This is a genomic window from Candidatus Dormiibacter sp., from assembly GCF_050999135.1.
GTDB classification, from domain to species: Bacteria; Chloroflexota; Dormibacteria; order Dormibacterales; family Dormibacteraceae; genus Dormiibacter; species Dormiibacter spiritus.
On record NZ_JBPCPN010000059.1, the window covers coordinates 56,151 to 111,345 of the forward strand.

Genomic DNA, 55,195 nt, shown 5'->3' on the forward strand with positions numbered 1-55,195 from the left:
TGCTCCGGCCCAGCCCGCGGGAGTACGGAATGCTGACAGCACTGGGCATTCCGCCCATCCATGTCATCCCTGTCGAGACGATCGACCCCGAGGGTCCCTTCGGCGCCAAAGGCGTGGGTGAGGCCGGCGTGATCCCGGTTGCGGCTGCGATCGCCAACGCCGTAGCTGATGCGACGGGTGTGCACCCCCACGGTTATCCCATCGCTCCCTGGAAGCTGCTCGACTGGTTGCGGGGTCGGGAAGTGGAGGCAGGCGCTTCTGTCGCTGAGGGAAGAGTTTTCGGCTGCCAGACCACCCGATGACGCTCGCCGCACCGGATTAGCTGCGGAGCTAGCCGGCAGCGTGGCCCCAGCGCGCTGTGGCGCCGAGAACCAGTCGTTCTACGCCTGTTGTGACGGGTTCCTCACCTGCACGGCACACCGGGAACGGGAACCGGCGGGCAGACCGGCAGCGTGGGCAACGGTACGGGGGGCAGCGTAGGCAGCGGCACAGGGGGCAGCGTAGGCAGCGGCACAGGGGGCAGGGTGGGCAGCGGCACTGGCGGCAGCGGGGGCAGCGGCGCCGGCGGGGGCGCGGGTGCCGGCACCGGAATCGGCGGCTGGCCGCCACCGCCAGGGTTGGAAGGTGGCTGGCCGCCACCGCCTGGGTTGGCGGACGGCTGGTCGCCACCACCTGGACTGCCCGGCGTGGCGGGAGCCTGCCCACTCGGCGATGGCTGGGGCGCAGCGCCGCCGCCGCTGTTATCGCGGGGACCGGGGCTCGGGCTTTCAGTCCTGGGCGGCAGGGGGGTGGGTGATGCGCCCTGCAGCAACCTGGTCAAGCCGACCCGCTGCATGGTCCCACTGAAGCCGCCCGGCTGTGCCGACGCACCGCCAAAGGCCAGCGCCAGGATGACGACCACAGTCAGCGCCAGGGCCGGCGCCCAGTTCAAGTGCGGTTCCCAGACGCGCTTCGGCTTGCGTTCGAGTACCTGGCGGAAGGTTGCCGGAAGGTGGTCAGGCCGGTAGGACTTCAACTCACCCTGTACCAACGTTTGCCAGTCGGGCAGGCGAGCGGGGAGCCGGCTGGGTTGATATGTCTCCAACTCGGCCCGGATCAGACCGCCCCAGTCGGGCATCCTGGCGGGCAGTCGCCGGGGCTGGTAGGCATCGAGTTCGCCGCGAATCAAGGCAGCGATCTGGTCGGTCGGCCGCCGATTCTCAGTCTCATCCATTGTCGGGTCCTGAAGCTAAGGACGCTTCGGGAGCGGTTTCCGTTTTACCTATCACGCCGCGCATGATCCTGAGTGCGGCAGTCAAGCGCGAGGCGACCGTGCCCGGCGGGATGCCCAGCGACTGGCTGACCTCCTCTCGGGTGAGATCGCTGTAGTAGGTGAGCACCACCACTGCGCGCTGGTTGGGGTTGAGCGCCTCGAGGGCCCGACTCACGGCTGTGCGGTTCTCCGAGCGGTCGAAGTCGCTCACTTCCTCGCGGGTGAACAGCTTGACAGGCAGGAGTCGTGCCAGCTTCTGGCGTCGGAGGTGGGAGAGCGCTAGGTTGATGCCAATCCTGTGCAGCCAGGCACCGGCCGCGGTGATGCTCTCAGATTGCGCCTTGAAGGCCCGCTCGAACGTTTCCTGAGTCAGATCCTCAGCTGCCGCGCCGTCCAGGACAATACCGCGGATCGAGCGATAAATCGGCAGGCGGTAACGCTGGTAGAGATCGTCGAAGTCGAGTGATCCCGCCACCTCAGCCATGTCCCACAAACCTACGGGAGCAATGTGGTAAGTGGAGATGGTAAGTCCGCGCACGCGGGAAGGGATGACTATGCGACTTTGCCCAGCCGCGGCTTTCTAACAGCATGGCAAGCCCGCTGGGCCTCCGACTGGATGGGCCTGGCTGCCTGTTGCTGTTGCCTGTTCCGGCCAGAGTTAGCATCCGAGGCCCCAGATCGACGGGGCGCCTTCCGGGCCCTGATGCCCGCGTGCCAGGACCCGGTCCCCCGGGATCTTGGCGCCGCCAGCCCGGAACGCCGGTCAAGGGAGGCCATGAGGGCCTGCTGAATATCCGACAGTTGCAGGCAACTAGAATCCGCATAGTGAACCGCTGGGCGGACGCTTGCTAATGCCTGTCTCGCTGGAGGACAAATACACCCTCGAGATAGGCCGCGCGTTCATGACAGGCGTCCAGGCGCTGGTCCGGCTGCCGATGATCCAAGCTCAGCGCGATCGCGCGGCAAGGCTCAGGACAGGGATCATGATCAGCGGCTATCCCGGCTCGCCGCTGGGTGGTTACGACCTGGAGCTGGCCCGAGCCAAAAAGCACCTGGAACCGCTTGACATTCACCTCCGGCCGGGATTGAATGAGGAGCTGGCGGCCACAGTCGTCTGGGGCAGCCAGATGACCGAGGTCTTCCAATCCACCTACGACGGGGTCACCGGCATCTGGTACGGCAAGAGCCCTGGCGTCGACCGCTGCCTGGACATCTTCAAGCACGCTAACTTGGGCGGCGGTCCGCGTCACTCAGGGCTGCTGGCCCTGGCCGCCGACGACCCTCAGGCCAAGAGCTCGACCCTGCCCAACGCTTCCGAATGGGACTTCGTCGCCTGCGGCATGCCTGTCTTGGCGCCGGCCTCGGTCTCGGAGCTGCTGGAGCTGGGCCTCCACGGGATCGCGCTCTCCCGCCTGACGGGGCTCTGGCCCGCGCTCAAGTGTGTGACCAACCTCTGTGATGGGGGCGCCACTGTCGATCTCAGCCCGGCCAAACCGCCGATAGTCATCCCTGATCTCGGTGACTTCCAGAAGCCCAACTCCTTCCTCTTCTTCGCCCCCGGTTCGATCGAGATGGAGAGACACCTCTTCGAGGAGCGCTTCCCGGCCGCTCACGCCTACGCTCGCGCCAACCAGCTGAACCGAATCACTGTCAAGGGGCGGCGGGATCGCCTGGGCCTGGTCGCGTCGGGCAAGTCCTTTTCCGACCTCCGCCAGGCGCTGCTGGACCTGGGTCTGGACGCACCCGCGCTGCAGCGGCTGGGAGTGCGAGTGCTCAAGGTCGGCATGCCCTATCCGCTCGACCCCCAGGTGGTGCGTGAATTCGCGCAAGGCCTGCAGGAGATAGTGGTCATCGAGGAGAAGCGAGATCTGGTCGAGGGCCAGGTTCGCAACCTGCTCTACGACCTGCCCAAGCGCCCGCACGTGCTGGGCAAGCTGAACGCGGAGGGGCAGCATTGGTTCCCCTACTTCGGCGAACTTGACGCAGATCTGGTGGCAGAGCGAATCGGCCCGCGCCTGCTCGAGCTGGGCGGTGGAGACCCGGTCTCACGCCGCTTGAGCGCAGTCGCGGAGGTCCGGGGCCGGTCCTATGACGCCTTCCTGCGCCGGTTGCCCAACTACTGCCCGGGCTGCCCGCATAGCCGCTCGACCGTCTCGCTCGACGGCGAACTGGTGGGCGGTGGCATCGGCTGTCACGGCATGGCGCCGATGATGAGCCAGCCGGAACGGCGGACTATCAACGCGGCACCCATGGGCGCCGAGGGCTCCGCCTTCATCGGCCTGGCGCCCTTCGTCGACACTGAGCACTTCCTCCAGAACGTCGGCGACGGGACCTTCTTCCACTCTGCCTCCCAGTCGGTCCGCGCCTGCGTGGCAGCCGGCGTGAACATCACTTTCAAGCTCCTCTACAACGGTCACGTCGCCATGACTGGCGGCCAGCACGCGACCGGCGCCACCGACGTGCCGACGCTCACCCGCTACCTGGAGTCGGAGGGCGTCAGGCGCACGATAGTGGTGAGCGAGGATCCGGATCGCTGGCATTTAGCCAGGCTGGCGAGCAACGCGAAGCTCTTTCCCCGCGAGCGGTACGAGGCTGCTGTGCGCGAGCTGCGGGACACTCCTGGCGTCACTGTGCTGGTCTTCGATCAGGAGTGCGCGGCCGAGAAGCGGCGGGCGCGCAAGCGCGGCAAGCAGCCACAGCCCACGAAGTTCATCTTCATCAACGAGGAGGTCTGCGAGGGCTGCGGCGACTGCGGCGACATCTCCAACTGCATGTCGGTGCAGCCGATCGAGACCGAGTTCGGCCGCAAGACGCAGATCCACCAGTCGTCCTGCAACAAGGACTATTCGTGCTCGCGGGGCGACTGCCCGAGCTTTCTGACGGTCATCTCAGAAGGCGGCGTGGTGCGCAAGCCCGTGCCCGAGCTGAGTCTGGACAAGTTGCCGGAGCCTGCTGGCAAGCCGAGCGTGCCGCCTGACGGCTATCGCGTTTACATGCCGGGCATCGGCGGCACCGGCGTCGTCACCACCAACCAGGTGCTGGCCGTCGCGGCCATGCTGGGCGGTAAGGCTGTGCACGCGCTGGACCAGACAGGACTGGCGCAGAAGGGAGGCGCCGTGCTTTCCTCCCTCGTCATCCTGCCGGGGGAGCAGGATCCCTACCGCTCCAACCGCGTCGGCGTGGCCGGGGCGGACCTGATGCTCGGCCTCGACGCGCTGGGCGTGGTGGCGCCCCTCAATGCCGATCGGATGGCGCCCGGCCGCACTGTGGTGGTGGCCGACTCTTCGCTGCAACCGACCGCGGAGACAGTGCGCCACGTGGACATCCTGCTCCCTGGCAAGAGCGCGCTGGAGAGCGCCATCGACCAGTGGAGCCAGCCAGAGCGGAACGTCTGGATCGACGCCGGAAAGACGGCTGAAGCGCTCTTCGGTGACCAGATGCTCACCAACACCTTCATGCTCGGCGTTGCCTATCAGTCAGGCGTGCTGCCTGTCGCCTTTGCCGATCTGGAGGAGGCGATCCGGCTGAACGGTGTGGCGGTCGACCGCAACCTCCAGGCCTTCCGTTACGGCCGGCTCTATCGGCACGACCCGGCGGCGGTCAGGCGCTCTCTCTCGCCGCCGCCGCTGCGCTATGAGGAAGTGCGTAAGCAGTACCTGCAGCGGCTCGGCGACCTGGGGGGTGCCTACCAAGAAATGCTGGCCGACGCGGGTCGGGCCGGCTTGAGCGAGGATCTGCGGAGGGCGCTGGGGTATCGCTTGGGGGAGCTGATCGGCTATCAGGACGTCGCTTATGCCGGCCGCTATCTGGCTCGGGTACTGGAGGTGCACGCAGCGGAACAGCAGGTGCTGCCGGGCAATGAGGAGCTCGTCACTCAAGCGGTCCGTCACCTATACAAGCTCATGGCCTACAAGGACGAGTACGAGGTCGCCCGACTGCTGCTGAAGCAGGAGTGGGAGCTACGAGTCAAGGAGACCTTCGACAAGCCCAAGGTCCGCTACAACCTGCACCCGCCGTTTCTCCGCGACCGCGGTTTGAAGCGAAAGCTGGAACTGGGGGGCTGGTTCCGGCCCTTCCTACAGACTCTGATTCCGCTCCGGCGGCTCCGCGGCACCGCCTGGGACCCGTTCGCGCGGAGCGAGATCCGGCGCCTTGAACGGGCTCTCATCAGTTGGTATGAGGAGCTGCTGGACGAGATCTGCGCCAACCTCACGCCGGCGAATCACGGGACGGCTGTGCAGCTGGCGGCGACGCCGGATCGGATCCGCGGCTATGAGCAGATCAAGCAGCGCAACGCCGACCTGGTCTTGAAGCACGTCGAGCGCAAGCGCTCGGAACTGCAGGAGGTCGCTGCGACGGCCTGAGCCGTGGCCACCGAGTCTGGCCTCCCGGTCTCAGCCGAGCTTGGGTCGTGCGGGCCGCCGGTATTTGACGGCGAGATCGAGGCGGTCGTCGAACCGCCACTCAGCTTCGGCCGACCAAACCTGGTGCAGCAGCTCCTCGAACTGGCTGTTCAGGTCTGGCGCCGGAGGGCCGGCGCGGAAGTCCGCGGCCTTGTCATTGCTGGATCGTGAGCTGGATGGCTGATTCATCGTTAGCGAACCTCCTGGCGTCTATTGATGTGAAACGAATCAGCGCCCGAATTGGTTCAGGGAAGCGTGATCTCGACTGACGCGGGCCAGCTCACGGCGGTGCACGTCGGCCGGCCGACCTCGCGGGTGACGCCGGAGGGCAAGAGCTGGCGGTCGGCTTTCGTGAAGCAGCCGACGGCGGGGCCGGTCTGGCTCGACTGGGAGAATCTGGCCGAAAATCAGCAGGCCGATCTTGGCGTGCACCGCGGCCCCGACATGGCGGTGCTCGGCTACTCGGCGGACCATTACCCCCTTTGGCGGGCTGAACTGGACCTGGCCGAGCTGGGCCCGGGCGGCTTCGGCGAGAACTTCACGATCGCCGGCCAGGATGAACACAGCGTCTGCCTTGGAGATGTTTACGAGCTGGGGGAGGCGATCGTCCAGGTCTCGCAGTCGCGCGGTCCCTGCTTCAAGATCAGCCGTCGCTGGAACCGGCCCGACCTTTCGGCAGAGTCCTCGACACCGGCCGGCACGGCTGGTATCTCCGGGTGCTGCAGCCTGGGCTGGTGGAGGCTGGACGATCGGCCCTATCCGCGCTGGACAGTGCGACGCGCCGCCGACACACTGCAACTGCGTAAACGAGATCCGGCCGCGGCCCGTGCCCTGCTCGAGTGTGAAGTCCTGGGCGCCGGTGGCCGCCGAGACCTGGCCGAGCCTTTGTTGCGCTCAGTCCCCTAATCGCGGGGACAATCTATGCGGGCCGAGCCGAAAGGAGCGGCGGTCGATCACCAGCCTCCGGCCACGCCAGGTGTGCTTGCGGCGCAAGGCGCTGGCCGTCAGTGTCAGAGCTGCCGGGATGTCGGCGAGCAGTGAAAGCCAATAGGTCCACCTGATGCTCGCATACGCGCGCCGCGTGCCCAGCAGGACGCCCAGCGGCATCACGAGCAGGGCCAGGTTCACCGACCGGAGTGCGCCCGGCCGCCGGCTGGTCAGGAGGCTTAGCGGAAGGGGCGGTGCCTGGGTCAGCAGCGCACCTACCAGCCGGGGCCAGTCGCGCCACGTCCAGAAGCGATCTCTCAGCGCCAGCGAGCGCGGCATCCCGCGCCACGCTTCGCCGACCCCCTCGTACATCCGGGTCGTGGCCGCCCCTCCGCCCTCAAACAGTCCGACGGCGTAGCCGGCGGCGGTCAGCTCGCGCGCCAGGCTGACGTCCTCGCAAGTGGATGCGCGAACCCGGCTGAAACCCCCGATCTCGCTCAGCGCTCCGCTCTCCAGCAGTTGGCACTGGCCGCTGGCCTCCGCTCGCTCCGGTGTCACGCTGATCCGCCCCGGCCGTCCCTGCCGGTAGATGTAGGTGGTCAGCGAGCGGGATGCAGCGCTCCCAGCCAGAGCCCCGGCACCTCCTGCCTGGTGGCCAGGCTGGTGGAGGCAAGGCCTGAGCGCTGCGCCTGCGACAGAAGTAAGGGCAGCGCGCCAGGCCCCAAGCGAACGTCGGCGTCCACCGTGAGAAGATGGGTGCCGGTCGCCAGCCGGCGGCCTGCCTCCAGGTTCCACGCCTTGCCGTTCCAGCCTGGCGGCGGCGCGCCCACCTGGACCACCCGGAACTTCGGTTCTGCAGCCGCAAAGCCCTCGGCCAGCGCTACGGTGCCATCCCGAGAACCGCCGTCCAGAACCAGGATCTCGCTCACCTCCGGAGCGAGGCGGCAAAGCGCTTGGAGGCAGGCAGAAAGCCGCAGCTCCTCGTCCAGGGCCGGCACCAGCACCGAGACGGCAGCCCTGTCAACCTTGACCAGCCGGGCCGGCGCCGTCTGCGACCGCCGAAGAAAGCGGCCAAGCACCAGCACGGCCATGCCCGCCTGGCCTGCGGCCAGGGCAGTGCTTATCAAGCCGGCTTGAGTCGGGGGCTGTTGCGAAGCTGACTTAGATCGGAGGCGCCAATCGCGAACATCGCCAGGCGCAGTGTCTCACAGAGTTCGGCCGCGAGCTCTGCCGCCGAGCCGGCGGCGGCGGCCCGAAGGAACGGGCCGGCCAGCCCGGCCAGATCGGCGCCCAGCGCGATGCTCTTGGCGATGTCGATACCGTCGGCGATGCCGCCGCTGGCTATCAGCGTCGCCTCGGGAGCCGCCGCACGGCCCTCAAGGATGGCGGTAGCTGTGGGGATGCCCCAGCCGGCGAAGGCGCCCGCAACGCGGGCCCGGACCGCGTTGTCCAGCCGGTGCCGCTCGACCTCGCTCCAACTGGTTCCGCCGGCGCCGGCCACATCGATCGCCGCCACCCCGGCGTCCCAGAGGCGCCTGACCAAGTCGGCGGCTATCCCCCAGCCGACCTCCTTCACCACCACGGGACACTCGAGCTCCGAGCAGAGGGTGGCAATCCTACCCAGCAGGCCTGAGAAGTCGGTGTCGCCGGCCGCTTGCAGAGCTTCTTGCAACGGGTTCAGGTGCAGGACGAGAGCGTCGGCCTGAAGTTGATCGACCAACCGGCGGCAGGCTTCAGCGCTGACTCCGCGGTTCAGCTGGATGGCGCCCAGGTTCGCCAGCAGCGGCACATCCGGCGCTTCGGCCCGAACGAGGAAAGTGGGCAGAAGGGCAGGATCCTCCAGCAGCGCCCGGCCCGAGCCGAGACCCATGGGCAGCCCGAACACCTGCGCCACGCCCGCCAGCTCGCGATTCAAGCGCCCCGCTTCCTCGACGCCTCCGGTCATGCAGGAGAGGAGGATCGGGGCGCCCAGCTGACGGCCGAACAGCTCCGCCGTGAGATCCACAGTGGCAAGCGAGATCTCCGGCAGCGCCACATGTTCAAACCGCCACTGCTCGAACCCTGCGCTGATGCCTTTGCCAGCCACGTTCTCCTCGATGTTGATCCGCAGGTGCTCCGCCTTGCGGTGCTCGATCGCCTTCACTGCCGCTCACTGGAATGGTCGTCCGCGCCGACCGAGGCGCCGGGGCTGCCGGTCGTTGAGAGGGCGCTCTGGTGCAGCCGGTGGGTGTGCTCGCGCATCAGGCGGCGGGCCACCTCCAGCACCCTCGACATGGCGGCCAGCGCATCATCCTCGATGTTCATCTCCCTGAGCTCGCGCCGCATCTCCTCACCGAGCGGCATGAACAGCCCTCTGAGCTGGACCTTCACGCTTGGTGTGAGCGTAACTACCGTCCGCCGGCGGTCCTGGGCATCCGGCATGCGCTGGGCGTGGCCGTGATCCACCAGGCCGTCGATGACCCGCGTTGTGGCGCCAGTGGTCAGCGCCAGCATTCGGGCCAGGTCGCCGGCGGTGGCCGAATCCCCGATGGCCCGTAAGCAGTGGAGGGCGCGGAGCTCGGTCCGGTTCAGGCTCATGTGCTCGGCCGCCGCACCGCTGACGGCATCCACCTCGGTCGCCATCATCCGGAGGTGCAGCAGCACCTCCTCGAGCGCGGTGGGTGGAAGAGATCGCTGCATGGTTAGATTATCAGCCAAGATACTTACTAAGTGAGTGAATTCATCAAACCAGGATCTGTTGACGAGGCGGTGGTCAGCCTTCTCTCCGACTTTCTGGCCGCGCGCCGGCAGGAGGCGGTTGACCTCGACGATCGTCTGCTGGTCCTGCACGCCGAACTCGAGAGCGCTGTGAGGGCACCGGGTAAGCGGCTGCGGCCGCAGCTCGCCTGTTGGGGCCATCGGGCGGCCGGCGCGACCGTGGGGCGCGAGATGCTCCAGGCGGCGGCGGCGCTCGAGCTCCTGCACACCTTCGCTCTGATTCAGGACGACGTCATCGACCAGGCGCCGACGCGCCGCGGCCGTCCCGCCAGCCACGTCCGCCTGGCCGGGGCGGCGCAGAGCGGACGGCGCGACCGCTTCGGTGAGAGCGCCGCCATCCTGCTCGGCGACCTGGCCCTCATCTGGTCGGGCCAACTGCTGGCCGAGTCAGGCTTTCCAGCTGAACGTCTGCAGGCAGGGCTGCGTGTTTACCACGAGCTGTGCGCGGAAGTGACGCTCGGCCAGTATCTGGACATCGTCGTCTCCCACACAGATCGGCTGACCGAAGAGGACGCGCTGCGCGTGAACCGTTACAAGACAGCCTGCTACACGGTGCAACGGCCGATCCAGCTCGGGATGGCACTGGCCGGCGCACCGGTTTCATTGCTCGACAGCGTGCCGGGTTTCGCCGTGCCCGCCGGCATCGCATTCCAGCTCAGGGACGATCAGCTGGGCGCCTTCGGCGACCCGGAGGTAACGGGCAAGCCCAGCGGCCAGGACCTGCTGGAGCGTAAGCCGACGTGGCTCTGGGCCCGCACGCTCCGGCTCCGACCCGATGCCGCGCGACTGGAGACTGTGCCCGAACTGCGGGCGGCAGCTCTGGAGTCTGGCGCCGCGGCGGCCGCCGAAGCGGAGATCAGCCGGCTGGAAACCGAAGCGCTGGCGGCGCTGCGGGCCATGCCAGTCGCTCCGGAGGCCGAGTCTGAGCTGGAGCAGCTGACGGAGCGGCTCATCAGGCGCAATTCGTGATTCGCTACACCTACCTGCTTCTGCTGATCGGCAGCTGGACGGGAACGCTCGTCCTGGCCGGCCGCTGGCAGCTTGGCTTCGGCCGGCGCCTGGTTCGGGCGGTGCTGATCACGGTTCCCCTCTTTCTGGCCTTCGACGTGACGGGGTCGGCGCGGGGCTGGTTCGCCAGCGATCCTCGGCTGAACTCAGTCATCTTTCCGCCAGGCATCCCCTTGGAGGAGCCGATCCTGCTGGGATTTCTGACGCTGGTTTCGGTGGTGATCTTCCGCTTCCTGGCGACACGGCTCGCGACTCGTTGAGGGAGTACACGCTGGCGTCCCTCGGGCTTCTCCTGGTGGCCGCGGTGTTGGCCGCCGTGACCGGCAGCTGGCGGCGGCCAGCTTTCTGGGCAGGAATCGTTGTCTTCGGCCTGCTCACGGCTGCCTTTGATCTCCTGATGACGAGTGAAGGGCTCTATCACTACGCCGACCGCTATCGCTCGGGTGTGGGGATCGGCAGGATGCCGGTTGAGGATCTGCTCTACGGCCTGGCTCTGTATGCCGTCGCCGTCAGTGCCTGGTGTGGTCGCCATGCTGAGAGCTAGCCGGCCCTATAGCTGGATCAACACGGCGCTGCCCTTCTTGGCCGTCGCGTTGCTCACCGGCCGCGTGACAGCTGCGGTGGTGCTGGGCACCGTGTATTTCCTGCTGCCCTACAACCTGCTGCTGTACGGCGTCAACGATCTCTTCGATTACGAGTCTGACCGTCGCAACCCGCGCAAGGGGGGTGCCATCGAGGGGGGCTTGGTGCCGCCTGCTCAGGCCCGGCGCATGCTGCTGACCATCGCGGCGACCAATGTGCCCCTGCTGCTGGCGATGGCCTGGCTGGCGGGTCCGGTTGCGGCAGGAGTGCTGGCCTTCACGGTGCTGGCCGCTGTCAGCTACTCGGCGCCGCCCCTACGACTCAAGGAAAGGCCCTTCCTTGACTCGCTCAACAGCTCCCTTCACTTCGTCTTGCCGCCGGTTTGCGGCGGGCTTTTGGCGGGCGCCCACCTCAGCGCGCTGCCCTGGCGCTTTCTGCTCGCCTTCCTGCTCTGGGGCATGGCCTCACAGGCTTTGGGCGCGATTCAGGACGTTGAGTACGACAGAGCCGCCGGAATCGGCTCGATCGCCGCCTGGCTCGGCGGCCGCGCCACCGCCGTGGCCGCCTTCGGCGTCTACCTGCTGGCCGGAGTCTTCACAGCCACCGGTGGTGGTCCTGCCCTCGTGGCGGCGGTGGTGGTCCTGCCCTACGCAGCACTGGCGCTCATCGCCACCCGGCAGGCGCGCACTGCCTGGCGCGGCTTCCTGGGTCTGAACCTGGTCGCAGGCTGCTTCTTAACGCTGCTGCTGCTCCAGATCAACGGCGTATTCCACGAGCGGCTGGGAACCCCCGCGTGAGCCGACCTGGGCGGCGGGCAGTGGTGATCGGTGCCGGCCTCGGCGGCCTCGCCTGCGGCATCCGCCTGGCCGCTCGGGGGCTGGACGTGACGGTACTGGAGCAGGAAGCCGTGATCGGCGGCCGGGCAGCCCAGATCCGGGAGGCGGGCTACACCTTCGACGTCGGCCCCTCGCTCATCACCATGCCCTGGGTGCTGGAGGAGCTGTTCACCGCCGCCGGGCAGGATTTGCACCAAGCCGTCAGGCTGCGGCTGCTCGATCCCTTCTATCGCATCGCCTGGCATGGCGAGAGCCGGAGCTTCCTGTTCAACGGCGACCGCTCCGCCATGCTGGAGCAGATCGGCCAGTTCTCCTGGGCCGACGCCGCCCGCTACGACGGCTTCCTGGCGGCCAGCCGGGCAATCTACGAACAGGCGATCCTGGTGGCCGGGCGGCGCAGCTTTCTGCGCCTGGCCGACTTCCTGGCGCTGGTGCCGGCGATGCTGCGGCTGGGCGCCCTGCGCTCCGTCGATGCGTTCGTCGGCCGCTTCTTCCAGGAGCGGCACGTCCGCCAGGCGTTCGGCTTCCATCCGCTCTTCATCGGCGGTGACCCATTTCGCGTCCCTGCCGTCTACGCCGCGCTTGCCTATCTCCAGATCGAGCAGGGCGTCTGGTATGTGGAGGGCGGCGTCCACGCGCTGATCCAGGCGCTGGGCAGCCTGCTTCGAGCGGTCGGAGGCCGGATCGAGACAGGCTCTCGAGTGATGCGCATTCTGACCGCCGGCAATCGTGTCCGGGGGGTGCAGCTGGAGGGTGGCGAAGAGCTGGCGGCGGACCTGGTCGTCAGCAACGCGGACGCGGTAACCACCGCGACCGATCTGCTGGGCAGGCCACGGCCCCGGCTGCGCTCCACGATGGGCTGCTACCTGCTCTACCTCGGCACCCGCCGCAGCTATCCGCAGCTTCAGCACCACACGCTGCTGGTGGGCGCCGATTATCGCGGCTTCATCACGGATGTGACGCGCCGGGAGAGGCTCTCCGACGACATCTCTGTTTACGTGCACGCGCCTGCCCGCACCGAACCGGGCATGGCGACAACAGGCGGGGAATCGCTAGCAGTGTTGCTGCCGGTGCCCAACTTGAGGGCCGGGATGGATTGGCAGTGCACAAGTACGGAGCTGCGCGAGCGACTGCTCAACGAGCTGGAGAGCCCGGCCGGGCTCGGCCTCACTGGGTTGCGAAGCGATATCGCCTTCGAGGCGGCCTGGACGCCTCTGGACTTTCGCGACCGCTTGGGCGCTGTCGACGGCAACGCGTTCGCGGCCGAGCCGATACTCAGGCAGTCGGCTTACTTCCGGACGCCCAATCGGGATCGCCAGGTGTCGAACCTCTACTACGCGGGCGGCGGCACCCATCCCGGGGCTGGGATTCCGGGCGTGCTCCTGGGTGCTGAGGTGACCAGCAACCTGATCAACTCGGATCTGGGGCTGTAATGACGACTGTGGCTCAGACCGTGGTTGACACGGGCCACGTGGTCGCCGCGAGAGCGCTGACCAAGCGGGTGGCGCGGACGTTCGCTCTGGCGACCAGGCTCCTGCCGGCCTCGGTCCGCAGCGACGTCTACCTGCTCTACTTTGTGCTGCGGACGCTGGACGACCTTGTCGATGCCGCTTCACCAGAAGCGCTTCAAGTTCTGAATCGTGTCGAGAACTGGGCCCTGGGCGGCACGGGTGGCAGCCGCGAAACGGAGATTCTCGCGCACTTGGCGGCGCGCCATCCTGATCTGCCCCGCGATGCTGTCGCCGACTTCGTAGTCGGCATGCGCACCGATTTGAGCGGCCCCGGCTTCCGGACAGAAGCTGATGTGGACCTCTACGCCTATCAGGTTGCGGGAACCGTGGGTCGCCTGCTCGCCGCCATTCTCGGCTCCCCTCCTGAGGCAGATTCGGCGGCTTGGGCGCTGGGCATCGCCATGCAGCGAACCAACATCCTGCGCGACATCGATGAGGACCTGGCACGGGGACGCATCTACCTCGCAGCCGAGACGCTTCAGCGGCTGGGCATCCACGACCTGACTCAGGCGGAACGGCGGCCGCTGCTGGAGGACCAGATCAGGCTGACTGAAGATTGGTACCGCCTGGGGATCGCCGGCATCTCGCAGCTCCGCCGCGGTCGCCGCGGCGTGCTCGCGGCGGCCCTCATGTATCGGGAGATCCTGAGGCAGATCGGACGCGACGGCTTCGGCAGCACGCGTCCCTGGCGATCTCACGTGTCGCGCCAGCGGAAGGCCTGGCTGGCGCTGCGCTCGCTCAAGGCCTGATCTGCCCCGGCCCTGCAATTCACGAGGACCTGCGGCACACTAGCAGGATGGCGCAGACGCGGTCGGTCAGGCCGGCGGAGACAACGTCCGGAGTTGAGGTCAAGCCTGTCTACCGACCGGAGGACGTCGCCGGCCTGGACTATGAGCGAGATCTCGCGGATCCCGGCCAGTATCCGTACACGCGCGGTCCCTATCCCCACATGTACCGGGAGAAGTACTGGACCATGCGAACGTATACGGGCTTTGGCACTCCGCGCCTCACCAACGAGTGGAACCGGAGGCTGCTGGCCGAGGAAGGCGTGACGGGGCTCTCCACGGCGCTCGATCTGCCGACGCAGATGGGCTACGACTCGGATCATCCGGAGTGGCGCGCGGAGGTCGGCCGCGTAGGCGTGGCGATCGACTCGCTGGCCGACTTCGAAGTGCTCTTCGACGGCATCCCGCTGGACCAGGTCTCGACCAGCTTCACCATCAACGCGCCGGCCTTCCTCTTCCTCGCGCTCTATCAGGTGGCCGGCGAGAAGCAGGGCGTGGCGCCCGAGCGCCTGCGGCCGATAGTCCAGAACGACATCCTGAAGGAGTTCTTCGCGCGCGGCGCCTGCGTCTTTCCGGTCGAGCCCTCGCTGCGGCTGGTGGCCGACACCTTCCAGTACTGCAGCACCAGCATGCCGCGCGCCAATCCGATCTCAGTCTGCGGCTACCACATTCGGGAATCGGGCGCCACGGCAGTGCAGGAGATGGCCTTCGCCATCTCCAACGCGCGGGAGTACATAGATCGCGTGCTGGCGCGGGGCATTCCCATCGACAGCTTCGCGCCCCGGATCTCCTGGAACCTGGGCGCCTTCATGAACTTCTTCGAGGAGGTGGCCAAGTACCGAGCCTCCCGCCGCATCTGGGCCCGGTTGATGCGCGAGGGTTACGGCGCCCAGGATGAGCGCAGCTGGCGGTTCCTCTGGTTCGCAGGAACGTGCGGCTCCACCTTCAGCCACCGTCAGCCGCTCAACAACATAGTGCGTGCCACTGTCGAGACCATGGCGCTGGTCCTGGGCGGTCTGCAGTCACTCACTGTCAACACCTGGCAGGAGGCCTTTGAGATCCCCGACCAGGAGGCGATGCTGACTGCGCTGCGCACGCAGCAGATAGTGGCACACGAGTCAGGCATCGCCGACACCGCAGATCCGCTCGCTGGCTCCTACTTTGTGGAGTCGCTGACCGACGAGTACGAGCGCCGCATCCTGGAGCTGATGGACGATGTGCGGGAGCGGGGCGGCATGGCGCGCTGCATCGAGAACGGGTATGTCCAGCGTCTGGTGCTGGAGGAGGCCTACCGCCACTCGCAGGCGGTGGAGACAGGCGAACGCAAGGTGGTGGGGGAGAACATCTTCGTCACCGCCGAGGAGCCACCGCCGACCCGCCTCTACCAGCATGATCCAGCTGCGCTGGACGAGCAGTTGGAGCGGCTGGCGGAAGTCCGCCGGCGGCGCTCCCCAAAAGAGGTCGAGCGAACACTGAACCGACTGCGTGATGCCGCCGCCCTGCCCGCGGAGAACCTGATGCCTTACACAGTCGAGTGCGTTCGCGCCTATGCCACGGTGGGCGAGGTGATGGGAGCGCTGCGCCAGGTCTTTGGCACCTACCAGGAGCCTGTCGACATCTTTGGCTGACGCCGATCCGCGCGAGGAGCGGCGGCTCTTTCGCGCCAGCGTGCGCTCCTTCGTCGAGAGGGAGGTGCTGCCGCGCGCGGAGGAGCTTGATCAGCACGGCCGCTTTCCCCGGCAGCTGTTCGGGCGGCTGGCGGAGCTGGGCTATCTGGGCTTGCGCTATCCCGAAGCGCTCGGCGGACAGGACGCGGACTTTGAAACCGAGTGCCTCTTCTACGAGGAACTGGCGGCCGGTTCGCTGGCGCTGGCAGCCATCGCAGCAATGCAATCACTCATGGGGACGGTGTTCGTTTATCGGTTTGGAACCCCCGAGCAGCACGAGAGCTATCTCCGACCGGCTCTTAGCGGGGAGCGGATCGCCACCTTCGCGCTGACGGAGCCGGAGGCGGGCAGCGACCTGGGCGGCCTGCGCACTCGGGCGCGCCGGACCGCCAACGGCTGGCACATCACTGGCGCCAAGACCTGGATCACTAACGCGCCGGTCGCCTCCTTCCTGACGGTTGGCGCCAAGACCAGCGACGAGCCGGGGCTCAAGAACATCGCTCTCTTCCTGCTCGATGCTGATACCCCGGGCTTCGCGGTGGGCAGGCCGATCGAGAAGCTGGGGACGCGGAGTTCGCTCACCAGTGAAGTGCACATCGACTGCGAGGTCCCGCCGCAAGCGCTGCTGGGCGCGGAGGGGGAGGGCGTCAAGAATGTGGGCGGGGTGCTGAGCGAGATCCGCATCATGACTGCGTTCCTGGCTCTGGGTTTGGGCCGGCGGGCATTGGCGGACAGCGCCAAGTACGCCGCCGAGCGCCAGACTTTCGGCAAGCCCATCGGCGAGTACCAGCTGATCGCCGCCAAGCTGGCCGACATGTCCACGGACCTGCAGGCCGCCCGGACGCTCTCAACCGAGGCGGCCCGGCAGGTGGATGAGGATGGTACGGGGCCGCTGACCACTCTTGCCGCCATGGCCAAGCTGCACGCGACCGAGGCCTGCGTTCGCATAGTGGACGAGACCACCCGCATCTTCGGCTCCTATGGGTTTGCCAGTGAGTACTCCGCCCAGCGCTACTTCCGCGATGCCCGCTTCCTGCTCTCGGGCGGCGGCACCTCCGAGATCCTGCGCACGCTGATCGGCCGGGACGTGCTGAGGAAGGGCGGCTGGGACACCTGAACTCGACACCTCGAACGACCGGTTAAGCACCCCACCTACCAAACCCCCCACCCAAGGGGGGGTAGGAAGATCGTATTTGCGCGAACCCCGGGCCGGCAACCCCGCCTGTGAAGACCGGGCGGTGGGCCACGTGGATCGAAGGGCTGGGCGGCTGGCTCTGGCCTCCAGCCGAGCGGCCGGACCGCTACATTCCTGAAACGTTGAGCAACACGCTGAAGGGCATTCGCATTCTCGACCTCACCCGGATGCTGGCCGGGCCTTACGCCACCATGCTGCTCGCGGATATGGGCGCTGAGGTGATCAAGATCGAGGAGCCGGAGGGCGATCCCATCCGGGCCATGGGACCGCCCTTCGAGCCCGACGGCTTCTCCGCCTACTTCGCCGCCGTGAACCGGAACAAGAAGAGCGTCGTACTGGATCTGAAGCAAACCGACGACCGCGAGCGGTTCCTCGACCTCGCCGCTACAGCTGATGCGGTGATCGACAACTTCCGCTTCGGCGTGATGCAGAGACTGCGGCTGACCCCAAGCGACCTCCGCGAGGCCCGGGCCGACCTGGTGACCTGCTCGCTCAGCGCGTTCGGCGAGGACGGCCCCTACCGGGATCTGCCCGCCTTCGACCTCGTGCTCCAAGCCATGGCGGGCGGCATGTCCATCACCGGTGAGCCGGGCGGCCGGCCCATGCGGGCAGGCATTCCCATTGGCGATCTGGCAGGCGGCCTGTTTGCGGCGTTGGGCGTCTGCGCCGCGCTGCTACGCCGGGAAAGGACTGGCCAGGCCGAGCACCTGGACCTCTCCCTCTTCGACTGCCAGGTTTCGCTCCTCACCTACGTCGGCCAGTACCACCTGACGGACGGTCGGGTGCCGGAGCCGATCGGCAGCGGCCACCAATCGGTTGTGCCCTACCAGGCCTTCCCGACAGCTGACGGGCACCTGGTCGTGGCAGTCTTCGTCGAGCGCTTCTGGCCGCCGCTCTGTCGGGTGCTGGGCCTGCCCGAGTTGGCCGGGCGCTACCCGAGCAACGCCAGCCGCGTCGCCGCCCGAGCCGAGGTGGTCGCCGCTCTGGAGCAGCGCTTGCGGCAGCGCAAGACCGAGGAATGGAGCCACCTGCTCCGGGCGGCGGGCGTCCCCTCCGGTCCTGTCAACACAGTCGATCGAGTGTTTCGCGATCCCCAGGTCCTGCACCGGCAGATGGTCGTGTCGGACGGGCGCCGTCAGCTGATCGGCAACCCCATCAAGACCGCTGAGCCGGACACCTTCATTCCGGCGCCGGCTCTCGGTCAGCACAACTCTGAGATTCTCGGCTGATGCAGCTCGCCTTCGACGTCGGTGGCACCTTCACCGATCTCGTACTTCAGGACGATTCCGGACGGCTCCACACAGCCAAGAAGCTGACCACCTATCCCGATCCCACACCGGCCTGTCTGGCCGGGCTGGACGAATTGATCCAGCGGGTCGGCGTCAGCTGGCGCGAAATCGCCCGAGCAGTCCACGGCACCACCTGGTGCTCCAACCTGGTGATCGAGCGCAAGGCGAAGGGGGTCGCTCTGGCGACGACCAGAGGCTTTCGGGATGTGCTTGCCATCGGCCGCCAGAAGCGCTACCAGATCTACGACCTGCAGATCGACAAGCCCGAGCCGCTCATCGATAGGACGTGGATCTGGGAGATCAACGAGCGCTCCCGCGCCGACGGCACTGTGCACCGCCCTCTCGACGAAGAGCAGGCTGCCTGCGCAATCGCCGAGATGCGGGAGCGGGGGGTCAAAAGCCTGGCCGTGTCATTTCTGCACAGCTACGTCAACCCCGGCCCAGAACGAAGGTTTGGGGAACTCGTGAAAGAGCTCGCGCCGGAGATCCACGTCTCACTCTCGAGCCTCGTCTCCGCCCAGCTTCGGGAGTACGAGCGGACCAGCACGACAGTCGTCAACGCCTACCTCCTCGAAGCCGTGAGGGCGTATCTGAGCGGGTTGGGTGGACAGCTGGAAGAGCGCGGCTATCGCGGCTCTCTCTACATCATGCAGTCTGGCGGGGGAGTGGCAGGAGCTGAGACGATGGCCCAGTTCCCGGTCAGGATGATCGAGTCTGGACCTGCCGCCGGCGCCCTGGTGGCGGCGCGCTATGGCGAGCTCTGCGCCCAGCCCGATCTCATCGCCTTCGACATGGGCGGCACCACCGCCAAGCTCTCCCTCATCACCGGCGGCAAACCGGAGACTGTCGACACCTTCGAGCTGCACAAGATCCGTCTCGCCCCCGGCAGCGGCATCCCCATGAACGTTCGCTCCCTGGATCTGGTCGAGATCGGCGCCGGCGGTGGCTCGATCGCCCAGCCGGAACTGGGCATGATCCAGGTCGGTCCTGAGAGCGCCGGTTCGATGCCAGGCCCAGCCTGCTACGGCCGGGGGGGCCAGGCGCCGACGGTCACCGATGCGAACCTCGTGCTTGGCTATCTGAACCCGCTGGGCTTTGCCGGTGGGAGCGTCGCGCTGGATGGGGCGGCGGCCGGCAAGGCCATCAGCGAGCGGCTGGCGCGGCCGCTGGGCCTGAGCCTGGAGGAGGCGGCCTGGGGGGTCCACGCCATGGTCAACCTCAACATGGAGCTGGCCACACGCGTCGTGTCCATCGAGCGCGGCCATGACCCCCGCGGTCTGGCGCTGGTCGCCACTGGCGGCTCGGGTCCTGTCCACGCCTGCCGGTTGGTCCAGCAGCTCGGGGTCGGCACTGTGATCATGCCGGCCAGCGCCGGCGTCGCAAGCGCCATCGGCCTGCTCGACGCTCAGCTGCGCTTCGACGTCTCGCGGAGCCGTCTGGCCAGGCTGAGCGAGGTGGCTGAAGCGGAGGCGGAGGCGCTCTTCGCCGAGATGGAGGCTGAAGCGTTGGCCGCACTCGACAGCGAGCCCGACCACTTCGAGCGGGAGGTCGACCTGCGCTACGCCGGCCAGGGCTACGAGCTCACGGTGGCCTACGCCCAGGCTGAGCAGCTGTTCGAGGAGCTCTACATTCGCCGCTACGGCTTGGCCAACCCAGGCCAACCGATCGAGATCACCACCTGGCGCGTCACGGCTGTCGGCACTCGGCAGCCAATCCAGCTGCCCCGGTTCCAGGCGGGCCCCCCCGCTCGGGCCGCCCGCCGTCAGGCCTGGTTCCCGGAGGCCAGGGGTTTCACCGACACGCCCGTCTACGAGCGGGAGAAGCTGGTCCCGGGCCAGCGCCTGGAGGGGCCGGCGATTGTGGAGGAGAGGGAGTCGACAACAGTCCTCCCGCCGGGCGTGACGGCCGAGGTCGACGCGTACGGAAGCCTGCTGGCGAGATGGTGAGCGACGCGCCGGACCCGATCACGCTGGGCGTGGTCTGGGGCGCACTGCGCTCCATCTGCGTCGAGATCGGCAGTACTGTGCAGCGGACCGCCTACTCGATCCAGGCCCGCGAGGGGCAGGACTTTTCGGTTGCCCTCTTCGATGCCGACGGTCGCATGTCAGCCCAGGGTCCCTACTCGCCTGGGCATCTGGGCGCCATGAACTTCGCCATCCAGAACTTTTTGGCCACCTTTCCGAGGAAGTCCCTGCGGCCGGGTGACGTGCTGCTGATGAACGATCCCCAGCTTGGCAGCGGCCACTTTCCTGACTTCCTGGTCACCATGCCCTACTTCCATGCCGGCGAGATCGTCGGCTTCGGCGTCAACCTCGTTCACCACACGGATGTGGGGGGCGCGCGGCCGGGCAGCCAGGCGGTGGAGGGCATCTTCGACTGGCACCAGGAGGGGCTCCGGATCCCGCCTATCAAGCTCGTTTCCGAAGGCGTGGAGAACGAGGCGGCGCTGGCCATCATCGCCGGCAACTCGCGCGTCCCAGGGAACATCACAGGCGATCTGCGCAGCCAGCGCGCCTCGCTCCAGGTCGGCGAGCAGCGGCTCGCCGCTCTATACGAGCGCTTTGGCAGGCCGGCGGTCGAAGCCTGCATCGAGACGATGCTTGACCAAACCGAGGAAAGGGTGCGGACGCGCATCGCCGAGGTGCCGGACGGGGAATACCCGTTCACCGACCACATGGACGACTGCGGCCCCGGCACCGACCCGATCAAGCTTCAGGTCAATGTGCTCGTCCGCGAAGACAGGCTGCTGGTCGACTTCACAGGCACCGATCCCCAGACCATTTCCGGGCTGAACAGCTACTTCAACTACACCCGCTCCTACACGTACGCGGCTGTGAAGAGCCTGCTCGATCCGGAGGCGCCGATGAACGCAGGTGCGCTGCGGCCGATCGAGGTCAGCGCGCCGCTCGGCTGCTTCCTGAATCCCCGGCCGCCAGCCGGCGGAGGGCCGCGGGCAGCCATCTGCTCGCGCATCTTCGAGGTCATGCTGGGCGCGCTCGCGCCGGCCGTGCCGAAGGCCGTGACAGGCGCCAACAGCCACTTCTGCAACGCCACCTTTGGCGCCTGGGATCCGGTCAGCCGGCGCAGCTTCGTCGGCTACGAGCTGATCCATGGTGGCTGCGGCGGCCGAGCCACAAAGGATGGCTGCGAGGCGATCAGCTCGCCCTACAACGCCGCCAACCTGCCGATCGAGGCGGTGGAGGCGCAGACGCCTGTACTGGTGGAGCGTTTCGGCTTCATCCCCGGCTCAGGCGGCCGGGGCAAGTATCGGGGCGGTCTAGGGGTGCGTCGCGACGTTCGCATCCTGGCCGAGCAGATCCGCTTCACCAACCTCTCCGACCGGCACCGCTTCCAACCGTTCGGCGTGCTCGGCGGCGAGCCGGGCCGACTGGGCAGGACGGTCATCAATCCTGGCACTGAGAACGAGTACCAGATCGGCGGCAAGGCCTCGGTCGACCTTCAGTACGGTGACGTCGTGTCCTTCCAGCTCGCCGGCGCCGGTGGCTATGGCGACCCGGCGGCACGGGATCCGGCGCTTACCGAGAGGGATCGTCGGCTGGGGCTGCTGAGCGAATGACGGGGCCGCTGCGCGTGGTCGTGGCCAAGCCGGGGCTGGACGGGCACGACCGAGGCGCCAAGGTGGTTGCCAAGGCGCTCAAGGAAGCAGGCATGGAGGTCATCTACACAGGTCGCCATCAGACAGTCGACTCCATCGCCGCTGTGGCATTGCAGGAGGACGCTGACGCGATCGGCCTGTCTGTGCTCTCCGGCGCCCACATGGACTACTGCGGCCGCCTCGTCCAGCGTCTGCGGGAGGCGGAGGCTTCAGACATCGTGCTGACAGTAGGTGGCACCATCCCCGAGTCGGACCGGCCGGCGCTGAAGGAGCTGGGCTATCGCGTCTTTGGGACAGGGAGCCGGTTGGCTGACATCGTCGCTTACCTGAACGAAGAGGTGAGCCGCCGCCGGGGCGTCCCGGCCATTAGAGAGGAGTGAAGGTTTGAGCCATTCAGTGAGAAGAGCAGTGGTTACCGGAGCCGCCCGTGGGATCGGGGCGGCGATCGCCGAGCGCCTGTCCAGCGACGGCCTGGATGTCGCCATCCTGGATCTGGACGAGCCCCGAGCCCAGCAGACGGCTGACACGATCGCCGGCACGACTGGCGGCAAGCTGGTGGCACACGGCTGCGACGTTGCCGACCGCCGGCAGGTAGAGGAGGTAATCGGCCGGGTGGCGGAGGAGCTGGGCGGGCTCGACACCCTGATCTGCAACGCGGGCATAACCCGGGACGCGTTCCTGCACAAGATGACAGATGAGCAGTGGGATCAGGTGCTCAGCGTGCATCTCACAGGCACCTTTGCCTGCATCCGCGCAGTGGCTCCCATCTTCCGCGAGCTGGGTAACTGTCGGATCGTCTGCATCTCGTCAGTGGCCGGCGCCACTGGCAATGCCGGCCAGCTCAACTATTCGGCCGCCAAGGCGGGCATCGTCGGGATGGTGAAGACAGCCGCCCGCGAGTTCGCCCGCTCCCGGACCACAGTCAACGCAGTGCGGCCGGGCTTCATCGACACCGAGATGACGAGGGCGATTCCTGACAACATCCGCGAGCAGATGGTCCAGGCCATCCCTCTCGCTCGCCCGGGCCAGCCGGACGACGTCGCCGGTGTCGTCTCCTTCTACTGCAGCGATGATGCCGCCTACGTCACAGGCACAGTGCTGGACGTGAACGGCGGCTTCTACATGTGAGACCGTGATCAACCGCAAGCGCGCCGGTCACGTTTACGACCTGGGCGAGTACACGGTGACCGAGAAGGCAATGGAGGCTTACGCCGAGATTGCGGGCGGCTTCACCCCTGTCTTCGGCATCGTGCCCGTCTGGGCGGGCATCGCGGCCATCAACGAGGATCCGGAGCTGGGCCTTGACCCGTCCCGGGTGGTTCACGGCGAACAGCGCATGAGCTTCCTGCAGCCGTTCCGGGACGGCCAGGTCCTCCGTTCCCAGGGAACTGTGGAGTCGATCGCGGAGCGCGGTGCCAATGAGGTGGTCACGCTGCGGGTGGACAGCAGTGAGGCCGGTGCTCCGGTGCTGAGTCAGTGGCTGGTGATCATCTCGCGCTGCACCGCTGCAGCTGCCAAGGGAGGTGGTTCAGGCGGAAAGCCATCATCGGCGGAGCCGCCGCCAGCGACGCAGGAGCCCCCAGCGCCGACCGGCGAGCGCAGCACCTACCTGAGTCCGGACATCACCTACAGGTATGCCGCGGCGGCCGGCGACGACAACCGGATCCACACGGATCCCGAGTTCGCTCGGCGCGCCGGGCTGCCCGGCATCATCGTGCAGGGCATGTGCCTGTTGCACGTAGCGACGCGGGCGGTGCTGGAGGTGGAGGGCCGCGAGCCGGCTGAGGTGGGCCAGCTCTCCGCCCGGTTCGCCAGCATGTTCACGCCCGACCAGGAGCTGCGGACTCGGGTCTGGGCTGATGGCGGGGGTGCGAGCTTCGATGCGCTGGGACCGGACCGCAAACAGGTCCTGAAAAACGGCCGCCTGGACCTGAACCACCGCTAGCCTGCCGGGGGAGGCGAACCTTCTCACTCTCTTCAGCTTGTTACGAAGCGACGGTGCCCGGCAGGAGGTCGTCGATCGCCGGCCAGCCATCATCGTCGGATTCCTCGCGCTCGAGCAGCGCCCGACGGTCAGGTCCCATTTTCAGATCAAACAACTGGTCCTGAATCTCAAAGAGCGCGTCCATGAGGCGGACCGGCGCCACCCGAGCGCGCAGGTCGCCGACGCAGGTGGAGGGGAGCAGGTGCCGCAGGCGTATCAATCGCGCCTCCCAGCTCTGGGGAACCCGCTTGACACCTGCCAGATTCATGCTCTCCAGGTCGTTGAGCATGACGTCGATGAAGCTGATCGGTTCCTGTATCCGAAGCCATCGACGCAGCCTGTCAAAGCTTTCCTGCTTGCCCGCCTGGATCTCGACATTCGTGCGCCCCAGGTGCGAATCCAGCGAACCTGAGAGCCACTCCATGCCGAAGACAGTCTAGCAAAAAATTGCTGCAAAATCAAGGGAATCGAATTCAGCCCCTGCCAGTGCTCTCACCTCTCGGCCAACCACGCGTGGGTGCCCAGCTCATGCTCGTATGGGGGATCGGCGCCGGGCCGGCTGCAGGTGATGGCGGCCACCCGGAGCGCGTGGTCCAACGTCCGGGCGAGGGCCGGGTCGGAGAGCCGGTGGAGGGCGTCCTTCTGGAGCGCGCCTTCGCTCCCGAGCGCTGCCAGGAGGCCTGCCATGAACGCGTCGCCAGCTCCCACGGTGTCCACCACCTCCACTTGGGGGGTGGCGCGAAAGACGCTCTGATGCGGGGTGATAGCCATCGCGCCCCGGCTGCCCAGTGTCACGACGATCAGCGCCGGGCCAGGTGCGAGCCAGCGGCGCGCGACGACCTCAGGTATCTCCCCCGGATGGAGCCAGGCGAGATCAGCCTCACTTGCCTTGACCAGATCGACGTTGGGCAACCAAGTCAAGAGGCGCCGGACATAGGCGGCTCGCTCAGGGATGAGACTCGGCCTTACGTTGGGGTCGAGGCTTATCACGCGGTCGGCGGCTTCCCGCCGGAGCAGCGCCTCGAACGCTGAGGCGCCCGGTTCGAGCACCAGGGAGAAGGACCCAAAGTGGACCGCCCGAATCTCCCCGCTCAGCGCTCTGGGCAGTTCAGCGGCACCGAACTTGTGATCGACGGTGCCCTCCACGTAAAAGCCGTATTGCGGTTCCCGATCGGCTTCGAGGTGCACGAAAGCGAGGGGCGTTGGTTCATTACCGCTCAGGGTGTGCCGCAGATCGATGCCCTCCTCCACCAGCACCGTGCGCAGCCGCGATCCAAAGTGATCGGTTGACAAGCGACCGAAATACGCAACTGGCACACCCAGGCGTGCACAGGCTATCGCCACGTTGCATGGGGAGCCGGCGGGCCGGGCGCTGTAGCGGCCGGCCCCAGTCTCCGCCAGGTCGATCAGCGCCTCACCGCAGACGAGGATGTGAGCAGCCAGAGGCCCCTCAGCCGACGGTGGTGAGCTCAGTAGCGCGGCGAATGGGCAGGGACGCCCAAACCGCTCGCAGCAAGATCGCGCATCGAGATGACCCCCGTCACACGCTCACCCTCCACCACCGGAAGGTGGCGGAAGCCACCGGCGACCATCGCATCCAGCGCCTGCTGCGCATCGCTTTCTGGCGTGACGACCTGTGGCGAACGCGTCATCCAGTGGGCGATTGGATCGCCGGCTGATTCGGGCGCCTGGGAGATTGCTCTGACCATATCCCGCTCGGTGAAGATGCCGATCAGGCGGTCACCCTCCATCACGAGTGTCGAGCCGACTCTGGCCCGGGCCATGACTGTGGCCGCCTCGGCGACTGTGACGGTCTCGGCGACAGTGTGAAGGGTGCTGCGGTTCATGAGCTCCCCAACGGTCGCCATTTGAAGCGCAGGCTACGCCACCTGGAGGGGAAAGCGGGCCGATTGCTCACCGCTGATGGGCAGGTTCGCGGCTTAGCGGGGTGCCCCAGGGATGGGCTGCGCGCCATCGACGCCACACCACTTCCCGGCGCCGAACTCACGACCTTTGCTTGCAGGCTGCCTATCCCCACCGTGGGGCGGGCGGCCGTTCACGCTAGGCGTTCACTGGGCGCCAGCGCCGCTCAGCAGCTTTGGCTACGCTCGACCCATCGCAAGCGCCATCGCCGCCCGCCGCGGCGCACTGCTGTCATGGCGCGCCTTGGCCGCGGGCGTCCTTGCCGCCTTCGTCTCAGCTGGTTTCGAGCTGCACACAGTCACCGACCGGGGAACCTCCGGGGTGTTCAACGACTTCTACGACTACTGGGCGGCCGGTCGCGTACTCCTGCACGGCGGCAACCCGTATGACGCCGCTGCATTGAACCAGGTGCTCAGCGCGGCAGGTGTGCACTCAACGGTGGGGGAGTTCGGCTACTCCTACCCACTGTTCTTCCTGCTCCTGGTAGTGCCGCTGGCGCTGCTGCCTGCTCAGGTCGCCGGCTACGTCTTCGCCGGCCTGAGCCTCGCCGCCTTCGCCGTCGCACTGGGCCTGCTGCTGACGCCTCTCGCGCAACTCGGCAGGCTTGAACTGACGGCGCTCGCACTGGCCGCCGGCGGCTTCGTCCCGGTGCGCGGCTCCCTCTTCTTCGGTCAGGCCAACCTCATAGTCCTGCTTGCGCTTGCCCTCGCCTGTCGGGAACGAGCGGCCACGCTCCTCCTGGCCCTGGCGGGCGCTGTGAAGCTCTACCCGGCCGCGGGGCTGCTCGCCCACCTTCGCCGGGGCCGCGCGGGGGCTGTGCCTCTCTTGCTTGGAGCAGCCCTCACCGGCGCACTCGTTCTTGTGCCGAACCTGCTCAGCGGCAGACGCGGCAGCAGCCGCCTGCTCGACATGCTCGGCCCCGACCCTTACTGGAGCAACGCGTCGCTGAACGGCTTCATCTCCCGAATCGCGCTGCCCTCGCCCTGGAGCGAACCGCTAGTGCCCGGCCTTCCGGTCACTCCCGTCGTGGTGCTGCTGGCCCTCCTGCTCATGGGCGTCTCGCTCGCCATCGTGCTCCGAAGGCGGCCGAGCTGGAGCGGCTCCCTGGCTCTCTTCGTGGCCGCCGCGACAGTTGCTACGCCGAAGAACTCGCTCTGGAACTTCGTCCCCCTGCTGCTCAGCGTCGCCTACTGCTGGCCCCATGTGAGACGCCGCCCGCTGCTGCTCCTACCCCTCGTCGCCGGCTGGCTGCTAATCGACCTGCAGTCGAATGTGAACGTCGCTCGCGACGACCCAGGCGGTCACGGCCGGCTGCAGACAGTGCTGCTCGGCATGGCCGCGCTGGGAGGGCTCATGATCTGGGCGACCAACGCTGTTGTGCTGGCCCGGGAGGCGGCCAAACGATTCTCGCTGACGGGGCAGTCGTGACCAATTAGCCTGGGGGATGAGCATCCATTGGTGAGGAGGTTGGAGATGGCACGCATCCCTCTGGGGACGTCCGACAAGGGGCTTCTGGGGCGTCTGGCGGCGTGGTACTCGAAGCGCAAATATGGGAAGGTGGTCGAGCCGCTGGGGGCAATGTCCCATCACCGCGGCGTTGACCTGGCGAAGATCGAAGGAGTACCGGGGTGGAGGCAGAGCGAGATCTACACGGACCTGGAGCGGCTCGTGCTCGAATACACCGAGGCTGTGACGACCACTCCTCCGATCGTCACTGACGGGCTGGTGGCTCGGCTTAGAGAGCAGTTGGGCGACGCTCGAATGGTCGAGCTGACCGAGCTCGTTGCCGTCGAGAATCTGCGCTCACGCTTCAATTCGGCGCTGGGCCTGGAGAGCCAGGGATTCAAGGCCGAGTGCGCGCTGCCGCAGCCAGGATGGGCGGTGAATCGCTAGAAGCCCTGCTCGACCAGCCAGCGCTCGGTCAGGTGGCAGGCCTTGTCAGTGACCTGTCTGACCAGCTCAGGGCTGAAATTGAAGCCGTGCACCGGGTGCTCAATGTGGGGATGGACGTGGAAGATCCGGGCGCGTCCGGCCAGCTCCCGCCGAACCAGCTCCTCCTCCAGCTTGGCGGCCTGATGGACCGCCAGGGAGACCGAACCGACTGCGTTGGCGATGAGGTTGGTGGGCGGCTTCGAGTTCAGGCTCCCGACGGCGACTGAGAAGATGGTCCCGCAACCGCAGGAGGCCAGTTCGGAGACCGGCTGGTCCTCCAGGACGCCGCCGTCAACCAGCATCCGGCGCTCGCCGTCAACGCTCAGCATGCGCCAGGGGAACAGGCCTGGGATCGCGCTGGACGCGAGCAGCGCGTCACCCAGGGGCTGATCCGGCGGAAACCAGACAGGCTGGCCGGTCAGCCGATCGGCGGCCCCGATTCGAATGCTGGGCGGTCCGATGTCGGCCAGCACCGGGTCCTTGAGCCCGAACTCGCGCGTCAGCTCTCCGAGCACCAGAGTCTTGATCGGCTGGTTGTCACCGAGGCTGGTGCGAGGCCCGAAAGCCAGTCGCAGCGCAACCTGCCACCAGGTCAGCCCGAACGTGCGGTTGCTGATGCCGCCGAGGAGCCGCGCCGCCGCCTCCAGGCCCCTGCCCTGCACAGGATCCAGGGCATGTGCGACAGCCGTGATAGCGCCCGAGGAAACGCCGGCTATGCGCGTCGGCACGATGCCGCGCCGAACGAAAGCCCGCGCCACGCCGAGCTCCACGACCAGAAGCGAGCCAGAGCCGGAATAGGAGATGCCTATCTGCCGCTCTGGGCGGTGAGCTGTTCCTTCGCTCATGCGCTGGTCGCTCGTCGCGACCGGCGCAGCAGGATGCTGCCCAGGGCGCCCAGGAGGCACACGGCTGTGCCGCTGAGGAAAGCCGGCGCCGGCCCGATCACATAGAGCGCCCCGGCTCCCAAGGAGCCGGCCACCTGGGCGGCGGTGATCGCAGTCTGATAGACGCCCTGGGTCCTACCCTGCGCGCCCAGCGGCGCCAGCCGGCTCACCTCGGCACTGATCGCCGGGTTGCCGGCGGCGGTGAGCGTGCCCTCCCCCAGACCGATGAGCACCAGCGCCGGCACGCTGCTCACAAAGGGGTAGACGCCGGCCAGGAGGCCATACGTCATGACTGAGAGCAGACCCGCCCTGACATGGCCCAACCTGTCGCTCCAGTTGGCCAACCCGGCAAATACGACTATCGGCAGCGCGTAGGTGGCGAACGACAGGCCGACAACGAAGGTGCTCGCGCCCCGGCTGGTCACGTACAGGCTCCAGATCGTGTCGTAGACGCCGAACATCCAGTACGCAGCCATCCCCAGGATGGCGACCGGCAGGATGAGCCAGAGGATCGCGAGGGCACCGATCGCCTCGTTCTCCTGCCGAGCCTCCTCGCGCCGGGGCGTCACCGAAGGCAGGAAGAAGAGCAGGATCGCCGCCGCCAGCGAGACCACCATGGCCCCGACGAAGACGGCGTCGAGCCGGAAGCCCGCCACCAGGCCGCCCAGCAGAGGGCCCAGCAGAAGCCCTGTCATGTCCGAAGCGCGGAGCCGGCTGAATGCGCTGGCCCTTCGCTGGGGCCCTGTCAGGTCGCCGATCATGGCAGCCGCACTGGGAGCGTAGGCGCCGCCGAAAACAGCTTGCACGAACCGCACGGCGATCAGCGTCTCGGGCGGCAGGGGCAGGATGTAGAGCGGGAACAGCGCCGCGTAGAGGAGCATGGCGACCACCATCACTGGGCGGCGGCCTACGCGGTCGGAAAGAGCGCCGGCAGGATATTGGGCGAGCGCTCGACCCGCCAGGCCGGCGGCAAAGACCAGGCCCACCAGGAGACTGGTGCTGCCGCGGTGACGCAGCACCAGGGGCAGGATGGGCAGGAAGAAACCGGTGCCGATCAGCACGAGAGAATTGCCCGCCAAGAGCGTCCAGAGCGTTCGCGCATCGAGCGCCTGAGTGCCCGGGAGCTGCGCCTCGTCCTGCCCGGGAGCTACCTCAGCCACCCGAGAATCCTAGGGACGCCGCACTATCCCGCAGCGGGGTCAGGAGGTTTGGCGCTCCGGCCGGCGAGCGTCAGGCTGATCAGCGCTCCAGCGACGAGCAGTCCGCTGCAGAAGAGCATGGCCAGGTGGAAGGCGTCGGTCGAGGCCGCCAACGCAGGCGCCAGCCAGTTGCCGTCGAGCGGACGGTTCAAGGGACTGACTCCGGGCGGCCGGGCTCCCAGCCGAGCGAAGAAGAGCGCTGTGACGGCGACGAACACAGCTGCCCCGGCCAGCTGCGGCCCGATCCGCGAGATGGCGTTGTTGAAGGCCGAGGCAAGGCCCACATTCGCCTCGGGCACCGAGTTCATCAGCGCCGAGGTGAGCGGCGCGACTAGGAGACTGATGCCGAGGCCGAAGGCGAGCACCTCGGGCAGCACGTCAGTGGCGTAGGCCAGCGGCGGTATCAGGCTCGCCGGCTGGGCCAGGTCCAGCCGCCAGGCGGACGTGTGCTGGGGGATGCGCGCCAGCCAGGCAGTGCCAGCCGCCATCAACAGAGGGCCGGCCACGAGGAACGGGCGCGGCCCGAACCGCCCGGCCAGGCGCCCGATCCGGGGAGAGAGAAAGATGAGGAAGAGCGAGACCGGCAGGCCGCTCAGACCGGCCGCAGCTGCCGAGTAGCCGGCCACGCCCTGCAGGAACAGCAGCAGGTAGTAGCCGGAGATGTAGAGGGACGCGTAGATGACCAGCGTCGCCAGGTTGATGACCGTGAAAGAGCGGACCTTGAACAGGGTCAGCGAGACCAGCGGGTGGGCGGTTTTACTCAGCCAGAGAGGCAGGGCGGCCAAGCTCAGGGCGCCGAGCGCGAGCGCCAGCCACCCTTCCACGGCCTGCCACTGGTGCTCCTGGCCGTAGATGACGCCGAACGAGAGGCCGCCGGTGGCGACGGCGAAGAGCGCGGCGCCCGTCCAGTCCAGATGCGCCGAGTTCTCATCGCGGCTCTCTACGACATGGCGCTGGCCTGCGAAGACGGCTATTAGAACCAGCGGCAGATTGATGAGGAAGATTGCGCGCCAGCTGACCAGGTCCACCAGCACTCCGCCGAGAAACGGTCCGGCCAGCGTAGTCAGAGAGGTGCCTGCTGCCCAGAGGCCGTAAGCGCGGCCCTGCTCTTCGCCCTGGAAGTGCAGTCGCAACAGCGCCAGCGACCCCGGCACCAGGAAGGCCGCCGCCATGCCTTGCAGCAGCCGGGCGAGTATCAGTGTCTCCATGCTGGGCGCCAAACCGCACAGCAGCGAGGCCACACCGAACCCGATCAGGCCGGCCAGGAAGACCCGCTTGCGGCCGTAGCGGTCGCCCGCCGCGCCTGCCGGGATGAGCAGTGCTGACATGGCGAGCAGGTACCCGTTGTAGACGTACGTCTGCGCTTCCAGTGTGCCGAAGAGAGGGCTCCGCAGGTCGTGGCCGATCCGGGCCAGCGCGACGGTGACCACCGTGCCGTCCAGGAAGACCACTCCAGAGGCCAGGATGGTGGCAGCGAGAATCCAACGGCTCGCCGATCTGCTCTCCCGGTTTTGGATCAGCCGGGCTGCACTAGGCTCAGAGGACATGACTCTTGTCGACTCCCTGGAATTGGTGGATTGGCGGCGGCGGATGGGCGACGCCTATCGGGAGAGCTCGCTCGGGGCCTGGCGAGAGGCGCGCGATCAGCTCTTCGGCGGTCATCCGCAGTCTCCGATACCCGCTGGCCGCCGGGCGGCATTCCAGGGTCTGCGCTGGTTCCCGCCCGACCCCACCTACCGGGTGCAGGCGGCAGTGGAGACCACCGACCCCTCGCCGCTCGAGATCGACACTGGCGGCGAGGACGGGGTGATCAGCTATCGACGCAGCGGTCGTCTGCGCTTCCAGCTTCAGGGCCGAGAGTGCTCGCTGACGGTCTTTTCACTGCAGGGCTACGGTGGCGGCCTCTTCCTGCCCTTCACCGATGCGACCTCCGGCCGGGAAACGTACGGCGGCGGTCGCTACCTCTTCGACACCATCAAGAACACCGACGCGGGCTGCCTCGACTTTCAGCTCGGGGCGGCCGAGGTCACCATCGACTTCAACTACGCTTACCACCCCTCCTGCCACTACAACCCCCGCTGGGCGTGCCCGCTGGCGCCGCCAGAGAACCGCCTGGCTGTGGCCGTCCGCGCCGGTGAGGTCAGCTATCCGGCTGAGGAAGGCCTCTGAGCCGGTCGGCTGCCGGCTGCCTGGGTTCCCGGACGCATCTCTAGATGCTTGCGCTCTCGCTCGCCTTTGCGGCAGGACTTGTCTCCTTCCTCTCGCCGTGCGTCCTGCCACTGGTCCCCGCCTACGCCGCCTATCTGACCGGGGAAGCCAATCAGCCCGCAGCAGAGGGCAGCGGCGGAGGGCGGGCAGCAGTGCTGCCGCGGCGCACCCGCGTAGTCGCCAGCGGCGCAGCCTTCGTCGCCGGGGTGAGCCTCGTTTTCATCCCGACCTTCTACCTCTTGCGAGCGGTTCTCACGCCGGTGCGCGGTGTCGTCCTGCCGGTGGCGGGGGTGGTGGTCATCCTGCTGGCGCTGCAGACGGCGGGGATCGTGCGGCTGCCGCTTCTCTATCGCGAGTTTCGCTTCCTGGACCGGATGCCCGAGCGTGGTGGCGTGCTGGGCGCCTTCCTGCTGGGTCTGGGTTTCGCCGCCGGCTGGACGCCCTGCATAGGCGCAACGCTGGGCGCCGTGATCAGCTCGGCCATCAACCAGGGCGCCAGCGCGTTCGGCCTGCTCCAGATGATCGTCTACACCCTCGGCCTGGGCCTACCGTTCCTGCTGCTCGCCGTGGGGATCGAGCGAGCCGCTTCATTGGTCACGGTGCTCGGGCGGCACCGGCGACTGATCGACCTGACCTCTGCGGCGGTGCTCGTGATCATGGGCCTGTTCCTGCTCACCGACAACCTGCTGCTGATAACCAGCGCGCTGACCAACCTCCTGCCCTACGCCCCCTTTGGCCTGTGACCGCATGGACGGACAAGCGGTGCTCGCGGCCTTCGACCAGCAGATACGCCGGCAGCCGAAGCCTGACGCGCCGGACGGATGCGTCGAGCAGGAGGCCCGGGTGATTCGAAGCATCTCCCGCGGGGAGGGGTGGACGGGGGTGACCTGGTGCGATCTGGACGATGCCAACGCGGACTCGGTCATCGCTGCTGAGATCAGCCGATTCGCAGACCTGTCTCGCGCCTGGGAGTGGAAGCACTACTCATACGACCAGCCCCGAGACCTACCTGACAGGCTGATCGCTGCCGGTTTCAGGCCCCAGCCGGTCGAGGCCCTGCTGGTCGCCGAGATGGCAGAGCTCCCGCTCGATGCGCCGCCGCGCCCGAGCGTGGAACTGCGGGCAGTCGTCGACGGGCAGGGCGCCGACGCGCTGGTGCGCGTGCATGACGAGGTGTTCGGCGGAGACCATGCCCCTGTGGGCAGAAGCTTGCTGGTCCGCATCGCGCGGAAGCCCAGTACAGCCGCGGCAGTGGTCGCCTGGGCCGGGCAGACTCCCATCGCAGCCGGGCGCGTGGACCTCCACCCCGGCACCGACTTCGCCAGCCTCTGGGGCGGCGGCACGCTGCCAGCCTGGCGCCGCCGCGGCGTGTTCCGCTCGCTGGTCGCCTACCGAGCTGGCCTCGCGTCGGCCCGGGGCTTCCGCTACCTACAGGTCGACGCCACCCCCTACAGCCGCCCGATTCTCCAGCGTCTCGGCTTCGTCCAGCTCGCCACGACTACCCCCTTCATCCATCCCGGCGGAACCGCCTGACGTCTCAACAGCCGAAACTGCGGAGAAGGGAGGGCGGCCTTGGTGGATGGGTCTCTAAGCTCTAGGCAAATGGCGAAAGGTCTCGATCTCCAGCTCGACAGCGACTTCGGCCAGCGTGTGCAGCGCCGGCTCCGGGAGGAGCCGGTTATCTGGCTCACCACCACTGGGCGGGAGGGGACGCCGCAGCCGAATCCTGTCTGGTTTCTCTGGGACGGGCAGAGTGTGCTCGTCTACAACCGTGCTGACGCGGCGCGATTGAAGCACATCGAATCGAGGCCGCGGGTAGCGCTCAACTTCGATGGGAACGGCCAGGGTGGTGACATCATCGTGTTCACCGGGCGCGCCGAGCTCACCCCGGGCGAGACGCCCAGTGATCAGCACGCTGAATACGTGGCCAAGTACAGAGCGCGGATGGAGCAGGTGTCGGGCAGCGTGGCCAACTTTGCGCGGAGCTACCCCGTCAGCCTGCGAGTGTGGCCAGACAATGTCCGCGGTCACTGACCAGAGCCTCATCCTCGGTCTGGCCGCTCTGGTCGGCGACGCCCACGTCCAAACCGGTGAGGCAGCGCAGGACTACACGCACGACGTCACCTTCCTGCAGCACGACCTGAGCGCCGCCGTTCACCCCGCCAGCACCGAAGAGGTTGCGGCGGTGGTCCGCCTGTGTGCCGAGCGGGATCTGCCGATTGTCGCGCGCGGCGCGGGTACGAGCCTGGTCGGGGGACCTGTGCCGCTGGCCGGCGGAGTGGTCGTCTGCCTGGACCGCTTGGACCAGCTCGAGCTGGACGTCGCCAACACCGTTGCGGTCGCCGGCGCCGGAGTCATCACAGCACGCATCGACGAGCTGGCCAACGAGCAGGGCCTGATGTACCCACCCGATCCAGCCAGCATCAGCATGTCGACGATTGGGGGCAACGTGGCCTGCAACTCCGGCGGCATGCGCTGCGTCAAGTACGGGGTGACCGCTGACTACGTGGTTGGCCTGACAGTGGTCCTCGCCAGCGGCGAGATCCTGCGCCTGGGCGGCAGACTCCGCAAGCGCTCCAGCGGTTACCGCCTGCAGCAGCTCTTCATCGGCTCCGAGGGGACGCTCGGCATAGTGACCGAAGTGATAGTGAAGCTCATCCCCAACCCGCGTTACCGAGCCACTGCCATGGTCGGCTTCTGCAGTCTGGAAGAGGCGGGGGCGGCGGTCTCCCGAGTGCTCGGCGGTGGCCACTTTCCGACAGCCCTCGAGATCATGGACCGCTACGCCATCGACGCGGTGCACGCGGTCCTGCAGCCGCCCTTCGCGCCAGAGATCCAGGCGGTGCTGGTGATCGAGCAGGACGGTCACGACTCTGAGCAGGTGCAGACGGCGCTTTTCGGGATGGTGGAGCTGCTGGATGGCGCTGACAACCGCATAGCTCAATCAGACGCTGAGCGCGACCGGCTCTGGCACGCCCGCCGGAACTTCGGCAAGCTGCTGATGGAGATGCCCTACAACCGGCTCTCAGAGGATGTGGCGGTCCCCATCGGGAGCATCCCGGAGATGCTGCGGAGGCTGGGCCGGCTGGCCGAGGAAAGCGGCGTCCGCATCTGCACGGTCGGCCACGCCGGCGACGGCAACCTGCACCCGTCACTGCTCTTCACCGACGAGCAGCGCCCGCTGATCAGCGCGGTGGCCGGCCGGATCTTCCGCGACGCCCTGGAGCTGGGCGGGACGATCTCAGCGGAACACGGCCTGGGCGTGCTGAAGCGCGACTACGCCCAGCTCGAGCACAGTCCGCTGGCCATGTCGCTGATGCGCCAGCTGAAGGACCTGCTGGACCCCAGGGGCCTGCTCAATCCACACAAGGTCTTTCCCGAACACCCGGCGGACGATGAGTTTCTGAACCACATCCCGGGCTGGTTCCCTGGTGAGGGTTTCGCCGCGCACAGGGGGGAGATCGCTACCTAGGCGGACCTGCGCCCCCCTGGGTCCGGTGAGGGGAGTCCCATTCCTCGGTTGCGCGTCCCTGCCTCCAGGAGGCAAGATGGCGACATGAAGTTAGGGACCTTCCGCATTCTGGGCGCCGGCCTGGCTCTCGTTCTCGCCGCCTGCGGCGGAAGCGGTGGACAGAGCTCCACCTCGACGGACACCTCGCCCATCAAGCTGGGCGTCATCACCTCACTGTCGGGCGCCTATCAGACGCTGGGTACCGCGAACAAGGCAGGCATCGACATAGCCGTCGATGAGGTGAACAGCTCCGGCGGCATCAACGGCCGCAAGCTGCAGGTCATCTATCAGGACGACAGGACTGATCCCGCTCAAGCCGTGATCGCCTTCAACACGTTCAGCGACGAGAAGGTGACAGCGGTACTCGGTCCAGTCCTATCTGACGCGGTTCTCGCCATCAAGCAGGGGCCGCTGCAGTCGAAGAAGGTACCAGTCGTCTCGCTGGCCGCCTCGGACACGATAGTGGAGCCAGTCAACCCCAACCTCTTCATGACGCCCGCCAAAGCCAGCGTCACCGCCGATCGCGTCGTCCGCTACCTGAAGGATCAGAAGCTGACGAAGCTCGGCCTCTGGTACGCCAGCGACAACGCCTTCGCCACCAGCGGCTATCAGGCCACCAAGACTCTCGCCGCCAAGAACGGCATCACGATCGCCGACGACGAGCCCTTCAGCGCCCGCGACACTAAGGACTTCTCACCGCTCTTCACCAAGCTCAGGGCCTCTGACTCGCAGGCGCTGCTGGTCTGGGTCACCGGCGGCCCGGCGGTGGGCATCACCAAGGCCTACAAGAACCTGGGCTTGAAGCTGCCGCTCATCTTCAGCCATGCGCAGGCGACCCCACTGTACTTCGGCCCCAATGCGACGGGTCCCGCCTCGGAGGGTGTGATAGTGCCAGCTCAGATCGGTGTGATGGGTCAGTCGCTGCCCGACAACGTCGGCGCCAAGAAGCTGGCCAAGAAGATGGCCGACAAGTACGCCCAGAGCAATTCGGGCTACCCGCCGCAGTTCGCCTTCGACGGCTACATCGGAGTTCAGCTCCTGGCCGATGCCATGAAGCGCAAGGGCACGACGACCTCAGAGATACTCGCCGGATTGGAGTCGGCCAATTTGCAGACGCCGCAGGGCACCTACAAGATGAGCAAGTCCGACCACTCAGGGATCACTGTGGACTATGTCGAGATCGGAGTGGTCAGAGGAAACGCGTTGGTCCCCACCGACTACGCCAACCAGCAGTTCAGCAAGCTCAAATAGCAGCCCGGCGGGCGCAGCCTGATTCCGCCCAGCCAAACAATGCTCAGCGCCAGTGACCTGACCCGCCGCTTCGGTGGCGTGGTAGCTGTGAACGGCGTCTCGCTGGCAGTGGCGCGCGGGGCCCTGCATGCGGTGATAGGCCCCAACGGCGCCGGCAAGTCGACGTTGTTCAACCTGATCGCGGGACTGCTGAGGCCCGACAGCGGCACTGTGGCGCTGGAGGGGCGGAACCTGGACGGGTTGAGCCCCGAGGCCCGCGCCCGCCTGGGCACCGCCATCGTCTTCCAGTCGGTGCGCCTCTTTCGCGGCATGACGGTGCTGGAGAACGTCATGGTGGGCGCGCATGCGAGCACCCACCACGGTTTCGTCGAAGCCGCTCTCCGGCTGCCCAGGCACCGGCGTGAGGAACCGCTCATCCGGCGGCGCGCCGAACAGGCCCTGGTCCGGGCGGGCCTGGCCCATCTCTCCGGCACGGCCGCCCAATCGCTGCCGTTGGGCCAGCAGCGGGCGGTTCAGGTGGCGCGGGCACTCTGCTCTGAACCGACGCTGCTGCTCTTGGACGAGCCGGCCAGCGGTCTGCGCAGTGGGGAGAGGGAGGCGCTCGCCCGGCTGATCGAGGAGTTGCGAGCGGAAGGGCTGACCATGCTGCTGGTCGAGCACGACGTCGCCTTCGTCACCCGGCTGGCAAACCGCATAACCGTCATGGATCGCGGCAGTGTCATAGCGGAGGGAGAGCCCGCGCAGATCCGCCAGGATCCGGCGGTGATCGCCGCCTACCTGGGCCGGGCGGCCGAGACCAAGAGCGTGGCCAGCGGTGGCTGAGGCGCTCCTGGAGGTCCGGGGCCTGACTGTCCGCTATGGCGCAGCGGTGGCGCTGGCTGACGTCAGCCTGCAGGTCGCTCGGGGCGAGATGGTGGCCCTGGTCGGACCGAACGGCGCCGGCAAAACCACTCTGCTGAACGCCATCAGCGGGGTGATCCGGCCCGCGGCCGGCCGGATCCAGCTCTCTGGGCGCGTCACCCAGGTGCCGGAGGGCCGGCAGCTCTTTGCCGACATGAGCGTGGAGGACAACCTCCGCATCGGCGCCTGGTCGGTCAGGCAGCGCGATCCAGCGGCGGTCTACGAGCTGCTGCCCCGCCTGCGCGAGCTGCGCGGTCGCATCGCCGGCACGCTGTCGGGCGGAGAGCAGCAGATGGTGGCGGTTGGCCGAGCGCTGATGTCCACGCCTGATCTGCTGGCCATCGACGAACTCTCGCTGGGCCTGGCGCCGCTGGTGGTTGACTCTCTCGCCCAGTACCTGCGCTCGCTCAACCGCGAAAGGGCGACTGCGATTCTGCTGGTCGAGCAGAACGTCCGCCTGGCTCTGGAGCTCTGTCCCCGCGCATACGTGCTGGAAGCCGGCCAAATAGTCCTCAGCGGGTCCGCCGAGGAGCTCGCCTCGAGTGCGGCGGTGCAGGCCGCCTACCTGGGCGGAGCGCCGGAGCCGGTGCCAGTGGCATCCGGCGGTGAGGACGCTGAGGCGTGAGCGCGCTCCTCCAGTACCTGATCAGCGGTATCGCCACCGGCTGCGCCTTCGCCCTGGTGGCGACTGGTTTCGTGACCATCCACCGCGTGACAGGGGTGGTCAACTTCGCCCAGGGCGGATTTGCCATCCTGGCGGGTTATGTGACCTTCTCCGCGCTGCGCGCGGGCCTGCCGCACGGCGTCTCGGAGCTGCTTGCAGTTCTCCTGGCGACCGCGGCCGGGGGGGTGGTCGGCGTCATCAGCATCGGCCGCCGGGGGACGCCGCTTCTGGCCTCGCTCATCATCACCATCGGTCTCGGCTTCCTCTTCTATGCCGTCGAGGTCGCGATCTGGGGCGACCAGCCGCTCCAGTTCGAAGGTGTTCCGGGAGTGTTCAGCCTGGCCGGGCTGACGCTGCAGCGCCAGTACCTGCTGATAGTGGCCGGCGCTGTGGTCAGCTTTGCCGCCCTGCTGCTGTTCTTCAACCGCACCTACCTGGGCAAGATCTTCACAGCCTGCGCCTCCAACGCCTACGCGGCGAGGCTGGCGGGCATCAACGTCACACGCGTGGGCATCGCCGCCTTCGCTGTGGGTGGGCTGCTCGGAGGTCTGGCGGGGGTCCTGCTGCTGCCGCTGCGCTCGCTGACATTCGATTCCGACGTGGACCTGGCGGTGAACGGCTTCGCGGCGGCGATCTTCGGCGGCCTGCAACGGCCCGGCGCGGCGCTCGTCGGCGGTCTCGTCATCGGCGTGGCGGAGGCCCTGGTGGCCGGTTACTCACATGCGTCCTACCAGAAGGGAGTGTCGCTGGTGCTGATCGTGGGCATCCTCGTCTGGCAGGCAAGCCGCCGGGCTCAGGCGGACTGAGGCGCGGCTCATGACCACAGTGCTGCGATCGAGGTTCCTGAGACCGTCATCGGTGCTGATCGCCGGCGTCGCCCTGGCCTCGCTGCTGCTGCCGCCGCTGCTCGACTCGGGCAAGCAGACAGTGTTCGTGCTCTTCACGCTCTACGTTGTCGTCACGGTTGGGCTCTCGCTGCTGATGGGGCTGGCCGGGCAGATCTCTCTCGGTCAGGCCGCCTTCTACGCGCTCGGCGCCTACACCGCCGGCCTACTGGCCAAGCACGGCCTGCCCCAGCTGCTGGCGCTCGCCGCGGCACCGGTGGGCTCGGCAGTGGTGGCCACCCTGATCGGCGTCCCGGTGCTGCGCCTACGCGGCCACTATCTGGCCTTTGCGACGCTTGCCTTTCAGCTGATAGTGCTCACCATCCTGGCCGAGGCGCGCGGCATCACAGGGGGTGACATTGGGCTGGGCGGCATTCCGCCACTCCTGCCGGTGCTGAACCAGGGCCAGGACTCAGAGCTCGACCTCAATTCGCCACTCGTCTACTGCTACGTCGGCTGGCTGGTGGCGGCCCTGGTCATCGTCCTGACCCGGAACCTGGTGCGGTCGCGACCGGGTCGTGGCCTGCGGGCCTTGGCCACCAGCGAGATCGGCGCCGCCGCCTCCGGCGTGGCAGTTGGGGCCGACAAACTGAAGGTCTTCACCATCTCGGCGGCCTATGCAGGTCTCGCGGGCGGCGTCTACGCTTTCTTCCTGGAATACCTCTCGCCCGGCTCCTTCCCGATCCTGCTCTCGATCCAGTTCATTGTGATGGCTACCCTGGGTGGCCTGGGCGAGGTGTGGGGAGCTGTCTTGGGCGCTGCGGTCATAGTGCTTCTGGTCCAGGTTCTGCAGGCGGCGGCCAGCCAGCCTGGGCTGCCGAGGCAAGCGCCAGCCATCTTGAGCTACGCCGCCTACGGCGGCGTGATGGTCCTGGTGATGCTCTTCCTGCCGGCGGGCCTCCTGCCGACCCTGCGCCAGCGCCTGAGCCGCGGCCGGGGCTGAGCCTCCAGGCCGTCCATCCCCCGGTTGGGCAACCCGGCGGCGGCTATCCTGGCAGGCGGCGATGCGTATGACCATCTTCCGGCCTCTAAGCGCGATCGTCGTCGCGCTCCTCCTGGCGGCCTGTGCGCCGCCCGGCGGAAAGCAGCTCACCAGCCTGCTGCCCCACCGGCGGGTGGCCGCTTCACCCTCAGTAAGGCCGTCGATCACAATCTCACCCTCCTCTGCGCCGGCCCGGCCGCCAGGAAGCATCGAGGCCTTCGTTCCTGAAGCTGAGCGGTTCGTGGAGGCGCACCGGGGGCTCTCGTTCATGCTGCCGGTCAAGGTCAACCATCTGAGTGACGCGGCTTTCGCTCAGCGCATCGCCGAGCTCCAGGCCAAAGATCACGCTGACTTGGACCGCGAGGCGAAGCTGCTTCGCGCGCTGGATCTCGTCCAGCCGGGGGTCGATGTCGAGAAGGCCGAGGAGGCGCTGCTCAGCGGCGCGGTGATCGGCTACTACGACCCTGCTACCAAGGAATTGGTGGTGCGCGGCGACACCGCCAGCGCGGCGGTCAGGCATGTGGTGGTGCACGAGCTGACCCACGCGCTGCAGGACCAGTGGTTCGATCTGCAGGCGCACCAGAAGAACCTCACCGAGGACCAGGGTGAGGCGTATTCGGCGCTGGTCGAAGGCGACGCTGTATCGGTGGAGAACGCCTACATCGCCAGCCTGTCCCCAGCTGAGAAAAGTGAGATTGACTCGCAGAGCGGTGGCGGCGTTCCAGCCGATGTCCCCCCTGTGCTCATCAGGATTCTGAGCTTCCCCTACAGCGTGGGCCCGCGGTTTGTCGTGGCGCTGCGCGGCAGCCAGGGTCAGTCAGCGCTGGACCAAGCTTTCCGTACCCCACCTCAAGCCTCGGCGCTGGTGATTCATCCCGATCGCTTTTTGGGCGGCGAGGCGCCCAAGCCGGTGGGGGAGCCGGGGGCCGACGGTCCCATCTTCGACAAGGGCGTCTGGGGCGAGTTCGGTCTCAACCTGATGCTGAACGACCTCTACGGTAACCCCGGGGTGAGCCCGGGCGATCTGCAGGCCGCGACCAGCGGCTGGGGCGGAGACAGCTACGTCGCCTGGACGAGCGGCGCTCAGTACTGCATGCGGCTCAGCTACGCGAGCCGGGATGACCAGGGCGCCGCGAGCCTGCAGCGGATGCTGGCGACCTGGGCCAGAAAGCACGGGGCCCAGACGGACGGGCTGAGCCTGACGCGCTGCGGCTGACGCTCGGCCGCTGGCGCCAGTCCCGCGATCAGCGCCCAGCCGCCGCCACCACGGTGGCGATCACCAGCTCGGTCAACTCTGCCACGTCAATGGCCTGCGCCGAATCCGTCCAGGCCAGCGCCGGCGCCGGATGCGCCTCGACCAGGAGACCGTCGGCACCCACCGCGAGAGCCGCCCTGGCCAAAGCCGGCACCCAATCTCGATTGCCGGCGGCGTGACTGGGATCGACGATCACGGGGAGGTCTGTCAGCTCCCGGGCGATGAGCACCGCGTTCAAATCCAGCGTGTTACGCGTCCGCGGCTCAAAGGTGCGAATGCCGCGCTCGCACAGCACCACCTCATCGTTGCCGCGGCGACGGATGTACTCGGACGCGGCGATCCACTCGTCAATGGTGGCGGCGAGACCACGCTTCAGGAGAACCGGGCGGCCAAGCTCACCCAGGGCTTCCAGCAGCCGGACGTTGTGCATGCTGCGGGCTCCGACCTGGAAGCCGTCAACGCTCTCGCCCAATGCCTCTGCGTCCTCCACCGCCAGGACCTCCGAGATGAGCGGCAGGCCGGTCCGCTGGCGGACTTCTGCCAGCAGGGGCAGCGCCGCGGCGCCCAGGCCCTGGAAGCTATCAGGGTGGGTGCGGGGCTTGAAGAGGCAGGCGCGAAGCGCGTCGATGCCAGCCCCGGCGCAGGACATCGCCTGCTCGACATAGGCGGGTTCCACCGCGCACGGTCCGGCGATGATCACAGGCCGGCTGCCGCCAACCACCATGCTGCCGATGCGCACGAGGCGACGGATGTGAGGGTTGGCTTCGCTTATCTGTAACAACTGTCTCGTCTCCTCGCTGATCTCCCACCTGCAGCACGCCGGTGCCGGCGGGGGAGCGGAGACGAGGGTGAGCTAGCTCGTCCGGCTCCGGCTTCCCGCCGGCTCCGTAAACGAGTACCAATAGCTCCAGACGCTCGCTGCGCAGATCACGTTGCGTGTGATCGTAGCACCAAGTCCCGCGTCACTGGCCGCCGGCCAGCGCTATCTGGCGGCGCAACGCCAGCCGGCTCAGCACGTTGGTGAAGAGCGTCAGCGCGACGAGCAGCAGGGCGGCCCCCCACGCCTGTCGGACCAGATCTTCATAGGGCGTCAGTGCGTCGTGGAAGACGATCAGCGGCAGGGCGGACATCGCCCTCGTCGGGTCCAGCGTGTAGAACTTGTTGCCGAAGGCGGTGAAGAGCAGCGGGGCCGTCTCGCCCGCCGCCCTGGCCACAGCCAGCAGGCAGCCGGTCAGGACGCCCGGGGCGGCGGCAGGCAGGATGAGCTGCAGGGCAACCCGCCAGCGCGCCAGGCCCAGGGCCAGCCCCGCCTCCCGGATCCCATTGGGCACCAGTGCGATGGCCGATTCTGTCGTGCGCAGGACAATCGGCAGCATGAGGACTGCGAGCGCCACGGCGCCGCTGAGCGCTGAGAAGTGGTGGAAGGGCGCGACGGCGATGGCGTACACGAAGAGACCCACAGCGATGGAGGGCGTACCGACCAGCACGTCAGCCGCCAGCCGGATGCCCCGGGGCAGCTGACCACCGCCGTACTCGACCAGATGGATGCCGCCGACCACGCCGACGGGGATGGCCAAAAGCGAGGCGATGCCGACCATCACCAGAGTCCCCGTCAGCGCGTGCGAGACGCCAGCCCCCGGAATGCCCACCGGCCGCTCCACATGCGTGTAGAAGTTGACCGACAAAGCAGCGGGCAGACCGTTGGTCACTGTATGGAGGAGGACCAACGCCAGCGGCAGCAAGGCGATCGCGGCCATCAGCCAGATCCCACCTCGCGCCGCGGCGCTGAAGAACAGGCGCCGGCGGTTCCGGCTCACGCCAGCTGTCTGCCTGTGTTGCGGACGAGCAGCAGGGCGAGCAGATTGATGACCAGGGTGAGCAGCACCAGCACCAAACCCAGCTCCAGCAAGGCGGCCGTGTAAACCTGGCCAGTTGCCTCGCTGAACTCGTTGGCGATCACGCTGGCGAGCGTGTAGGCCGGTCCCAGCAGCGACGTCTGTATCACCGGCGTGTTGCCGATCACCATGGTCACAGCGATGGTCTCCCCCAACGCCCGGCCCAGGGCCAGCACAGTAGCGCCGAAGATGCCTGCCCGTGCCGCGGGCAGCACCACCCGCCACACAGTCTCCCACCAGGTTGCGCCGAGCGCCAGGCTCGATTCTCGGATGCCGTTTGGCACCGCCTTCAGCACCTCGCGCGAGATCGAGGCGAGCGTGGGCAGGATCATGATCGCGATGACTATGGAAGCCAGCAGTAGGTTTGTCTGGCGGGCAGGTCCGGCGAGGAGGGGAAAGCCGCCGAGCCGCGTGGTCAGTGGCTTGCTCACATGCTCCAGCAGCCAGGGCGCCAACACGTAGAGGCCCCAGATGCCGTAAACGACGCTGGGGATGCCGGCCAGGAGCTCGACGCCGAGACCCAGCGCTCCGCGCACGCGCGGCAGCCCGGGTTCGGCCAGGAACAGCGCGACTCCCACCCCCACAGGCAGAGCCATCAACAGCGCCAGCAGGCTGGTTGCCACCGTTCCGTAGAGGAAGGGAAGGGCGCCGAACTCCTGCTTGACAGGATTCCACGCCCGCGCGGTGAGGAAGCCAAGGCCGAAGCGGCTCAGCGCGGGCTGGGCCTGGAGGAGGAGCACCAGCACGATTGCGACGAGCACGAGCGGCACCAGCAGTCCGGCCAGCGCCGACCAGTAGCGGAAGCCTTCGGCCGAGCCCCGGCCGCCCCAGCGGCGCAGGCCGGTCCGGAGAGCTGTCTCCAAACCGCTAACGTGCTACCGAGATGGCCGGGGCCTGGTCGCCGGCAGCCTCCGGCCCGCCGCTCTTGCGCCTGTCCAGCCTGTAGCCGGCGCCGCGCACAGTCACAATCTCCAGCGGCACCCGGTCCGCCAGCTTTTCGCGCAGCCAGCGGATGTGCACGTCGACTGTCTTGCGGTCGCCCACGAAGGTATTGCCCCAGACCTCCTGGAGCAGCATCTCGCGCGACTGCACCCGGCCGCTCCGGGCGATCAGGTGGGAGAGAAGATCGAACTCGCGGCTGGTCAGATGCACCTCGGAGCCGTCCACCATCACGCGCCGGCCTGGCCGATCAAGGCTGAAGTTGCCTATGGTTTCCTGCTCGGGCTGGCTGCGCTCGCCCTGGCCATCGTTCCTGCGTCGAAGGACAGCGTGAACACGGGCCAGCACCTCGCGCACGGAGAAGGGCTTGGTGATGTAGTCGTCCGCCCCCAGCTCGAGGCCGACTATCTTGTCCACCTCCGAGTCCTTGGCGGTGAGCATGATGATCGGAGCGCTGCTGGCGCGGCGGAACGCCCGGCAGAAGTCCATCCCGCTCATGCTCGGCAGCATCAGGTCCAGCAGCACCAGATCCGGCCGCAGGTTGTGGGCAGTGCGCAGGCCGACCGCGCCGTCGCCGGCTTCGCTGACAGCGTAGCCCGTTGCTTCCAGGTTGTAGCGCAGCGTCTCCCGGATGCCTTCGTCGTCCTCGACGATCAGGATTCTGTCCACCTCGTGTCCCAGCTAGAGCTCCACTACCTGACCAGACTGCAGGAACACTATGTCCTCCGCGACGTTGGCTATGCGGTCGCCTATGCGCTCCAAGTTGTGAGCCACCTGGATCAGCGTCACACAGCGGAGCGCCTCCTGCTCGCGGTCGGCGTCATCCGGCAGCGCGGCCAGCTCGGCTATCAACTCGTCGAAGACGCGATGGTAGAGGCGGTCGATCTCGTCGTCCTTGGCAGCCACCTCTGCCGCGCTGGCGGCGTTCTGCTCGATCAGCGCGTCCAGGATGTCCCTCACTTGCTGGCTGGCAACCTCGCCCATCAGCCCGAACTCGGTGCGCAGCGGTCGGTGGGGAAGACCTGCCAGCATCGTGGCGCGACGCGCGATGCGTACCGCGTAATCGCCGATGCGCTCCAGCTCGAGCGCTATGGACTGCACGCCCATCAGCGTCCGCAGGTCACGAGCGACAGGCTGCTGGGTGGCGATGACGACAAAGACCTGTTCCCGGATCTGCCTGTGCAGCTCGTTGATCTGTTGGTCGTTGTGCCGCACTTCGTCGGAGGCTTCCTGGTCAAACGCGCGCAGGGCATTGAGAGCGTCGTCTATCTGCGCCTCGACCATGCCCGCCATGCGCAGCAGCGATTCCCGCAACAAGTCCAGCTCCAGCTGAAAGCTGTGCCGGGTGACTGTCATCCGAACCGCCCGGTGATGTATGCCTCGGTCCTCGGGTCCTTCGGCTTTTGGAAGATGTCGGTCGTGTTGCCGAACTCGACCAGCTCGCCGTAGCCGTGCTCAGGATCCATCAGCATGAACGCCGTGTGATCGGCGACCCGCGCCGCCTGCTGCATGTTGTGAGTGACGATGACTATCGTGTAGGTCTCGACCAAGCGGCGCATCAGGTCCTCGATCTTCAGCGTGGCCATCGGATCCAGGGCCGAGCAGGGCTCGTCCATCAAGATCACTTCCGGGCCGACTGCGATTGCCCGCGCGATCGCCAGCCGCTGCTGCTGACCGCCCGAGAGCGAGGTGCCTGACGCGCTCAGCCGATCCTTCACCTCGTCCCACAGGGCCGCGTCCCGCAGGCTGCGCTCGACCGCGTCGTTGATGCGCTTCTTGCCCCAGCCGAGCAGGCGCGGCGCAAAGGCTACGTTGTCGCGAATCGACATGGGGAAGGGGCTGGGCTTCTGAAAGACCATGCCTATCTTCTGCCGCAGCTCCAGCAGCTGGCGGGTCGCCAGGATGTCCTCCCCACCGAATAGGATCCTGCCTGCTGTTCGGCTCCCGGGCACGAGGTCGTACATCCGGTTCAGCATCCGCAGCAGCGTGCTCTTGCCACACCCGGAAGGCCCGATCAGCGCGGTGACGCGCCGGTGCGGGATGGCGAGGTCAAGCTGGTTCAGGGCCTGCCGCTTGCCGTACCAGAAGGAGACGCCTTCGACCGAGACAAGTGTCTGCGGCGCGCCCTCCAGAGCTGTCAGATGCGGACTGACTGTTGAACTGCCGGCCGTTGGCGTCCCGGTCTGAGGTCTGGCAACCACGCTTCGATTATTCAAGCGTGGGGTTAACTAATGGTTAAGGGTTAGGGGCCTGCGGACAATGTAACCCGGTCCGGCTGACCGCCACCGCCGCCAACTTCATGAGGCCTGTGGCACTGTGTCGGCTCGGCGTTCGGGGAGGGCGATGGTGAACCGCTGGCCGCCATCCGGCTCGGCTTCGGTCCAGATGCGGCCGCCCTGGGCGAGCAGCAGGTGTTTCGCGATGGCCAGGCCCAGGCCTGACCCACCGGAGGCCCGCGAGCGCGCCTGGTCCACCTTGTAGAAGCGCTCGAAGACGCGTTCCCAATGCTCGGGGGAGATACCGGGACCGTGGTCCCGCACGGTTATGTGAACCTCGCCCTCTACAGCTCTGGCCCTGATGTCGATACCGGTTCCGGCGGGTGAGAACTTGGCTGCATTGTCCAGCAGGTTGGCTAGAGCTTGGGCGAGCTTGGAGCGGTCGGCCTCGACCTGGAGTGAGCTGGGAATCCGGAGGTTGATCAGCTGCTCCGGAGCGCTGCGCTGGACCACCTCCTGCAGCAGCTCGGCCAGGCCAAAGCGGGAGACCGCCAGGTTGCCACCCTCAGCTTCGATCTCGGCCAGCTGGCGGAGGTTGTTGACCAGCGCCGTCAGGTGGTCGGCGTCCTGCACCACGCGCTCCGCAAAGCGGCGGCGCGCCCCCTCCGGGGGATCAGCTACGAGGCTCTCGGCGGCCAGACGCAATGAGGTGAGCGGCGTCTTCAACTCGTGGGAGAGATTGGCTACGAACTCCTGCCGCACCCTCTCCAGGCGGCGCAGCTCGGTCACGTCCGAGGCGAACAGGAGCGTGTCGCCCGGCCGCGGACCTGGAACCAGGCGCGTCGCGACTGTGCGCCGGTGATGGGTCAGTCGGACTTCCCCGTCGGGCCGGCCCGCCCGCAGCACCTCCGCCAACCGGCTCTCACGCGTCGCCTGGAGCAGACCCTGAGGCAGCCGCCCGACGTCGATCTGGAAGAATCCCCGGGCGGCTTGGTTGGCGGCCAGCAGGCGGTTGTTGCGATCCAGCAGCAGCGCCATGACGGGCGCTTCCTCGAGCAGGTCGGCAAAGGGATCAAGGCCACCCTCCTCGGTGCTGTTGGCCTCCCGGCGCCAGCGGGCCCAGATCACAGCGCTGACTATAGGGGCGGCAGGACTGCATAACCGGCGGGAAATGCCCTCACCACCGGGTCTTAACCAGCGGCGCCTAGCGTTCCAGTCATGCGAAATAGCTCTCCTTTTCGACTCCTGCTGGCGGCAGCCGCCGCAGCCGCTCTGGTCGCCTGCGGCGGCTCCGCCAGCAATTCGGGCGGCAGCGCCGCTCAGCCCACTGCTGATGTCGGCAGCGGCCAGCTGCAAGGCGCCGGCTCCACCTTCGTAGAGCCGTTCTTCACCAAGGCCTTCTATCAATACAACGCCGACCACTCGAAGGTTTCAGTCAACTACCAGGCCATCGGTTCAGGTGGTGGCATCCAGCAGTTCACCAAGGGCACTGTCGACTTCGGCGCCACCGACGTGCCGATGACTGCAGCCGAGGTGGCGGCCGCTGGCGGTGACGCCGCGTTGGTGCAGCTGCCGAGCACTATCGGCGTGGCCGCCATCTCCTACAACCTCCCCGCCGTCGATAATCTGAAGCTCGACGGCGCCACCCTGGCGGACATCTACCTCGGCAAGATCAAGACCTGGGACGATCCCAAGCTCAAGGCGCTGAACAGTGGCGCCAAGCTGCCCAGCTCCGCCATCACGCTAGTACACCGGTCGGATGGCTCCGGCACGTCGTACGCCTTCACCGACTACCTGAGCAAGGTCTCCCCGGAATGGAAGAGCACGGTCGGCGTCGGGAAGTCGGTCCAGTGGCCGGCCGGAACTGGCGGGAAGGGCAATGAGGGTGTCGGCCAGGCGGTCAAATCCACAGACGGCGCCATCGGCTACGTGGAGCTGGCCTACGTCATCCAGAGCAAGCTTCAGACCGCTCAGGTAAAGAATCACAGTGGCAAGTTCGTCGCCCCTTCGATTGGCGGCGCCACCGCGGCTGCAGCTACCCTGCAGGGCTTGAGCCCAACCAACTTCTCGATCACAGACGCCCCGGGGGACAGCGCCTATCCGATCTCGACCTACAGCTGGGTCATGCTCAAGACCAACCAGGCGGATCCGCAGAAGGGCAAGGCGCTGGTCGAGCTGTTCAAGTGGCTGGTCACCGGCGGCCAGCCGATCAGCAAGGATCTCCAGTACGCGCCGCTCCCCAAGGAGGCCAGCGACTTCAGCCTGGCGCAGCTCAAAAAAGTCAAGGTCGCCTGACGACTTTCCCACTTAGCAACGACCCTCCTCTCCCTGGCCGCCCCCACCGCTTTCGAAGGTGAGGCGGCCGGCTCTCTTACCTGCCGTGGCCTCCAGCCTTTAGCATTGCTGCCCGCAGATGACCGACTGGCAAGCGTTCTTCATAGCGCTCTTGCAGGGCGCCACCGAGCTGTTTCCGGTGTCGTCCCTGGGCCATGCAGTGGTGGTACCAGCGCTCCTGCATTGGGCTTTCCGGCAGGCCGATCCCAGTTTCGTGCCCTTTCTCACGCTGCTTCATCTCGGCACCGCCACGGCGCTGGTCATCCTCTACTGGCGCGACTGGCTGGGAATAGTGAAGGGCTTCGTGCGCGGCGCTGTGCGCGGGCGGATCGAGGCCGAGAACGAGCGCCTGGCCATGCTCCTGCTGGCAGGCACGATCCCGGGCGGGCTGATTGGCTTTCTTCTCGAGCGGCCGCTCAAAGCGCTGTTCGCCACGCCGCGGGTGGCTGCCCTCTTTCTGATCTTGAATGGCGCCATCCTGCTGACCGCCGAGGCGCTGCGCCGGCGCTCGGAGCGCCGAGATCTGAGCCGGGAGGAGCAGGAGCAGCAGTTCAAATCGGCCCAGCAGATCACGTTCAAGGCGGCCTTCGTCACCGGCGGGGCCCAGGCGCTGGCGCTGCTGCCGGGGATTTCGCGCTCAGGCGTCACCATCTGCGGTGGCTTGCTGGCAGGCCTGCGCCATCAGGAGGCCGCGCGCTTCTCCTTCCTCCTCGCGACGCCGATCATCGCAGCGGCCGGACTGCTGGAGGTGCCGCAGCTGTTCAGCCAGCGGGGGCCGCTGGCTCTCTATGCGGCGGCGGCCGTGGTGGCCGGGCTGGCCGCTTACATCAGCGCGCGGTTCCTGATCCGCTACTTCCGGGCGGGGCGGCTCGATCCCTACGGCTGGTACTGCGCAGCCTTCGGGCTGTTGGCCCTGATCCTGCTCCGCTGATCAGGCGGAGGCGACGCCTCGGCGTGCCTTCGTCGGCCGGAACCAGGCGATGAGCCTCGAAGCGGAAGGTCCTCCGGTGCTCGCAGAGGCGGTCTTTCAGTGGTGGGAGGGGTTTTGCAGGGGGAGGGCCACCGCCCCGCATGTACGCTGGCCGCATATGGAAACTAGAGGCAATCCCGCCCTGGCTGGCGTGGTGGCAGCGCTGGGCGCCCTGTTCGTAATCATCTCGGCGCTGTACGCCTTCGGCGCGGTCAGCTTCGCCACCTCGGATCCCGGCGCGGCTCACCACTACAAACACGCGCTGGTGGCCCTGGCGATCGCCGTCGCCTGCCTGGTGGCCGCCAACGTTGTGCGACCCAAAGCCGCCTGAACATCGCTCACGAGCTGAAAGGAAGCAGCCCTAAGTGGCCGTAGCGCAGGCGAAGACGAGCCTGGAGGCTCTTCCCAGCGAAGCGCCGCCGCCTTCGCGTTATCTCAATCGCGAGCTTTCACTTCTGGACTACAGCGAGCGTGTTCTGGCTCGAGGCGAGAACGCCAGCCTGCCGCTGCTGGAGCGGGTCCGCTGCCTGCACTTCTTCGCCCGCAACCTCGATGACTTCTTCCAGATCCGTGTGGCGGGGCTGAAAGACCAGCTGGAAGCAGCCCCTGACGTCGCGTCACCTGACGGCAAGACGCCCGTGCAGCAGCTGTTCGACATCCGCCGCCGAGCCGAGGAGCTGGGTACCCGCCAGAGCCGGCTCTGGAACCGGCACCTACTGCCGGAGCTGGCGCAAAAGGGCATCCGGCTGATCGACTCCGAGGGTCTGGCCAAGAAGGACCTGGACCACCTGAGCCGCTACTTCCGCAACCAGGTGTTCCCGGTGCTTACGCCGCTGGCCGTGGACCCTGGTCACCCCTTCCCTTACCTCTCCAATTTCTCGCTCAACTTCGCTGTTATCGTGCGCGATCCACTGCGTCGAGATCAGCGCTTTGCCCGGCTCAAGGTACCCCCGCTGCTGCCCCGCTTTGTGGCTCTGCCGGACGGAGAGAGCTTCGTTCCCCTGGAGTCGGTCATCGCGGCCAACCTGCAGGCGCTCTTCCCGGGCATGGAGGTGCTGAAGCACACACTCTTTCGCGTGACGCGCGACAACGACCTCGAGGTGCGCGACTCCGAAGCCGACGACCTCCTGGTGACGATTCAGACCGAGCTTCTGCGCCAGCGCCGCCGCGCCCGCGCAGTGCGGCTGGAGGTCCACCGAGACCTGCCGGACGAGGTGCGGACGCTCCTCATGCGCGAGCTGGATCTGGCTGACGAGGACGTCTATCAGGTGGATGGGCTGCTGGATCTGGGCGGAGTCGACTTCCTGGCCGATCTCGACAGGCCTGACCTCCAGGTCGAGCGCTTCGTTCCCAGCCTGCCGCCGCGACTGGTTGCCACGGAATCGAAGCCGCGCTCCATCTTCAACGTGCTGGCAGACGGCGACGTGCTGCTGCACCACCCATACGACTCCTTCGCCGGATCGGTCGTCAGCTTCATCCAGCAGGCCGCCGCAGACCCGAAGGTGCTGGCCATCAAGCAGACGCTCTACCGCACGTCTGGCCCCGCCAGCCCCATCGCCATCGCCTTGGCTCAGGCGGCCGAGGCGGGCAAGCAGGTGGCGGCGCTGGTCGAGCTGAAGGCTCGGGGCGACGAGCAGGCGAACATCGAGTGGGCCCAGCAGCTCGAGCAATCGGGGGTTCATGTCGTCTACGGCCTGGTCGGGCTCAAGACCCATGCCAAGCTCACGCTGGTCGTCCGCCAGGAGGGCCGGCGGATCCGCCGCTACGTGCACGCCGCCACTGGCAACTACAACCCCAGCACCGCCAAGAGCTATGAGGACATCGGCCTCTTGACCTGCGATGACGAGATCGGCGCAGACGTGAGCGAGTTCTTCAATTTTCTGACCGGCTACAGCCGGCAGCGCAAGTTCAGGCAGCTGCTGGTGGCGCCGATGGGCCTGCGGGCCGGGCTGCTGGAGCTGATCCGGTCGGAGCGGAAGCAGCCGGACGGCCGCATAGTCATCAAGGTCAACAACCTGACCGACCAGGAGATCATCGACGCGCTCTACGACGCGGCCCAAGCCGGGGTCCGGATCGATCTCATAGTGCGCGGCATGTGCTGCCTGCGGCCGGGTCTGCGCGGCCTGTCGGATCGGATCCAGGTCCGCTCTTTGGTCGGTCACTTCCTTGAGCACTCGCGCATCTTCCGCTTCGGCAGTGAGCGCCGCGGCGTGGAGTACTACATAGGATCGGCCGACGTGATGGACCGAAACCTGGATCGGCGGGTTGAGGCGGTGGTGCCTGTGCGCGACTCGCTGCTCAAGGCGCAGCTGGCTGAGGTGATCGACATCGAGCTGGCCGACGACGTGCTCGCCTGGGAGCTCGACGCCGAAGGCGCCTGGCACAAGGTGCCGACGCGCAAGGGTGTTGACTCCCACCGCCGGCTGGTGGAGCTGGCCGCCGAGCGGACCCGGCTGGCCGAGGACCCGCTTGGCGGAGGCTGAGCGCGAGCCCTCCAGCGAGCGCGAGGTCAAGCTCAGCGCCGCTCCCGGCTTCAACCTGCCGGACCTCAACCTGGCGACTGAAGGGGTCACTGCGGCCAGCGAGCAGGAGGCTCGCCTGGAAACGGCTTACTGGGACACCGCTGACCTCCGGCTAGCACGCTGGGGAGTGAGCCTGCGCTATCGCGCGCGGGCCGGCTGGACCTTGAAGCTGGCCGGGTCGGCCAGCGATGGGATGCTGGTGCGGCCGGAGCTGCACTTCAGCGGACCTGCTCGGACAGTCCCCCGCCGCGCGCTCGACCTGCTCCAGGGCTATGTTCGGAGCGGCCAGCTGCAGCCGGTCGCACGCCTCTCCACCTGGCGGCGTCGGGTGCTGCTGGAGCGGGCCGGCCAGCGGTTGGCGGAGGTGGTGGACGACGAGGTGTCGGTGCTCGAAGGGCGCCGGGTCGCTGCGCGCTTCCGGGAAGTGGAGGTGGAGCTCTTCCCCGGTGGCGACGAGATCCTGCCGTCGCTCCTGGCTAGCCTCCGCACGGCCGGGGCCGGCGAGCCCGACCCCACCCCCAAGCACGTCAGGGCTCTGGGGCCCGCAGCCCAGCGGCCCCCGGAAGCCGCTCCGCCACAGCTGGGTCGGGAGCCGACGGCGGGGGAGGTGGTGAGGCGGGCGCTGGCCGAGGCGGTCACCCTCGTCCTCTCGCACGATCTCGGCATCCGCTTGGCCGGGCGACCGGAGGATGTGCACCAGGCGCGGGTGGGGACCCGCCGACTGCGCAGTCACCTGCGCACCTTCAGGCCGCTGCTGGACCGAGATTGGGCGGATGCACTGCGGGACGAGCTGGCGTGGGCGGCCGACGAGCTGGGAGCCGTCCGCGACCAGGAGGTGCTGCTCGACCGCCTGCAGGGCCACCTCGCTCTCCTGCCGGCCGAGGATCGGAAGGCTGGGAAGTACATCTGCGCTCGGCTGGCTGCTGCTGCCGACGAGAGCCGCACAGCGCTGCGGGCGACGCTGGCCGGCAAGAGGTATGCCGACCTGCTGGAAAGGCTGGTGGCGGCTGCTGAGTCCCCCCTTCTGGCTGGGCAGCACGAGAGCCCGGCGCTCAAGGTGCTGCCGGCGCTTGCGTTGAAGCCGTGGGTGGAACTCCGGGCCGGGATGCGGAATCTCCAAGCGGAATCGCCGAACGAGGACCTGCATGCCTGCCGCATCCTGGCCAAGCGCGCCCGCTACGCCGCTGAGGCGGTGGCTCCAGCGATGGGTCCGGCGGCCGAGCGGTTCGCCCGGGCGGTGTCGGCGCTGCAGACGGTGCTGGGTGAACACCAGGACTGCGTGACCGCCAGCCGGTGGCTCCGGAGGCAGGCGGGCGCCGGCCGGCGCGCATTCGCTGCCGGCGAGCTGGCGGCGCGGGAGCTGGCGGAGGCGGAGAAGGCTCGGGCCGCGTGGCCCAAGGTTTGGCGGCGGCTCGACAGGCCCAAGTTGAGAGCGTGGCTCAAGGCTTGAGCGCCCTGCTGACCGGCCACATCCAGGCGGCCGGCGGCGTAGTTTGCCGGCCCGGCCCGGGCGGTCTAACCGAGCTCGCGATCGTCCACCGGCCTGAGCAGGACGACTGGACGCTGCCCAAGGGCAAGGTTGACGGAGATGAATCCGCCGAGCAGGCCGCGCTGCGGGAGGTCTGGGAGGAGACAGGGCTCAGGTGCGAACTGGTCAAGCCCCTCGGCTGCACTGCCTACAAGGACCGGCGGGGGCGGGACAAGGTCGTCCTCTACTGGTCCATGCTCGTGCGGGAGGGCCGCTTTCTGGCCAACCGGGAGGTGGACCAGCTGCGCTGGCTGACCCAGGAAGAGGCGGCCGCCCTGCTGAGCTATCCGGTTGATCGGGCCATCGTGCTGACGCAGAGCCTGCCGTGAAAAGACTGGTCCAGGTGGCGCTCATCCGGCACGCGCATGCGGGCCAGCGCTCCGCCTGGCGCGGGGACGACCGGCTGCGCCCTCTCAGCGCCCGCGGCCGGCGCCAGGCGGAGGGGCTGCTGCAGACGCTTGCCATAGTCGACGCTGTCCGCATCCTTTCCAGCGACTACCTGCGCTGCACGCAGACAGTCGAGCCGCTGGCGCAGGCGTGCCGGTTGGCGGTGGAGGATGAGCCAGCGCTGGTCGAAGGCGCCTCGCTGGAGCAGGTGCTGCGGCTTTTCGGCGGATTCCGTGCAGGGGCCGTGGCCTGCTGCACCCACGGCGACGTGATGGCGCTGGTCTGCGAGGAGCTGCTGCGCTCCGGCCTGGCTAAGCGCGACGCTCTGCGGTTCGAAAAGGCCGGGACCTGGCTTCTGGATCTGGTCGGTGGCACCCTGACCGCCGCCCGCTACCTGCCACCTCCCGCGACGTAGCGGCTCCGCCCGCGGGTTGCGGGATCGCGGCTATGCTTTCCGGGCCATGGAGATTCTCGGCAAGGACGCTCTGGTGACAGGAGGCGCCTCGGGCCTGGGGCTGGCGACGGTGCAGGCGCTGATCGAACGCGAGGCTCGGGTGGTCATCTTCGACCTGCCCACTTCAGACGGTGAGCGCGTGGCGCAGGATCTCCCAGGTGGGGTCACATTTGTCCCTGGAGACGTGCGCAACGAAGCTGAAGTTCAGCGAGCGGTGGAGGCGGCGGGCGATCTCCGCATCCTGGTCAACTGCGCTGGGATCGGACCCGGCGCCCGGGTCCTGCGCAGGCAGGGACCGATGCCGCTGGCGGACTTCCAGCGGGTGATCGACGTCAACCTGGTCGGCACCTTCAACGTGCTCAGGCTGGCGGCTCACCGGATGGCGCAGCTGGAGCCGGCCAACGATGAGCGCGGCGTGATCATCAACACAGCCTCCATCGCTGCCTACGAGGGCCAGGTCGGGCAGGCTGCCTACAGCGCATCGAAGGGCGGAATCGTGTCCCTCACAATCACCGCGGCTCGAGATCTGGCAAGCCAGCTGATTC

The 55,195-nt window shown here is 67.6% G+C and carries 58 protein-coding genes (2 of these 58 only partly in view); 38 read left to right on the forward strand and 20 right to left on the reverse strand.

All coding sequences use genetic code 11. The annotated features are described in order from the left end of the window. Positions 1 to 302, forward strand: partial view of a xanthine dehydrogenase family protein molybdopterin-binding subunit gene (locus tag ACR2MZ_RS14430; protein ID WP_434005747.1) — the 3' portion only. It extends 2,059 nt beyond the left edge of the window; 302 of the gene's 2,361 nt are visible here — the last part of the coding sequence; its start codon lies off the left edge, out of view; it ends in the stop codon at positions 300 to 302. A 101-nt stretch (positions 303 to 403) separates the two neighbouring features. Here the strand turns inward: ACR2MZ_RS14430 and ACR2MZ_RS14435 are convergent, their stop codons facing one another. Both ACR2MZ_RS14435 and ACR2MZ_RS14440 read right to left on the reverse strand, forming a co-directional pair. Beyond that, positions 404 to 1,213, reverse strand: a complete 810-nt coding sequence (locus ACR2MZ_RS14435) for a hypothetical protein (RefSeq protein ID WP_434005748.1) — start codon at positions 1,211 to 1,213, stop codon at positions 404 to 406. Beyond that, positions 1,206 to 1,736, reverse strand: a complete 531-nt coding sequence (locus tag ACR2MZ_RS14440; protein ID WP_434005749.1) for an RNA polymerase sigma factor — start codon at positions 1,734 to 1,736, stop codon at positions 1,206 to 1,208. The genes ACR2MZ_RS14435 and ACR2MZ_RS14440 overlap by 8 nt, the downstream gene beginning before the upstream one ends. Before the next feature lie 367 nt (positions 1,737 to 2,103). Here ACR2MZ_RS14440 and ACR2MZ_RS14445 point away from each other — a divergent pair, with 367 nt between their 5' ends. Next, positions 2,104 to 5,616 carry an indolepyruvate ferredoxin oxidoreductase family protein gene (locus ACR2MZ_RS14445; protein ID WP_434005750.1) on the forward strand — a complete coding sequence of 1,171 codons (3,513 nt, stop codon included), beginning with the start codon at positions 2,104 to 2,106 and terminating at the stop codon, positions 5,614 to 5,616. 30 nt (positions 5,617 to 5,646) lie between these two features. Here ACR2MZ_RS14445 and ACR2MZ_RS14450 read toward each other — a convergent pair whose 3' ends face one another. Continuing rightward, positions 5,647 to 5,844: a hypothetical protein gene (locus tag ACR2MZ_RS14450; protein ID WP_434005751.1), complete on the reverse strand. Its 198-nt coding sequence runs from the start codon at positions 5,842 to 5,844 to the stop codon at positions 5,647 to 5,649. A gap of 66 nt (positions 5,845 to 5,910) precedes the next feature. Between ACR2MZ_RS14450 and ACR2MZ_RS14455 the strand changes: the two genes are divergently transcribed. Continuing rightward, positions 5,911 to 6,561, forward strand: coding sequence for an MOSC domain-containing protein (locus tag ACR2MZ_RS14455; protein ID WP_434005752.1), 651 nt, complete (start codon positions 5,911 to 5,913; stop codon positions 6,559 to 6,561). Here the strand turns inward: ACR2MZ_RS14455 and ACR2MZ_RS14460 are convergent. The 4 genes from ACR2MZ_RS14460 to ACR2MZ_RS14475 are packed head-to-tail and all read right to left on the reverse strand — an operon-like array spanning position 6,550 to position 9,261. After that, positions 6,550 to 7,140, reverse strand: coding sequence for a glycosyltransferase family 2 protein (locus ACR2MZ_RS14460; protein ID WP_434005753.1), 591 nt, complete (start codon positions 7,138 to 7,140; stop codon positions 6,550 to 6,552). The two genes, ACR2MZ_RS14455 and ACR2MZ_RS14460, sit on opposite strands and share 12 nt — an antisense overlap. Positions 7,141 to 7,181: 41 nt before the next feature. Next, positions 7,182 to 7,709, reverse strand: coding sequence for a glycosyltransferase family 2 protein (locus ACR2MZ_RS14465; protein ID WP_434005754.1), 528 nt, complete (start codon positions 7,707 to 7,709; stop codon positions 7,182 to 7,184). Further along, positions 7,706 to 8,725: a type 2 isopentenyl-diphosphate Delta-isomerase gene (gene fni / locus ACR2MZ_RS14470; protein WP_434005755.1), complete on the reverse strand. Its 1,020-nt coding sequence runs from the start codon at positions 8,723 to 8,725 to the stop codon at positions 7,706 to 7,708. The genes ACR2MZ_RS14465 and fni overlap by 4 nt, the downstream gene beginning before the upstream one ends. Continuing rightward, positions 8,722 to 9,261, reverse strand: coding sequence for a MarR family transcriptional regulator (locus tag ACR2MZ_RS14475; RefSeq protein WP_434005756.1), 540 nt, complete (start codon positions 9,259 to 9,261; stop codon positions 8,722 to 8,724). The genes fni and ACR2MZ_RS14475 overlap by 4 nt, the downstream gene beginning before the upstream one ends. A 30-nt stretch (positions 9,262 to 9,291) precedes the next feature. Between ACR2MZ_RS14475 and ACR2MZ_RS14480 the strand changes: the two genes are divergently transcribed. The 14 genes from ACR2MZ_RS14480 (at position 9,292) to ACR2MZ_RS14545 (ending at position 23,773) form a co-directional block, all read left to right on the forward strand. Further along, positions 9,292 to 10,308, forward strand: coding sequence for a polyprenyl synthetase family protein (locus ACR2MZ_RS14480; protein WP_434005757.1), 1,017 nt, complete (start codon positions 9,292 to 9,294; stop codon positions 10,306 to 10,308). Next, positions 10,305 to 10,607: a hypothetical protein gene (locus ACR2MZ_RS14485; protein ID WP_434005758.1), complete on the forward strand. Its 303-nt coding sequence runs from the start codon at positions 10,305 to 10,307 to the stop codon at positions 10,605 to 10,607. The genes ACR2MZ_RS14480 and ACR2MZ_RS14485 overlap by 4 nt, the downstream gene beginning before the upstream one ends. Next, on the forward strand, positions 10,604 to 10,891 hold the full coding sequence (locus tag ACR2MZ_RS14490; protein ID WP_434005759.1) for a lycopene cyclase domain-containing protein: 288 nt from the start codon (positions 10,604 to 10,606) through the stop codon (positions 10,889 to 10,891). The genes ACR2MZ_RS14485 and ACR2MZ_RS14490 overlap by 4 nt, the downstream gene beginning before the upstream one ends. Further along, positions 10,878 to 11,726, forward strand: a complete 849-nt coding sequence (locus tag ACR2MZ_RS14495; protein ID WP_434005760.1) for a prenyltransferase — start codon at positions 10,878 to 10,880, stop codon at positions 11,724 to 11,726. Before ACR2MZ_RS14490 ends, ACR2MZ_RS14495 begins: the two co-directional genes overlap by 14 nt. After that, a complete protein-coding gene (gene crtI / locus ACR2MZ_RS14500) occupies positions 11,723 to 13,198 on the forward strand; it encodes a phytoene desaturase family protein (RefSeq protein ID WP_434005761.1) in 1,476 nt (491 codons plus the stop codon). Before ACR2MZ_RS14495 ends, crtI begins: the two co-directional genes overlap by 4 nt. Further along, positions 13,198 to 14,025 (forward strand): phytoene/squalene synthase family protein, encoded by an 828-nt coding sequence (locus ACR2MZ_RS14505; protein ID WP_434005762.1) that lies wholly within the window; start codon positions 13,198 to 13,200, stop codon positions 14,023 to 14,025. The genes crtI and ACR2MZ_RS14505 overlap by 1 nt, the downstream gene beginning before the upstream one ends. Before the next feature lie 47 nt (positions 14,026 to 14,072). Next, positions 14,073 to 15,689, forward strand: a complete 1,617-nt coding sequence (locus ACR2MZ_RS14510; RefSeq protein ID WP_434005763.1) for an acyl-CoA mutase large subunit family protein — start codon at positions 14,073 to 14,075, stop codon at positions 15,687 to 15,689. Next, positions 15,682 to 16,845, forward strand: coding sequence for an acyl-CoA dehydrogenase family protein (locus ACR2MZ_RS14515; protein WP_434005764.1), 1,164 nt, complete (start codon positions 15,682 to 15,684; stop codon positions 16,843 to 16,845). The genes ACR2MZ_RS14510 and ACR2MZ_RS14515 overlap by 8 nt, the downstream gene beginning before the upstream one ends. 200 nt (positions 16,846 to 17,045) lie before the next feature. Next, a complete protein-coding gene (locus ACR2MZ_RS14520; RefSeq protein WP_434005765.1) occupies positions 17,046 to 18,152 on the forward strand; it encodes a CaiB/BaiF CoA transferase family protein in 1,107 nt (368 codons plus the stop codon). Next, positions 18,152 to 20,158, forward strand: a complete 2,007-nt coding sequence (locus tag ACR2MZ_RS14525) for a hydantoinase/oxoprolinase family protein (RefSeq protein ID WP_434005766.1) — start codon at positions 18,152 to 18,154, stop codon at positions 20,156 to 20,158. The genes ACR2MZ_RS14520 and ACR2MZ_RS14525 overlap by 1 nt, the downstream gene beginning before the upstream one ends. Further along, a complete protein-coding gene (locus tag ACR2MZ_RS14530; protein WP_434005767.1) occupies positions 20,155 to 21,789 on the forward strand; it encodes a hydantoinase B/oxoprolinase family protein in 1,635 nt (544 codons plus the stop codon). The genes ACR2MZ_RS14525 and ACR2MZ_RS14530 overlap by 4 nt, the downstream gene beginning before the upstream one ends. Next, a complete protein-coding gene (locus tag ACR2MZ_RS14535) occupies positions 21,786 to 22,208 on the forward strand; it encodes a cobalamin B12-binding domain-containing protein (RefSeq protein ID WP_434005768.1) in 423 nt (140 codons plus the stop codon). Before ACR2MZ_RS14530 ends, ACR2MZ_RS14535 begins: the two co-directional genes overlap by 4 nt. 16 nt (positions 22,209 to 22,224) lie before the next feature. Next, on the forward strand, positions 22,225 to 22,956 hold the full coding sequence (gene fabG, locus ACR2MZ_RS14540; protein WP_434005769.1) for a 3-oxoacyl-ACP reductase FabG: 732 nt from the start codon (positions 22,225 to 22,227) through the stop codon (positions 22,954 to 22,956). 4 nt (positions 22,957 to 22,960) lie between these two features. After that, on the forward strand, positions 22,961 to 23,773 hold the full coding sequence (locus ACR2MZ_RS14545; protein WP_434005770.1) for a MaoC/PaaZ C-terminal domain-containing protein: 813 nt from the start codon (positions 22,961 to 22,963) through the stop codon (positions 23,771 to 23,773). 40 nt (positions 23,774 to 23,813) lie between these two features. On the opposite strand, the gene ACR2MZ_RS14550 is transcribed toward ACR2MZ_RS14545, so the two are convergent. The 3 genes from ACR2MZ_RS14550 to ACR2MZ_RS14560 all read right to left on the reverse strand — a co-directional run bounded on the left by ACR2MZ_RS14550 (position 23,814) and on the right by ACR2MZ_RS14560 (position 25,680). Further along, positions 23,814 to 24,236 (reverse strand): hypothetical protein, encoded by a 423-nt coding sequence (locus ACR2MZ_RS14550; protein ID WP_434005771.1) that lies wholly within the window; start codon positions 24,234 to 24,236, stop codon positions 23,814 to 23,816. Between the two features lie 68 nt (positions 24,237 to 24,304). Next, positions 24,305 to 25,285 carry a carbohydrate kinase family protein gene (locus tag ACR2MZ_RS14555; protein ID WP_434005826.1) on the reverse strand — a complete coding sequence of 327 codons (981 nt, stop codon included), beginning with the start codon at positions 25,283 to 25,285 and terminating at the stop codon, positions 24,305 to 24,307. Continuing rightward, a complete protein-coding gene (locus ACR2MZ_RS14560) occupies positions 25,282 to 25,680 on the reverse strand; it encodes a CBS domain-containing protein (RefSeq protein ID WP_434005772.1) in 399 nt (132 codons plus the stop codon). Before ACR2MZ_RS14560 ends, ACR2MZ_RS14555 begins: the two co-directional genes overlap by 4 nt. Positions 25,681 to 25,978: 298 nt before the next feature. Here ACR2MZ_RS14560 and ACR2MZ_RS14565 point away from each other — a divergent pair, with 298 nt between their 5' ends. Continuing rightward, a complete protein-coding gene (locus ACR2MZ_RS14565; protein ID WP_434005773.1) occupies positions 25,979 to 27,163 on the forward strand; it encodes a glycosyltransferase 87 family protein in 1,185 nt (394 codons plus the stop codon). Positions 27,164 to 27,208: 45 nt separating this feature from the next. Then, positions 27,209 to 27,628 carry a carboxymuconolactone decarboxylase family protein gene (locus ACR2MZ_RS14570; RefSeq protein ID WP_434005774.1) on the forward strand — a complete coding sequence of 140 codons (420 nt, stop codon included), beginning with the start codon at positions 27,209 to 27,211 and terminating at the stop codon, positions 27,626 to 27,628. Here the strand turns inward: ACR2MZ_RS14570 and ACR2MZ_RS14575 are convergent. The 3 genes from ACR2MZ_RS14575 to ACR2MZ_RS14585 are packed head-to-tail and all read right to left on the reverse strand — an operon-like array spanning position 27,625 to position 31,297. After that, entirely contained in the window at positions 27,625 to 28,512 is an 888-nt protein-coding gene (locus ACR2MZ_RS14575) for a patatin-like phospholipase family protein (RefSeq protein WP_434005775.1), read from the reverse strand. The genes ACR2MZ_RS14570 and ACR2MZ_RS14575 overlap by 4 nt on opposite strands. Continuing rightward, positions 28,509 to 29,711 (reverse strand): MFS transporter, encoded by a 1,203-nt coding sequence (locus ACR2MZ_RS14580; RefSeq protein WP_434005776.1) that lies wholly within the window; start codon positions 29,709 to 29,711, stop codon positions 28,509 to 28,511. Before ACR2MZ_RS14580 ends, ACR2MZ_RS14575 begins: the two co-directional genes overlap by 4 nt. Positions 29,712 to 29,734: 23 nt before the next feature. After that, positions 29,735 to 31,297, reverse strand: a complete 1,563-nt coding sequence (locus tag ACR2MZ_RS14585; protein ID WP_434005777.1) for an MFS transporter — start codon at positions 31,295 to 31,297, stop codon at positions 29,735 to 29,737. Here ACR2MZ_RS14585 and ACR2MZ_RS14590 point away from each other — a divergent pair. From ACR2MZ_RS14590 to ACR2MZ_RS14640, 11 genes are all read left to right on the forward strand, one after another. Next, positions 31,296 to 31,919 carry a DUF1684 domain-containing protein gene (locus tag ACR2MZ_RS14590; protein WP_434005778.1) on the forward strand — a complete coding sequence of 208 codons (624 nt, stop codon included), beginning with the start codon at positions 31,296 to 31,298 and terminating at the stop codon, positions 31,917 to 31,919. The genes ACR2MZ_RS14585 and ACR2MZ_RS14590 overlap by 2 nt on opposite strands. 44 nt (positions 31,920 to 31,963) lie before the next feature. Then, on the forward strand, positions 31,964 to 32,701 hold the full coding sequence (locus ACR2MZ_RS14595; protein WP_434005779.1) for a cytochrome c biogenesis CcdA family protein: 738 nt from the start codon (positions 31,964 to 31,966) through the stop codon (positions 32,699 to 32,701). Positions 32,702 to 32,705: 4 nt separating this feature from the next. Next, complete coding sequence (locus ACR2MZ_RS14600) at positions 32,706 to 33,491, forward strand: GNAT family N-acetyltransferase (protein ID WP_434005780.1); 786 nt, start codon at positions 32,706 to 32,708, stop codon at positions 33,489 to 33,491. 69 nt (positions 33,492 to 33,560) lie between these two features. Then, the gene (locus ACR2MZ_RS14605) at positions 33,561 to 33,992 is read left to right on the forward strand and encodes a TIGR03667 family PPOX class F420-dependent oxidoreductase (protein ID WP_434005781.1); all 432 of its coding nucleotides are present in this window, start codon (positions 33,561 to 33,563) and stop codon (positions 33,990 to 33,992) included. Continuing rightward, a complete protein-coding gene (locus ACR2MZ_RS14610; RefSeq protein ID WP_434005782.1) occupies positions 33,976 to 35,430 on the forward strand; it encodes an FAD-binding oxidoreductase in 1,455 nt (484 codons plus the stop codon). The genes ACR2MZ_RS14605 and ACR2MZ_RS14610 overlap by 17 nt, the downstream gene beginning before the upstream one ends. A gap of 84 nt (positions 35,431 to 35,514) precedes the next feature. Further along, entirely contained in the window at positions 35,515 to 36,720 is a 1,206-nt protein-coding gene (locus ACR2MZ_RS14615) for an ABC transporter substrate-binding protein (RefSeq protein ID WP_434005783.1), read from the forward strand. 39 nt (positions 36,721 to 36,759) lie between these two features. Further along, positions 36,760 to 37,542, forward strand: coding sequence for an ABC transporter ATP-binding protein (locus tag ACR2MZ_RS14620; RefSeq protein WP_434005784.1), 783 nt, complete (start codon positions 36,760 to 36,762; stop codon positions 37,540 to 37,542). After that, on the forward strand, positions 37,535 to 38,245 hold the full coding sequence (locus ACR2MZ_RS14625; protein WP_434005785.1) for an ABC transporter ATP-binding protein: 711 nt from the start codon (positions 37,535 to 37,537) through the stop codon (positions 38,243 to 38,245). Before ACR2MZ_RS14620 ends, ACR2MZ_RS14625 begins: the two co-directional genes overlap by 8 nt. Then, positions 38,242 to 39,090 (forward strand): branched-chain amino acid ABC transporter permease, encoded by an 849-nt coding sequence (locus ACR2MZ_RS14630; protein WP_434005786.1) that lies wholly within the window; start codon positions 38,242 to 38,244, stop codon positions 39,088 to 39,090. The genes ACR2MZ_RS14625 and ACR2MZ_RS14630 overlap by 4 nt, the downstream gene beginning before the upstream one ends. A gap of 10 nt (positions 39,091 to 39,100) precedes the next feature. Continuing rightward, positions 39,101 to 40,111 (forward strand): branched-chain amino acid ABC transporter permease, encoded by a 1,011-nt coding sequence (locus tag ACR2MZ_RS14635; RefSeq protein ID WP_434005787.1) that lies wholly within the window; start codon positions 39,101 to 39,103, stop codon positions 40,109 to 40,111. Positions 40,112 to 40,178: 67 nt separating this feature from the next. After that, on the forward strand, positions 40,179 to 41,366 hold the full coding sequence (locus ACR2MZ_RS14640) for a hypothetical protein (RefSeq protein WP_434005788.1): 1,188 nt from the start codon (positions 40,179 to 40,181) through the stop codon (positions 41,364 to 41,366). A gap of 28 nt (positions 41,367 to 41,394) precedes the next feature. Here the strand turns inward: ACR2MZ_RS14640 and aroF are convergent, their stop codons facing one another. The 7 genes from aroF to ACR2MZ_RS14675 all read right to left on the reverse strand — a co-directional run bounded on the left by aroF (position 41,395) and on the right by ACR2MZ_RS14675 (position 47,583). Further along, entirely contained in the window at positions 41,395 to 42,207 is an 813-nt protein-coding gene (gene aroF, locus ACR2MZ_RS14645; protein ID WP_434005827.1) for a 3-deoxy-7-phosphoheptulonate synthase, read from the reverse strand. 160 nt (positions 42,208 to 42,367) lie between these two features. Beyond that, positions 42,368 to 43,222 carry a phosphate ABC transporter permease PstA gene (gene pstA / locus ACR2MZ_RS14650; RefSeq protein ID WP_434005789.1) on the reverse strand — a complete coding sequence of 285 codons (855 nt, stop codon included), beginning with the start codon at positions 43,220 to 43,222 and terminating at the stop codon, positions 42,368 to 42,370. Further along, the gene (gene pstC / locus ACR2MZ_RS14655) at positions 43,219 to 44,163 is read right to left on the reverse strand and encodes a phosphate ABC transporter permease subunit PstC (protein ID WP_434005790.1); all 945 of its coding nucleotides are present in this window, start codon (positions 44,161 to 44,163) and stop codon (positions 43,219 to 43,221) included. Before pstC ends, pstA begins: the two co-directional genes overlap by 4 nt. A gap of 4 nt (positions 44,164 to 44,167) precedes the next feature. Further along, the gene (locus ACR2MZ_RS14660; protein ID WP_434005791.1) at positions 44,168 to 44,908 is read right to left on the reverse strand and encodes a response regulator transcription factor; all 741 of its coding nucleotides are present in this window, start codon (positions 44,906 to 44,908) and stop codon (positions 44,168 to 44,170) included. A gap of 12 nt (positions 44,909 to 44,920) precedes the next feature. Then, on the reverse strand, positions 44,921 to 45,595 hold the full coding sequence (phoU, locus tag ACR2MZ_RS14665) for a phosphate signaling complex protein PhoU (protein ID WP_434005792.1): 675 nt from the start codon (positions 45,593 to 45,595) through the stop codon (positions 44,921 to 44,923). Next, positions 45,592 to 46,455, reverse strand: a complete 864-nt coding sequence (pstB, locus tag ACR2MZ_RS14670; protein WP_434005793.1) for a phosphate ABC transporter ATP-binding protein PstB — start codon at positions 46,453 to 46,455, stop codon at positions 45,592 to 45,594. The genes phoU and pstB overlap by 4 nt, the downstream gene beginning before the upstream one ends. Positions 46,456 to 46,536: 81 nt before the next feature. Continuing rightward, positions 46,537 to 47,583, reverse strand: a complete 1,047-nt coding sequence (locus ACR2MZ_RS14675) for a sensor histidine kinase (protein WP_434005794.1) — start codon at positions 47,581 to 47,583, stop codon at positions 46,537 to 46,539. A gap of 90 nt (positions 47,584 to 47,673) precedes the next feature. Here ACR2MZ_RS14675 and pstS point away from each other — a divergent pair, with 90 nt between their 5' ends. The 8 genes from pstS to ACR2MZ_RS14715 all read left to right on the forward strand — a co-directional run. Continuing rightward, positions 47,674 to 48,750, forward strand: a complete 1,077-nt coding sequence (gene pstS, locus ACR2MZ_RS14680; protein WP_434005795.1) for a phosphate ABC transporter substrate-binding protein PstS — start codon at positions 47,674 to 47,676, stop codon at positions 48,748 to 48,750. A gap of 118 nt (positions 48,751 to 48,868) precedes the next feature. Beyond that, positions 48,869 to 49,720, forward strand: coding sequence for an undecaprenyl-diphosphate phosphatase (locus ACR2MZ_RS14685; RefSeq protein ID WP_434005796.1), 852 nt, complete (start codon positions 48,869 to 48,871; stop codon positions 49,718 to 49,720). A gap of 157 nt (positions 49,721 to 49,877) precedes the next feature. Next, positions 49,878 to 50,090 carry a hypothetical protein gene (locus ACR2MZ_RS14690; RefSeq protein ID WP_434005797.1) on the forward strand — a complete coding sequence of 71 codons (213 nt, stop codon included), beginning with the start codon at positions 49,878 to 49,880 and terminating at the stop codon, positions 50,088 to 50,090. A gap of 34 nt (positions 50,091 to 50,124) precedes the next feature. Then, positions 50,125 to 52,242, forward strand: coding sequence for a polyphosphate kinase 1 (gene ppk1, locus ACR2MZ_RS14695; protein WP_434005798.1), 2,118 nt, complete (start codon positions 50,125 to 50,127; stop codon positions 52,240 to 52,242). After that, complete coding sequence (locus tag ACR2MZ_RS14700; protein ID WP_434005799.1) at positions 52,229 to 53,731, forward strand: CYTH and CHAD domain-containing protein; 1,503 nt, start codon at positions 52,229 to 52,231, stop codon at positions 53,729 to 53,731. Before ppk1 ends, ACR2MZ_RS14700 begins: the two co-directional genes overlap by 14 nt. Further along, positions 53,728 to 54,138, forward strand: coding sequence for an NUDIX hydrolase (locus tag ACR2MZ_RS14705; RefSeq protein WP_434005800.1), 411 nt, complete (start codon positions 53,728 to 53,730; stop codon positions 54,136 to 54,138). Before ACR2MZ_RS14700 ends, ACR2MZ_RS14705 begins: the two co-directional genes overlap by 4 nt. Continuing rightward, positions 54,135 to 54,611 carry a SixA phosphatase family protein gene (locus ACR2MZ_RS14710; protein ID WP_434005801.1) on the forward strand — a complete coding sequence of 159 codons (477 nt, stop codon included), beginning with the start codon at positions 54,135 to 54,137 and terminating at the stop codon, positions 54,609 to 54,611. Before ACR2MZ_RS14705 ends, ACR2MZ_RS14710 begins: the two co-directional genes overlap by 4 nt. 46 nt (positions 54,612 to 54,657) lie before the next feature. After that, positions 54,658 to 55,195 carry the 5' portion of an SDR family NAD(P)-dependent oxidoreductase gene (locus ACR2MZ_RS14715; protein ID WP_434005802.1) on the forward strand. Its footprint extends 215 nt past the window's final position, so 538 of the gene's 753 nt are visible here — the first part of the coding sequence; the start codon lies at positions 54,658 to 54,660; its stop codon lies off the right edge, out of view.

Bases quoted from the DNA above. Each gene is read 5' to 3' on its own strand.
- ACR2MZ_RS14435 (WP_434005748.1), bottom strand. From the start codon at position 1,213: ATGGATGAGACTGAGAATCGGCGGCCGACCGACCAGATCGCTGCCTTG.
- ACR2MZ_RS14440 (WP_434005749.1), bottom strand. From the start codon at position 1,736: ATGGCTGAGGTGGCGGGATCACTCGACTTCGACGATCTCTACCAGCGT.
- ACR2MZ_RS14445 (WP_434005750.1), top strand. From the start codon at position 2,104: ATGCCTGTCTCGCTGGAGGACAAATACACCCTCGAGATAGGCCGCGCG.
- ACR2MZ_RS14450 (WP_434005751.1), bottom strand. From the start codon at position 5,844: ATGAATCAGCCATCCAGCTCACGATCCAGCAATGACAAGGCCGCGGAC.
- ACR2MZ_RS14475 (WP_434005756.1), bottom strand. From the start codon at position 9,261: ATGCAGCGATCTCTTCCACCCACCGCGCTCGAGGAGGTGCTGCTGCAC.
- ACR2MZ_RS14495 (WP_434005760.1), top strand. From the start codon at position 10,878: ATGCTGAGAGCTAGCCGGCCCTATAGCTGGATCAACACGGCGCTGCCC.
- ACR2MZ_RS14505 (WP_434005762.1), top strand. From the start codon at position 13,198: ATGACGACTGTGGCTCAGACCGTGGTTGACACGGGCCACGTGGTCGCC.
- ACR2MZ_RS14510 (WP_434005763.1), top strand. From the start codon at position 14,073: ATGGCGCAGACGCGGTCGGTCAGGCCGGCGGAGACAACGTCCGGAGTT.
- ACR2MZ_RS14525 (WP_434005766.1), top strand. From the start codon at position 18,152: ATGCAGCTCGCCTTCGACGTCGGTGGCACCTTCACCGATCTCGTACTT.
- ACR2MZ_RS14535 (WP_434005768.1), top strand. From the start codon at position 21,786: ATGACGGGGCCGCTGCGCGTGGTCGTGGCCAAGCCGGGGCTGGACGGG.
- ACR2MZ_RS14550 (WP_434005771.1), bottom strand. From the start codon at position 24,236: ATGGAGTGGCTCTCAGGTTCGCTGGATTCGCACCTGGGGCGCACGAAT.
- ACR2MZ_RS14560 (WP_434005772.1), bottom strand. From the start codon at position 25,680: ATGGCGACCGTTGGGGAGCTCATGAACCGCAGCACCCTTCACACTGTC.
- ACR2MZ_RS14570 (WP_434005774.1), top strand. From the start codon at position 27,209: ATGGCACGCATCCCTCTGGGGACGTCCGACAAGGGGCTTCTGGGGCGT.
- ACR2MZ_RS14575 (WP_434005775.1), bottom strand. From the start codon at position 28,512: ATGAGCGAAGGAACAGCTCACCGCCCAGAGCGGCAGATAGGCATCTCC.
- ACR2MZ_RS14590 (WP_434005778.1), top strand. From the start codon at position 31,296: ATGACTCTTGTCGACTCCCTGGAATTGGTGGATTGGCGGCGGCGGATG.
- ACR2MZ_RS14585 (WP_434005777.1), bottom strand. From the start codon at position 31,297: ATGTCCTCTGAGCCTAGTGCAGCCCGGCTGATCCAAAACCGGGAGAGC.
- ACR2MZ_RS14595 (WP_434005779.1), top strand. From the start codon at position 31,964: ATGCTTGCGCTCTCGCTCGCCTTTGCGGCAGGACTTGTCTCCTTCCTC.
- ACR2MZ_RS14600 (WP_434005780.1), top strand. From the start codon at position 32,706: ATGGACGGACAAGCGGTGCTCGCGGCCTTCGACCAGCAGATACGCCGG.
- ACR2MZ_RS14605 (WP_434005781.1), top strand. From the start codon at position 33,561: ATGGCGAAAGGTCTCGATCTCCAGCTCGACAGCGACTTCGGCCAGCGT.
- ACR2MZ_RS14610 (WP_434005782.1), top strand. From the start codon at position 33,976: ATGTCCGCGGTCACTGACCAGAGCCTCATCCTCGGTCTGGCCGCTCTG.
- ACR2MZ_RS14615 (WP_434005783.1), top strand. From the start codon at position 35,515: ATGAAGTTAGGGACCTTCCGCATTCTGGGCGCCGGCCTGGCTCTCGTT.
- ACR2MZ_RS14620 (WP_434005784.1), top strand. From the start codon at position 36,760: ATGCTCAGCGCCAGTGACCTGACCCGCCGCTTCGGTGGCGTGGTAGCT.
- ACR2MZ_RS14635 (WP_434005787.1), top strand. From the start codon at position 39,101: ATGACCACAGTGCTGCGATCGAGGTTCCTGAGACCGTCATCGGTGCTG.
- ACR2MZ_RS14640 (WP_434005788.1), top strand. From the start codon at position 40,179: ATGACCATCTTCCGGCCTCTAAGCGCGATCGTCGTCGCGCTCCTCCTG.
- phoU (WP_434005792.1), bottom strand. From the start codon at position 45,595: ATGACAGTCACCCGGCACAGCTTTCAGCTGGAGCTGGACTTGTTGCGG.
- pstS (WP_434005795.1), top strand. From the start codon at position 47,674: ATGCGAAATAGCTCTCCTTTTCGACTCCTGCTGGCGGCAGCCGCCGCA.
- ACR2MZ_RS14685 (WP_434005796.1), top strand. From the start codon at position 48,869: ATGACCGACTGGCAAGCGTTCTTCATAGCGCTCTTGCAGGGCGCCACC.
- ACR2MZ_RS14690 (WP_434005797.1), top strand. From the start codon at position 49,878: ATGGAAACTAGAGGCAATCCCGCCCTGGCTGGCGTGGTGGCAGCGCTG.